The organism is Actinomadura sp. ATCC 39365 (assembly GCF_054392275.1).
This window is the reverse complement of the sequence record NZ_CP184335.1, coordinates 8874093-8929826: the sequence shown is the minus strand read 5'-3', so window position 1 is coordinate 8929826 and position 55734 is coordinate 8874093. Positions and strand designations below refer to the sequence as shown.

At 71.7% G+C, this 55734-nt stretch carries 55 protein-coding genes, 1 pseudogene and 1 riboswitch (1 of these 57 cut by a window edge); of the genes and pseudogenes, 33 read left to right on the top strand and 23 right to left on the bottom strand.

Annotated features, from left to right (window positions below; all coding sequences use genetic code 11):
* Positions 1–125, bottom strand: partial view of a quinolinate synthase NadA gene (gene nadA, locus ACNF49_RS43115; protein WP_357967676.1) — the 5' end (the start) only. Its footprint begins 1033 nt before the window's first position; 125 of the gene's 1158 nt are visible here — the first part of the coding sequence; it begins with the start codon at positions 123–125; the stop codon falls past the left edge of the window.
* Positions 126–283: 158 nt separating this feature from the next.
* Between nadA and erpA the strand changes: the two genes are divergently transcribed.
* Together erpA and ACNF49_RS43105 are read left to right on the top strand one after the other, a co-directional pair.
* Positions 284–637 (top strand): iron-sulfur cluster insertion protein ErpA, encoded by a 354-nt coding sequence (gene erpA / locus ACNF49_RS43110; protein ID WP_125630793.1) that lies wholly within the window; start codon positions 284–286, stop codon positions 635–637.
* Between the two features lie 108 nt (positions 638–745).
* Positions 746–1732, top strand: coding sequence for a carbohydrate kinase family protein (locus ACNF49_RS43105; RefSeq protein ID WP_357967678.1), 987 nt, complete (start codon positions 746–748; stop codon positions 1730–1732).
* A gap of 53 nt (positions 1733–1785) precedes the next feature.
* On the opposite strand, the gene ACNF49_RS43100 is transcribed toward ACNF49_RS43105, so the two are convergent.
* Genes ACNF49_RS43100 through ACNF49_RS43090 form a run of 3 tightly spaced genes read right to left on the bottom strand, consistent with a single transcriptional unit; the run spans position 1786 to position 3653 of the window.
* Positions 1786–2214 carry a CBS domain-containing protein gene (locus ACNF49_RS43100; RefSeq protein ID WP_357967681.1) on the bottom strand — a complete coding sequence of 143 codons (429 nt, stop codon included), beginning with the start codon at positions 2212–2214 and terminating at the stop codon, positions 1786–1788.
* A gap of 54 nt (positions 2215–2268) precedes the next feature.
* On the bottom strand, positions 2269–2514 hold the full coding sequence (locus ACNF49_RS43095) for a sulfurtransferase TusA family protein (protein WP_352353344.1): 246 nt from the start codon (positions 2512–2514) through the stop codon (positions 2269–2271).
* The gene (locus ACNF49_RS43090) at positions 2511–3653 is read right to left on the bottom strand and encodes a cysteine desulfurase family protein (protein WP_357993074.1); all 1143 of its coding nucleotides are present in this window, start codon (positions 3651–3653) and stop codon (positions 2511–2513) included. Before ACNF49_RS43090 ends, ACNF49_RS43095 begins: the two co-directional genes overlap by 4 nt.
* Positions 3654–3828: 175 nt before the next feature.
* Between ACNF49_RS43090 and ctaC the strand changes: the two genes are divergently transcribed.
* The 4 genes from ctaC to ACNF49_RS43070 all read left to right on the top strand — a co-directional run bounded on the left by ctaC (position 3829) and on the right by ACNF49_RS43070 (position 8041).
* Positions 3829–4629 (top strand): aa3-type cytochrome oxidase subunit II, encoded by an 801-nt coding sequence (ctaC, locus tag ACNF49_RS43085; RefSeq protein WP_482941333.1) that lies wholly within the window; start codon positions 3829–3831, stop codon positions 4627–4629.
* The gene (gene ctaD / locus ACNF49_RS43080) at positions 4626–6287 is read left to right on the top strand and encodes an aa3-type cytochrome oxidase subunit I (protein WP_357967688.1); all 1662 of its coding nucleotides are present in this window, start codon (positions 4626–4628) and stop codon (positions 6285–6287) included. The genes ctaC and ctaD overlap by 4 nt, the downstream gene beginning before the upstream one ends.
* Positions 6287–6700 carry a cytochrome c oxidase subunit 4 gene (locus tag ACNF49_RS43075; protein ID WP_357967690.1) on the top strand — a complete coding sequence of 138 codons (414 nt, stop codon included), beginning with the start codon at positions 6287–6289 and terminating at the stop codon, positions 6698–6700. Before ctaD ends, ACNF49_RS43075 begins: the two co-directional genes overlap by 1 nt.
* Positions 6701–6841: 141 nt before the next feature.
* A complete protein-coding gene (locus ACNF49_RS43070) occupies positions 6842–8041 on the top strand; it encodes a L,D-transpeptidase (RefSeq protein ID WP_357967693.1) in 1200 nt (399 codons plus the stop codon).
* A 107-nt stretch (positions 8042–8148) separates the two neighbouring features.
* On the opposite strand, the gene trpD is transcribed toward ACNF49_RS43070, so the two are convergent.
* Complete coding sequence (trpD, locus tag ACNF49_RS43065; protein WP_482941332.1) at positions 8149–9195, bottom strand: anthranilate phosphoribosyltransferase; 1047 nt, start codon at positions 9193–9195, stop codon at positions 8149–8151.
* Between the two features lie 6 nt (positions 9196–9201).
* Entirely contained in the window at positions 9202–9600 is a 399-nt protein-coding gene (locus ACNF49_RS43060) for a hypothetical protein (RefSeq protein ID WP_357967698.1), read from the bottom strand.
* Positions 9601–9807: 207 nt separating this feature from the next.
* Here ACNF49_RS43060 and ctaE point away from each other — a divergent pair, with 207 nt between their 5' ends.
* From ctaE to qcrB, 4 genes are read left to right on the top strand one after another with little or no spacing between them, the layout of a single operon-like run.
* Positions 9808–10458 (top strand): aa3-type cytochrome oxidase subunit III, encoded by a 651-nt coding sequence (gene ctaE, locus ACNF49_RS43055; protein ID WP_357967700.1) that lies wholly within the window; start codon positions 9808–9810, stop codon positions 10456–10458.
* Positions 10459–10472: 14 nt separating this feature from the next.
* Positions 10473–11282 (top strand): cytochrome bc1 complex diheme cytochrome c subunit, encoded by an 810-nt coding sequence (qcrC, locus tag ACNF49_RS43050; RefSeq protein WP_357967702.1) that lies wholly within the window; start codon positions 10473–10475, stop codon positions 11280–11282.
* Positions 11279–12394: a cytochrome bc1 complex Rieske iron-sulfur subunit gene (qcrA, locus tag ACNF49_RS43045; protein WP_357967705.1), complete on the top strand. Its 1116-nt coding sequence runs from the start codon at positions 11279–11281 to the stop codon at positions 12392–12394. Before qcrC ends, qcrA begins: the two co-directional genes overlap by 4 nt.
* Positions 12391–14049, top strand: a complete 1659-nt coding sequence (qcrB, locus tag ACNF49_RS43040; RefSeq protein WP_357967707.1) for a cytochrome bc1 complex cytochrome b subunit — start codon at positions 12391–12393, stop codon at positions 14047–14049. Before qcrA ends, qcrB begins: the two co-directional genes overlap by 4 nt.
* A 301-nt stretch (positions 14050–14350) precedes the next feature.
* On the opposite strand, the gene ACNF49_RS43035 is transcribed toward qcrB, so the two are convergent.
* Together ACNF49_RS43035 and ACNF49_RS43030 are read right to left on the bottom strand one after the other, a co-directional pair.
* Positions 14351–14638, bottom strand: a complete 288-nt coding sequence (locus tag ACNF49_RS43035) for an Lrp/AsnC family transcriptional regulator (RefSeq protein WP_125630767.1) — start codon at positions 14636–14638, stop codon at positions 14351–14353.
* A 17-nt stretch (positions 14639–14655) separates the two neighbouring features.
* Positions 14656–16379, bottom strand: a pseudogene (locus ACNF49_RS43030) (DEDD exonuclease domain-containing protein).
* A 146-nt stretch (positions 16380–16525) separates the two neighbouring features.
* On the opposite strand from ACNF49_RS43030, the gene ACNF49_RS43025 reads away from it, so the two are divergent.
* The 3 genes from ACNF49_RS43025 (at position 16526) to ACNF49_RS43015 (ending at position 21257) form a co-directional block, all read left to right on the top strand.
* Entirely contained in the window at positions 16526–18028 is a 1503-nt protein-coding gene (locus ACNF49_RS43025) for a serine/threonine-protein kinase (protein WP_482941330.1), read from the top strand.
* Positions 18018–19460: a serine/threonine-protein kinase gene (locus ACNF49_RS43020; RefSeq protein ID WP_482941329.1), complete on the top strand. Its 1443-nt coding sequence runs from the start codon at positions 18018–18020 to the stop codon at positions 19458–19460. Before ACNF49_RS43025 ends, ACNF49_RS43020 begins: the two co-directional genes overlap by 11 nt.
* Positions 19461–19742: 282 nt before the next feature.
* On the top strand, positions 19743–21257 hold the full coding sequence (locus ACNF49_RS43015; RefSeq protein WP_482941328.1) for a hypothetical protein: 1515 nt from the start codon (positions 19743–19745) through the stop codon (positions 21255–21257).
* Positions 21258–21323: 66 nt separating this feature from the next.
* On the opposite strand, the gene ACNF49_RS43010 is transcribed toward ACNF49_RS43015, so the two are convergent.
* The 6 genes from ACNF49_RS43010 to ACNF49_RS42985 all read right to left on the bottom strand — a co-directional run bounded on the left by ACNF49_RS43010 (position 21324) and on the right by ACNF49_RS42985 (position 28254).
* Positions 21324–24332, bottom strand: a complete 3009-nt coding sequence (locus ACNF49_RS43010; protein WP_482941327.1) for an FtsX-like permease family protein — start codon at positions 24330–24332, stop codon at positions 21324–21326.
* Entirely contained in the window at positions 24329–25141 is an 813-nt protein-coding gene (locus ACNF49_RS43005; protein ID WP_482941326.1) for an ABC transporter ATP-binding protein, read from the bottom strand. Before ACNF49_RS43005 ends, ACNF49_RS43010 begins: the two co-directional genes overlap by 4 nt.
* The gene (locus ACNF49_RS43000) at positions 25138–25800 is read right to left on the bottom strand and encodes an ATP-binding cassette domain-containing protein (protein ID WP_357967725.1); all 663 of its coding nucleotides are present in this window, start codon (positions 25798–25800) and stop codon (positions 25138–25140) included. The genes ACNF49_RS43005 and ACNF49_RS43000 overlap by 4 nt, the downstream gene beginning before the upstream one ends.
* Before the next feature lie 152 nt (positions 25801–25952).
* A complete protein-coding gene (locus tag ACNF49_RS42995) occupies positions 25953–27530 on the bottom strand; it encodes a PH domain-containing protein (RefSeq protein ID WP_482941325.1) in 1578 nt (525 codons plus the stop codon).
* Entirely contained in the window at positions 27527–28018 is a 492-nt protein-coding gene (locus ACNF49_RS42990; RefSeq protein WP_357967731.1) for a PH domain-containing protein, read from the bottom strand. The genes ACNF49_RS42995 and ACNF49_RS42990 overlap by 4 nt, the downstream gene beginning before the upstream one ends.
* Complete coding sequence (locus tag ACNF49_RS42985) at positions 28015–28254, bottom strand: hypothetical protein (protein WP_357967733.1); 240 nt, start codon at positions 28252–28254, stop codon at positions 28015–28017. Before ACNF49_RS42985 ends, ACNF49_RS42990 begins: the two co-directional genes overlap by 4 nt.
* A gap of 161 nt (positions 28255–28415) precedes the next feature.
* On the opposite strand from ACNF49_RS42985, the gene ACNF49_RS42980 reads away from it, so the two are divergent.
* Entirely contained in the window at positions 28416–29588 is a 1173-nt protein-coding gene (locus ACNF49_RS42980; RefSeq protein ID WP_482941324.1) for a sensor histidine kinase, read from the top strand.
* A gap of 14 nt (positions 29589–29602) precedes the next feature.
* Positions 29603–30259, top strand: coding sequence for a response regulator (locus tag ACNF49_RS42975; protein WP_357967738.1), 657 nt, complete (start codon positions 29603–29605; stop codon positions 30257–30259).
* On the opposite strand, the gene ACNF49_RS42970 is transcribed toward ACNF49_RS42975, so the two are convergent.
* On the bottom strand, positions 30249–31328 hold the full coding sequence (locus ACNF49_RS42970; RefSeq protein WP_482941323.1) for a phosphotransferase family protein: 1080 nt from the start codon (positions 31326–31328) through the stop codon (positions 30249–30251). The genes ACNF49_RS42975 and ACNF49_RS42970 overlap by 11 nt on opposite strands.
* 144 nt (positions 31329–31472) lie before the next feature.
* Here ACNF49_RS42970 and ACNF49_RS42965 point away from each other — a divergent pair, with 144 nt between their 5' ends.
* From ACNF49_RS42965 to ACNF49_RS42940, 6 genes are all read left to right on the top strand, one after another.
* Positions 31473–32795, top strand: coding sequence for an NYN domain-containing protein (locus tag ACNF49_RS42965; protein ID WP_482941322.1), 1323 nt, complete (start codon positions 31473–31475; stop codon positions 32793–32795).
* Between the two features lie 132 nt (positions 32796–32927).
* Positions 32928–33854, top strand: a complete 927-nt coding sequence (locus ACNF49_RS42960) for a C40 family peptidase (RefSeq protein WP_357967746.1) — start codon at positions 32928–32930, stop codon at positions 33852–33854.
* Between the two features lie 362 nt (positions 33855–34216).
* A riboswitch (cyclic di-AMP (ydaO/yuaA leader) is annotated at positions 34217–34380 on the top strand.
* Between the two features lie 130 nt (positions 34381–34510).
* The gene (locus tag ACNF49_RS42955) at positions 34511–34993 is read left to right on the top strand and encodes a C40 family peptidase (protein ID WP_482941321.1); all 483 of its coding nucleotides are present in this window, start codon (positions 34511–34513) and stop codon (positions 34991–34993) included.
* A gap of 204 nt (positions 34994–35197) precedes the next feature.
* Positions 35198–35980: a gluzincin family metallopeptidase gene (locus ACNF49_RS42950; RefSeq protein WP_482941320.1), complete on the top strand. Its 783-nt coding sequence runs from the start codon at positions 35198–35200 to the stop codon at positions 35978–35980.
* A gap of 11 nt (positions 35981–35991) precedes the next feature.
* Positions 35992–37875, top strand: a complete 1884-nt coding sequence (locus ACNF49_RS42945; RefSeq protein ID WP_482941319.1) for a M48 family metallopeptidase — start codon at positions 35992–35994, stop codon at positions 37873–37875.
* Positions 37872–38966: a glycosyltransferase family 4 protein gene (locus tag ACNF49_RS42940; protein ID WP_482941318.1), complete on the top strand. Its 1095-nt coding sequence runs from the start codon at positions 37872–37874 to the stop codon at positions 38964–38966. The genes ACNF49_RS42945 and ACNF49_RS42940 overlap by 4 nt, the downstream gene beginning before the upstream one ends.
* Here the strand turns inward: ACNF49_RS42940 and ACNF49_RS42935 are convergent.
* Genes ACNF49_RS42935 through ACNF49_RS42925 form a run of 3 tightly spaced genes read right to left on the bottom strand, consistent with a single transcriptional unit; the run spans position 38963 to position 42035 of the window.
* The gene (locus tag ACNF49_RS42935; protein WP_482941317.1) at positions 38963–39880 is read right to left on the bottom strand and encodes a carbohydrate ABC transporter permease; all 918 of its coding nucleotides are present in this window, start codon (positions 39878–39880) and stop codon (positions 38963–38965) included. The genes ACNF49_RS42940 and ACNF49_RS42935 overlap by 4 nt on opposite strands.
* Complete coding sequence (locus ACNF49_RS42930) at positions 39877–40749, bottom strand: carbohydrate ABC transporter permease (protein ID WP_352322927.1); 873 nt, start codon at positions 40747–40749, stop codon at positions 39877–39879. Before ACNF49_RS42930 ends, ACNF49_RS42935 begins: the two co-directional genes overlap by 4 nt.
* Positions 40749–42035 (bottom strand): ABC transporter substrate-binding protein, encoded by a 1287-nt coding sequence (locus tag ACNF49_RS42925; RefSeq protein WP_482941316.1) that lies wholly within the window; start codon positions 42033–42035, stop codon positions 40749–40751. Before ACNF49_RS42925 ends, ACNF49_RS42930 begins: the two co-directional genes overlap by 1 nt.
* A gap of 183 nt (positions 42036–42218) precedes the next feature.
* Between ACNF49_RS42925 and ACNF49_RS42920 the strand changes: the two genes are divergently transcribed.
* A complete protein-coding gene (locus tag ACNF49_RS42920) occupies positions 42219–43001 on the top strand; it encodes a DeoR/GlpR family DNA-binding transcription regulator (RefSeq protein WP_357967765.1) in 783 nt (260 codons plus the stop codon).
* A 104-nt stretch (positions 43002–43105) separates the two neighbouring features.
* Here ACNF49_RS42920 and ACNF49_RS42915 read toward each other — a convergent pair whose 3' ends face one another.
* Positions 43106–43999, bottom strand: a complete 894-nt coding sequence (locus ACNF49_RS42915) for an aldo/keto reductase (protein ID WP_482941315.1) — start codon at positions 43997–43999, stop codon at positions 43106–43108.
* 59 nt (positions 44000–44058) lie between these two features.
* Here ACNF49_RS42915 and ACNF49_RS42910 point away from each other — a divergent pair, with 59 nt between their 5' ends.
* Together ACNF49_RS42910 and ACNF49_RS42905 are read left to right on the top strand one after the other, a co-directional pair.
* A complete protein-coding gene (locus ACNF49_RS42910) occupies positions 44059–44439 on the top strand; it encodes a MerR family transcriptional regulator (RefSeq protein WP_357967770.1) in 381 nt (126 codons plus the stop codon).
* Between the two features lie 55 nt (positions 44440–44494).
* Entirely contained in the window at positions 44495–44905 is a 411-nt protein-coding gene (locus ACNF49_RS42905) for a VOC family protein (protein ID WP_482941314.1), read from the top strand.
* Here ACNF49_RS42905 and ACNF49_RS42900 read toward each other — a convergent pair whose 3' ends face one another.
* Positions 44906–46651 carry an AMP-dependent synthetase/ligase gene (locus ACNF49_RS42900; RefSeq protein WP_482941313.1) on the bottom strand — a complete coding sequence of 582 codons (1746 nt, stop codon included), beginning with the start codon at positions 46649–46651 and terminating at the stop codon, positions 44906–44908.
* A 128-nt stretch (positions 46652–46779) separates the two neighbouring features.
* Here ACNF49_RS42900 and ACNF49_RS42895 point away from each other — a divergent pair, with 128 nt between their 5' ends.
* The 7 genes from ACNF49_RS42895 to ACNF49_RS42865 all read left to right on the top strand — a co-directional run bounded on the left by ACNF49_RS42895 (position 46780) and on the right by ACNF49_RS42865 (position 52435).
* Complete coding sequence (locus ACNF49_RS42895; protein ID WP_357967778.1) at positions 46780–47547, top strand: metallophosphoesterase; 768 nt, start codon at positions 46780–46782, stop codon at positions 47545–47547.
* Between the two features lie 61 nt (positions 47548–47608).
* Positions 47609–48052 (top strand): SRPBCC family protein, encoded by a 444-nt coding sequence (locus ACNF49_RS42890; protein ID WP_357967781.1) that lies wholly within the window; start codon positions 47609–47611, stop codon positions 48050–48052.
* Positions 48049–49212 (top strand): ArsA family ATPase, encoded by a 1164-nt coding sequence (locus ACNF49_RS42885; RefSeq protein ID WP_357967783.1) that lies wholly within the window; start codon positions 48049–48051, stop codon positions 49210–49212. The genes ACNF49_RS42890 and ACNF49_RS42885 overlap by 4 nt, the downstream gene beginning before the upstream one ends.
* Before the next feature lie 39 nt (positions 49213–49251).
* Positions 49252–49635: a hypothetical protein gene (locus tag ACNF49_RS42880; protein ID WP_482941312.1), complete on the top strand. Its 384-nt coding sequence runs from the start codon at positions 49252–49254 to the stop codon at positions 49633–49635.
* 24 nt (positions 49636–49659) lie between these two features.
* Positions 49660–50592 (top strand): ROK family glucokinase, encoded by a 933-nt coding sequence (locus ACNF49_RS42875; RefSeq protein WP_357967789.1) that lies wholly within the window; start codon positions 49660–49662, stop codon positions 50590–50592.
* A 39-nt stretch (positions 50593–50631) separates the two neighbouring features.
* Positions 50632–51291 (top strand): endonuclease/exonuclease/phosphatase family protein, encoded by a 660-nt coding sequence (locus tag ACNF49_RS42870; RefSeq protein WP_357967791.1) that lies wholly within the window; start codon positions 50632–50634, stop codon positions 51289–51291.
* Between the two features lie 37 nt (positions 51292–51328).
* Positions 51329–52435, top strand: a complete 1107-nt coding sequence (locus ACNF49_RS42865; RefSeq protein ID WP_357967793.1) for a hypothetical protein — start codon at positions 51329–51331, stop codon at positions 52433–52435.
* A 9-nt stretch (positions 52436–52444) separates the two neighbouring features.
* Here the strand turns inward: ACNF49_RS42865 and ACNF49_RS42860 are convergent, their stop codons facing one another.
* Both ACNF49_RS42860 and ACNF49_RS42855 read right to left on the bottom strand, forming a co-directional pair.
* Positions 52445–52918, bottom strand: a complete 474-nt coding sequence (locus tag ACNF49_RS42860) for a hypothetical protein (RefSeq protein ID WP_482941311.1) — start codon at positions 52916–52918, stop codon at positions 52445–52447.
* Between the two features lie 46 nt (positions 52919–52964).
* Positions 52965–53723 carry an alpha/beta hydrolase gene (locus ACNF49_RS42855; RefSeq protein ID WP_357967798.1) on the bottom strand — a complete coding sequence of 253 codons (759 nt, stop codon included), beginning with the start codon at positions 53721–53723 and terminating at the stop codon, positions 52965–52967.
* Between the two features lie 147 nt (positions 53724–53870).
* Here ACNF49_RS42855 and ACNF49_RS42850 point away from each other — a divergent pair, with 147 nt between their 5' ends.
* Positions 53871–54578, top strand: coding sequence for a lysophospholipid acyltransferase family protein (locus ACNF49_RS42850; RefSeq protein WP_482945660.1), 708 nt, complete (start codon positions 53871–53873; stop codon positions 54576–54578).
* Between the two features lie 50 nt (positions 54579–54628).
* Here ACNF49_RS42850 and ACNF49_RS42845 read toward each other — a convergent pair whose 3' ends face one another.
* Complete coding sequence (locus ACNF49_RS42845) at positions 54629–55084, bottom strand: MarR family winged helix-turn-helix transcriptional regulator (RefSeq protein ID WP_482941310.1); 456 nt, start codon at positions 55082–55084, stop codon at positions 54629–54631.
* 80 nt (positions 55085–55164) lie between these two features.
* Here ACNF49_RS42845 and ACNF49_RS42840 point away from each other — a divergent pair, with 80 nt between their 5' ends.
* A complete protein-coding gene (locus ACNF49_RS42840; protein WP_482941309.1) occupies positions 55165–55599 on the top strand; it encodes a DoxX family protein in 435 nt (144 codons plus the stop codon).
* Positions 55600–55734 lie beyond the last annotated feature (135 nt).

The window sequence follows — 55734 nt, the reverse complement described above, 5'->3', positions numbered from 1 at the left end:
TCGACCAGGTCAGGGTCGGACGCGGGCGGCAGCTCGCCAGGGCAGTCGACGCCCTTCTCGCTGTGCGGATCGGCGCCCTGCCCGAGGACGAAGAGCGGCAGCCCAGTCTGGGTGGCCATCGCCATACCCCCTTATCGTCGTTTTGACGATACTCACTATGACACATGGACGAACATGGTTATTCCGGGGGTAGGGGGACCCGGGAATGTGTGGCATGGGCGAGGTGTTGGTAGCGTCATCAGTAGGACGTCGGAAACAGACAGCCGGGTTAGGGAGTCAGCAGATGACGGTTGAGAGCAGCGAGACCACGACGCAGGGCCTGATCCTGACTGACGCGGCCGCCGCGAAGGTCAAGAGCCTGCTGGAGCAGCAGGGTGAGGAAGGTCTGCAGCTGAGGGTCGCCGTGCAGCCGGGTGGTTGCTCCGGCCTGCGCTACCAGCTCTTCTTCGACGACCGTTCCATGGACGGTGACGTGGTGACGGACTTCGGCGGTGTCAGCGTGGTCACCGACCGCATGAGCGCCCCCTACCTGCTGGGCGCCAGCATCGACTTCGTCGACACGATCGAGAAGCAGGGCTTCACCATCGACAACCCCAACGCCACCGGCTCCTGCGCCTGTGGCGACTCGTTCAACTAAGGGGTCACGGCTTCGGCCTGTGGGGTCCCGCCCGCCTTTGTGCGAGCGGGACCTTCGCGTATTCTCGTGGGGCTTATTGGCCTGCTGACAACGAGGAAGAAGAATCCCGTGCGCATCGCCGTAACCGGCTCCATCGCGACAGACCACCTGATGACGTTCCCAGGAAGCTTCGGCGATCAGCTCATCGCCGAGCAGCTCGACCGGGTGTCGCTCTCGTTCCTGGTCGACGACCTTCAGATCCGTCGCGGCGGTTGCGCGGCCAACATCGCCTTCGGCATGGGCTGCCTCGGCCTCAAGCCGATCCTGGTGGGCGCCGTCGGCAACGACTTCGCCGACTACCGCTCCTGGCTGGAGCGCCACGGCGTCGACTGCGAGTCCGTGCACATCTCCGAGACGCAGCACACCGCGCGCTTCCTGTGCACCACCGACGAGCACCACAACCAGATCGCCTCCTTCTACACCGGGGCGATGGCCGAGGCGCGGCTGATCGAGCTGCAGCCGGTCTCCGCCCGGGTCGGCGGCCTCGACCTGGTGCTGATCAGCCCCAACGACCCCGACGCGATGCTGCGGCACACCGACGAGTGCCGCCAGCGCGGCATCCCCTTCGCCGCCGACATCTCCCAGCAGCTCGCCCGCATGGAGGACGAGCAGATCAGGCAGCTCGTCGACGGCGCCGCCTACCTGTTCTCCAACGACTACGAGAAGGGGCTCATCGAGCAGAAGACCGGCTGGTCCGACGAGGAGATCCTCGACCGGGTCGGCGTCCGCGTCACCACGCTCGGCCCCAAGGGCGCCGTCATCGACCGCAAGGGCGAGCCGTCCATCCAGGTCGCCCCGGCCCCCGAGCGCGGCAAGGCCGACCCCACGGGCGTCGGCGACGCCTTCCGCGCCGGCTTCCTGTCCGGCCTGGCCTGGGGTCTGCCGCTGGAGCGCTGCGGCCAGATCGGCAACCTCACGGCCACGCACGTGCTGGAGCGCGTCGGCGGCCAGGAGTACGAGCTGGGACAGAAGGTCTTCCTGGAGCGCTTCACGGCCGCCTACGGCGCCGAGGCCGCGGCCGACATCGCCGACCACGTGCGCTGCTACCACCCCTGACAGCCGTACGCCCCGCCCGCCGCAGGCGCTGGCGGGGCGATCCCCGTCGGGTGTCAGCGCTTGGCGTACACCCGGTGCACGAACTCGGCGAGCTGGTCGTCCGGCAGGCACCGGGCGAGGTCGGCCTCGCTGATCATGCCGACGATGCGCTCGTTCTCCAGCACCGGCAGCCGCTTGATCTGGTTCTGCTCCATGCGCGACAGCGCCTCCTGCACGGTGGCGTCCGCCGTCACCCAGACCAGGCCGGTCGCCAGCTCGCCCGCCGTCACCTGCGCGGGGTCGTGACCGGCCGCGATGCACTTGATCACGATGTCGCGGTCGGTGATGATGCCGGTCACCCGGTCGTCGGGCCCGCACACGGGCAGCGCGCCCACGTCGTTGTTGCGCATCATCTGAGCCGCCCGGTCGAGCGTCTCGTGCGTGGCGATGCACTCCGCGCCCGTGCTCATCACGTCACGGGCGGTCTCGTTCCCCTTGGCCATGGTCTCCCCCGAATGGTCGATGTGCCGTCAGGGGAGGGCCCTACCCACAAACCGTCAGTAGTTGCGCATCACGTGGATCGCCCAGCCGCCCTCGGGCAGCTCGTACGAGGCCACGTGGCGGTGGGACTTCAGCCGGCACCACGCCGGCACGTCGGTGTAGGCCGCCGGATCGTCGGCCAGCACCGCCACCACGGCGTTGAGCGGCACGTGGTTGATCTGCTCGGCGAGCATGATGATCGGGATCGGGCACTTCTTCCCGAGCGCGTCGATCGTCAATGACGGCTGAGTTACCTCGGTCATGCGACTCCTGCGTCGTGCCGGATGCGGCGCACCAGGTCGGGCAGCACGGCCAGGAACCGGTCGACCTCGGCCGCGGACGTGCCCCTGGGCAGCGACACCCGGACATTCCCGTGCGTCAGCACGCCCATCGCTTCGAGGACGTGCGATGGACGAAGCGTACTAGCGGTGCACGAGCTTCCGGACGATACGGCGAAACCGGCCTTGTCCAGCTCGGTGAGCAGCGCCTCGCCGTCGACGTAGAGACACGAGAAGGTCACGATGTGGGGCGCCCGGCCGACGGGGTCGCCGATGACCTCGACGTCCGGCACGACCTTCGGCACGGTCTCCCTGATCCTGGCGACGAGCGTGGACAGCCGGGCCTGCTCCTGCGCCGCCTCGGCGCTCATCGCGCGCAGTGCCGCCGCCGCGGCCACGATGCCCGGCACGTTCTCGAAGCCGGGGACGCGCCGCCGCTCGCGTTCGTCCTCGGGCAGGAACGAGCGGAACCGGGTGCCCTTGCGCACCGCCAGCACGCCCACCCCGGCCGGGCCGCCCCACTTGTGCGCGCTCGCGGTCAGCACCGACCAGCCGGGCGGGATCGGCATGCGGCCGGCCGTCTGGGCGGCGTCGACCAGCAGCGGCACCCCGTTGGCCCGGCACGCGGCGGCGGCCTCGGCGACCGGCTGCACCGTGCCCACCTCGTGGTTGGCCGTCTGCAGGCAGGCCAGCGCCGTGCCGGGAGCCGCGACAGCCCGCGCGAACGCGTCGAGGTCGACCCGGCCTTCGAGATTCACGCCCACCGTCTCGACCGTGCCGCCGTCGCGCTCGTGCACGCCGGCCGCGTGCAGCACGCTGGAGTGCTCGACCGCGCCGGTGACCAGATGACGCCCGACCCTGCGCCTGCCGTGTAGGGTGCCGAGCACGCCGAGATGCGCGGCCTGCGTGCCGGACGAGGTGAACGACACCTCGTCAGGGCGCGCGCCGAGCGCCTCGGCCACCTCCGTGCGGGCCTGCTCCAGCAGCAGGTGAGCGCGGCGGGCCTGGGTGTACAGTCTCGCGGGGTCGGCCCAGCCGACGTCGATCGCCGCCAGCAGCGCCTCGCGTGCCTGAGGGTGCAGCGGCTCGCTCGAGGCCGCGTCGAAATACGCCACGAGACCCATCGTCCCACTTGCGGCGCCATCGAGGGGTCGCGCGGTAGGGCGGGACACCTGCACGCTAATGTGTCTGCAATCAGCTGTGCATTTGGAAATACGAGCACCCAAGGGAAAGACTCTTGGGCTTCATCTGTGGGGTAGGCGATCCGTGAGTCCGACTCGCCGTACGACGCGGCGTTCGTTGGCCCGGCGCAGGGTGCCGCGCGCCGCCGCTTTGGCGTTGCTGCTGGCCACTGCTACGGCGTGTGCTAATGACGTTCCCAAGGTCGACTGGTCCACCGGCCTGCTGCCCGAGGGCGTGACCGAGCAGGCCAAGGTCGTTCAGTCTCTGTGGAACGGGGCCTGGATCGCCGCACTCGCCACGGGCGTCGTCGTCATCGTCCTGATCGTCTGGGCCGCGATCTTCCACCGCAAGCGCAAGGGGAAGGCCGAGCTGCCGCCCCAGGTGCGCTACAACCTGCCGATCGAGATCCTCTACACCGTGGTCCCGCTCGTCATGGTTTCGGTGTTCTTCTTCTTCACCGCCCGCGACAGCAAGGCCCTCACGGACGTCGCCGGCGACGCGCCCGTCAAGGTCAAGGTCGAGGCGTACCAGTGGAGCTGGCGCTTCACCACGACCTACAACGGCAAGACGACGAAGCCTGTGGCCGGCATGCCGGTGCACGACTACCAACAGGGCCCTCAGCTGGTCCTGCCGACGAACACCAAGGTCGAGTTCGACCTCTCGACCGACGACGTGATCCACTCGTTCTGGGTGCCCGAGTTCCTGTTCAAGCGGGACATCATCCCCGGCATCCCGGAGGGCAACCCGGGGCGCAAGTTCGAGATCAAGACGCTCGGCGACAACCGCGTGGGCGTCTACGCCGGCCGGTGCGCCGAGCTGTGCGGCGTCGACCACAGCCGGATGCTGTTCTCGGTGAAGCTCGTCAAGCAGGCTGAGTTCGACCAGTACATCGCGACCCAGGCTGGGAGTGCCCAGTGACCGCCATCCAAGAACCGCTTCGCGCACCGGTCCGGCCCGTCACCAAGGGCCAGATCATCGCCAAGTGGATGTCCTCGACTGATCACAAGATCATCGGGCACATGTATCTGATCACGTCGTTCGCCTTCTTCCTGATCGGCGGCGTCATGGCGCTGATCATGCGGGCCGAGCTGGCGCAGCCGGGGCTGCAGATCACCAGCAACGAGCAGTTCAACCAGCTGTTCACCATGCACGGCACGATCATGCTGCTGATGTTCGCGACGCCGCTGTTCGCCGGCTTCGCCAACGAGCTGATGCCGCTCCAGATCGGCGCCCCCGACGTGGCGTTCCCGCGCCTGAACATGGTCAGCTACTGGCTCTACCTGTTCGGCAGCGTCATCGCCGTGTCCGGCTTCCTCACGCCGGGCGGCGCGGCCTCCTTCGGCTGGTTCGCCTACACGCCGCTGTCGAACGCGATCCACTCGCCCGGCATCGGCGGCGACCTGTGGATCATGGGTCTGGCCCTGTCGGGCCTCGGCACGATCCTCGGCGCGGTGAACTTCATCACCACGATCATCTGCATGCGCGCCCCCGGCATGACCATGTTCCGCATGCCGATCTTCACCTGGAACGTCCTGCTGACCAGCATGCTCGTGCTGATGGCCTTCCCCGTGCTGGCCGCCGCGCTGCTGGCCCTGGAGGCCGACCGCAAGCTCGGCACCCACATCTTCGACCCGGCCAACGGCGGGCCGATCCTGTGGCAGCACCTGTTCTGGTTCTTCGGCCATCCCGAGGTGTACATCATCGCGTTGCCGTTCTTCGGCATCGTGACCGAGATCCTGCCGGTCTTCAGCCGTAAGCCGATCTTCGGCTACATCGGCCTGGTCGGCGCCACCATCGCGATCGCCGGTCTGTCCATCACGGTCTGGGCGCACCACATGTTCCCGACCGGGCAGGTCCTGCTGCCGTTCTTCTCGTTCATGACGTTCCTCATCGCGGTGCCGACGGGCGTGAAGTTCTTCAACTGGATCGGCACGATGTGGCGGGGTCACCTGTCGTTCGAGTCGCCGATGTTGTTCTCCGTCGGCTTCCTGATCACCTTCCTGCTCGGTGGCCTGACCGGCGTCATCCTGGCCTCGCCGCCGCTCGACTTCCAGATCAGCGACACCTACTTCGTCGTCGCCCACTTCCACTACGTGGTCTTCGGCACGGTCGTGTTCGCCATGTTCGCCGGCTTCTACTTCTGGTGGCCCAAGTTCACCGGCAAGATGCTCGACGACAAGCTGGGCAAGGTGCACTTCTGGCTGCTGTTCATCGGCTTCCACACCACCTTCCTCGTCCAGCACTGGCTGGGCATGGTCGGCTTCCCCCGCCGTTACGCCGACTACAGCGCGGCCGACGGCTTCACCGACCTGAACATGATCTCGTCGGTCGGCGCGTTCATCCTGGGCGCCTCGACGCTGCCGTTCTTCTACAACGTCTGGAAGACCTGGCGTTCGGGGACCAAGGTCACCGTCGACGACCCCTGGGGCTACGGCGGTTCGCTCGAATGGGCGACCTCCTGCCCGCCGCCGCGGCACAACTTCACCTCGCTGCCGCGCATCCGGTCCGAGCGCCCGGCGTTCGACCTGCACTACCCGCACATGTCCGCCAAGTCCGCCCAGGAGGTGGAGGCCTGATGAAGGTCCAGGGTTGGCTGTTCCTGCTGTGCGGCCTGTTCTTCGCCGGTGTCGACGTCGGCTACTGGTTCTGGACCAAGGCCGCGACCGGCCAGGGTGAGCCCGTGGGCACCACCGCCATGGCGATCTCGGTCGGGTTCGCGTTCATGGTGGGCTACTACCTGATGTTCACCGCGCGGCGCATCGGCGCCCAGCCGGAGGACGACAAGCAGGCCGACATCAGCGACGGCGCCGGCGAGATCGGCTTCTTCAGCCCGAGCAGCTGGTGGCCGCTGTTCCTGTGCCTGGCGGCGGCCTTCGCCTTCGCCGGGTTCGTGATCGGCTTCTGGATGTTCCTCATCGGCGTGTTCCTGATCATCATGGCCATGATCGGGTTCGTGTTCCAGTACTACCGGGGCAACTTCTCGCACTGACAAGCGGCTCGAAGCGGGCGTCCTTCCCATAGGGGAGGACGCCCGCTTTTTCGTGTTCTTTACCAGGTCACGGATGTCGTGAATAGATCACTCAGGGTAATAAGGGGGGAGAAGGTTGGATCTTGGGCGAGGGGGTCACTCGTGAGACGCGTGGCGAATGGATCGGCCGGCCTGCTGGCCCTGGCGCTGCTCACGGCGTGCTCGCTGAGCGGCGCGGCGAACGAGACGAAGGAGCTGACCGCGGTCGCGCGGCAGCCGGCGGTGGGGGTCACGCCGCAGGACAAGGCCGCGAACGTGGCCACCGACCAGCCCGTGGTGGTGTCCGCGCACGGCGGCACGATCAAGAGCGTCCGGGTGGACGGCGGCAAGGCGGGCCGGCTGAAGGGCGTACTGAGCGGTGACGGCACCCGCTGGCGCAGCACGACCACCGCCCGGCCGAGCGCCGGCTACACGGTCACCGTCGTCAGCGTGGACGCTGCGGGCAAGCAGAGCGAGACCTCCAGCACGTTCACCACGGTCAAGGGCGACAAGACGTTCGACATCCAGACGATCACTCCCAACCGGGACGACACCGGGCTGACGGTCGGCATCGGCATGCCCGTCATGATCGCCTTCGACAAGCCGGTGAGCGACCGGGTGGCCGTCGAGCGCAACCTCACCATCCGCAGCTCCAAGCCGGTGGACGGCGCCTGGCACTGGTTCGACGACAGCCATGTGGACTTCCGGCCGGAGGAGTACTGGCCGGCGTACACGAAGGTGCGGCTGGAGGCGAAGCTGGCCGGGGTGCGCGGCGGCCCCGGCCTGTACGGCAAGCGCGACGTCACCCTCGACTTCAAGATCGGCCGCTCGCAGATCACCAAGGGCACCACCGACGAGCACGTGCTGACGGTCCGCCGGGACGGCAAGCGCATCCGCACCATGCCGATGAGCGCCGGGCAGGGCGGCCAGTGGAAGTACTACACCACCTCGGGCGTGCACCTGGCGATGTCGCGCGAGCCGGTGACCGTCATGACCTCGCCCGGCATCGGCCCGGGACAGTCGGGCTACTACCAGCTCACCGTCTACAACACCGTGCGCATCTCCAACAGCGGCGAGTACGTGCACAGCGCGCCCTGGTCGGTGGGCTCCCAGGGCAACTCCAACGTCAGCCACGGCTGCGTGAACGTCAGCCCGGAGAACGCGGCCTGGTTCATCAAGAACACCCTGATCGGGGACCCGATCATCATCACGGGCTCGCCGCGGAAGCTGGAGCCCACCAACGGGTGGGGCCACTGGCAGGAGAACTGGAAGGAGTGGCTCAAGTGGAGCACGCTCAAGGACGGCCCCAGCATCACCTTCTGAGCGACTGACCGTCACCCGGCCCTGAGCAGGCCCTGGACGCACTGCCAGGGCCCTGGGGCATACGTACCACCGATGGACGTGAGCGCGCCTCAGGGGCGCGCTCACGGTCACGACGGGCGGTAGGAGCTGCTGACCTCGATCCAGCGGCGCAGCGTGTCGGCGGCCAGGCCGGAGTCGATCGCCTGCGTGGCGCGCTCGTAGCCCTTGATCATGGCTGTGTCGAGGTCGTCGCCGGCGCCGTCGTGGGCGACCAGCGCGGCCGCGGTGTTGAGCAGGACGGCGTCACGCACCGGCCCCTTCTTGCCGCCCACCACGTCGTGCACGGCCTGGGCGTTGAACTGCACGTCGCCACCGCGCAGCGCGTCCGCGTCGGCCCGGGGGATGCCCAGGACCGCGGGGTCGAACCTGGCCTCGGTGGCCGTGCCGTCGCGGACCACCCACACCGTGGAGGTGCCGGTGATGGTCAGCTCGTCGAGCCCGTCGTCGCCGCGGAAGACCAGGGCGGACACGCCGCGCTCGGCGAAGACGCCGGCGATGACCGGCAGCATGCGGGCGTCGTAGACGCCGATGGCCTGGGCGCTGGGCCGGGCCGGGTTGGTCAGCGGGCCCAGGAAGTTGAAGACCGTCGGGACGCCGATCTCCTTGCGCGCCGGGCCGGCGAAGCGCAGCGCCGGGTGGTAGACGGGCGCGAAGCAGAAGGCGATGCCCGCCTCGCGCGCCACTCGCGCGGTCTGCTCGGGCGTCAGGTCGAGCCTGATGCCCATGTGCTCCAGGACGTCGGCGGCCCCGCACAGCGAGGAGGCCGAGCGGTTGCCGTGCTTGACGACCCTGGCGCCCGCCGCGGCGGCCACGATGGCGGCCATGGTGGAGACGTTGACGGTGTGGGCGCGGTCGCCGCCCGTGCCGACGACGTCGAGGACGGGCCCCTCGACGGTGAGCGGCGTGGAGAACTCCAGCATCGTCCGGGCCAGGCCCACCACCTCGGCCACCGTCTCGCCCTTGGCGCGCAGGGCCAGCGCGAAGCCCGCGATCTGGGCGGAGGTGGCGTTGCCCGAGAAGATCTCCCGCATCGCCCAGGCCGTCTCGTCGGCCGACAGGTGCTCGCCGGAAAGGAGCGCGGAGAACAGGGCAGGCCAGGTCGTCCGGGAGTCCATGGGCACCTACTTCGCGTTGAGTCGGGTGGCGGATCGGCGGCGCATCAGGTCGGCGACGGTGTCGGCCAGGACCATGGGCTCGATGGGCTGCGGGACGACGGCGTCGGCCTTGGACCACTCGGCCAGCCAGCGGTCGTCGCGCCTGGCGATGATCAGGCAGACGGGCGGGCAGTCGTAGACCTCGTCCTTGGCCTGACGGGAGACGCCCATGCCGCCGGCGGGCTGGGTCTCGCCGTCGAGGACCGCCACGTCGATCTCGCCGGAGCCGAGCCACTGGTGGACCTTGGGCTCGGTGGCGCACTCGATGATCTCGACGAGGGGCACGTCGGCCGCCGGCCGCCGGCCGATCGCCTGGCGGACCTCGGCCCGGGTGGTGGCGTCGTCGCTGTAGACGAGGACCCTCATCGTGTCGTCGGTGCTCCCAGAGGACGTCACTGTCGCGCTCGCTATCGGTCGAAGCTGTATGGTCACCTGGATCGTACCGTTGTGCCGGGATGCAATCCCAGGCCACCGGGTCTGACAGGCGTTTTGTCCCAATTATCCCAGGTTGATGGCCGGTTTGTTCCTCCTAACGGGGGGTCGTTGGCCGGACCGAACACCGGAGCCGCAATAATGCTGCCCGTGGCGACAGCATCCGCAATAACTTCGACGACGACAGCACAGTCGTACCGGCGGCCGAACCTGGTCAGTGTCGGGACGATCGTCTGGCTGTCCTCTGAGCTCATGTTCTTCGCGGCGCTGTTCGCGATGTACTTCACCATCCGGTCGGTGAGCGAGGGGAAGGGCATCGAGTGGGGCCCTGCCTTCCTTCCTGCAGGCGTAGAGGCAGAAGGCGCTCACCTGAACATCCCGTTCGCGACGGTCAACACGATCATCCTGGTCCTGTCGAGTGTGACGTGCCAGCTGGGCGTGTGGGCCGCGGAGAAGGGGCAGGTCGGCAAGCTCCGCTTCTGGTACATCGTCAGCTTCCTGATGGGCGCGGTCTTCGTCGCCGGTCAGCTGTACGAGTACGGCGAGCTGGCGTCAGAGGGCGCGACCCTGTCCGCCAACGCTTACACCTCGGTGTTCTACCTGACGACGGGCTTCCACGGCCTGCACGTGACCGGTGGCCTGATCGCGTTCCTGTTCATGCTGGGACGCACGTACGCCGCGAAGCGCTTTACGCATGAGCAGGCCACCAGCGCGATCGTCGTGTCCTACTACTGGCACTTCGTAGACGTCGTCTGGATCGGTCTTTTCGCGACCATCTACATCATTCGTTAAGGAACGGGATCTCTGTGACTAGGATCACCGCTTGGCGGCGGCATCCCCTCGCGAGATACGCCGTCCTGATTTTGGCGTTGGCGCTGGTCGGGATGGTATACGCCGCCTTTGTCCAGGCGGGCAAGCCTGCCGACGCGGCGCTGGCGGCAGGCAAGGTCGACGACGTGGCCGAGGGCAAGAGCCTGTTCGTGGCCCACTGCTCGAGCTGCCACGGCATGAACGCGGAGGGCACCAACACCGCCCCCACGCTCGTCGGTGTCGGCGCCGCGGCGGTCGACTTCCAGATGAGCACCGGCCGCATGCCCGCCGGCAACCCCGGCCCGCAGGCGCCGCGCAAGCCCCTGGCCCACTGGGTCAACGAGGAGTCGACCCGTCAGGTCGCCGCCTACGTGCAGTCGCTCGGCGGCGGCCCGCAGGTCCCGGGCAAGGAGCAGGTCGACCCGAAGCTCGGCGACGCCGGCAAGGGCGGCGAGCTGTTCCGGGCCAACTGCATCCAGTGCCACAACTGGGCGGGCGCCGGCGGTGCCCTGACGCAGGGCAAGTACGCGCCCAACCTCAACGAGTCCTCACCGACGCAGATCTACGAGGCGATGGTCACCGGCCCGCAGGCGATGCCGGTCTTCAACGACTCGACGATCACGCCTGAGGAGAAGCGCAGCATGATCGCGTACATCACCCAGGTCCGTGAGCAGAAGGACCCCGGAGGGTTCGGCCTCGGGCGCATCGGCCCGGTCACCGAAGGTCTCGTAGCGTTCGTGGTAGGCATCGCCGCCCTAGCCCTCGCCGCCATCTGGATCACCGCGAAGAAGCGACAGAAGTCATGACAGACAACGAGCACGAGATCGAGCAGCCGGACGAACGCGTGCCCAAGCGCGTCATCGGCACTCCCGCGCCGGGCACGTCGATGCTGGGCGCCGCGGAGAAGGAAGACGTCGCCGACCGCGACGTCCCGGGCGTGACGCTGCAGGACGAGACGAAGGCCGGCAAGGCCGAGAAGATCGTGGCGCTCTGCTTCGCGATCACCTTCCTGGCCGGCATCGCCTTCCTCATCTCCTACGTGGTGTTCCAGGTCGGCAGCCCTGAGGCAACGGGGGTCTCCAACCTCGCCCTCGGCGGCACGCTGACCCTGGCCGTCCTCGGCCTCGCGGTCGGCATCGTGGTCTGGGTCCGCCAGATCATGCCGAAGTACGCGCTGGTCCAGGAGCGCCACACGATGGCCTCCGACGAGGACGACCGCGAGGTCGTCTCCGAGACGTTCCTGCAGGGCGCCAACGAGAGCGGCTTCGTCAAGCGCAAGCTGATGCGCCGCACGCTGCTGCTGGCCGCCGCGCCGCTCGGCCTGGTGCCGCTGGTGCTGCTGCGTGACCTCGACAACTCCAAGATGCCCGCCGCGAAGTTCAACAAGCTGCTGCGCCACACGGTCTGGGGTGAGAAGACCAAGGAGGGCAAGCCGCTGCGCCTGGTCGTCGAGGGCACCGGCCAGCCGATCCGCGCGGCCGACTTCAACTCGCCCGGCGGCATCCTGTCGGTGGTGCCCGAGGGGTACGAGCACGACCTCAACGCGCTCGCCAAGGCCACGCTGATCCTGATCAAGTTCCGTCCGGAGGAGCTCAAGAGCGGCGTCAAGCAGAACTGGACGCACGACGGCATCGTCGCCTACTCCAAGATCTGCACGCACGTCGGCTGCCCGGCGGCGCTCTACGAGCAGACCACCCACCACATCCTGTGCCCGTGCCACCAGTCGACCTTCGACGCGGCCGACGGTGCGAAGGTCATCTTCGGCCCGGCCGCCCGGCCGCTGCCGCAGCTGCCCATCACCGTCGACGGCGAGGGCTATCTGATCGCCCAGGGTGACTTCAACGTGCCCGTCGGTCCCAGCTACTGGGAGCGCGGCGACGCCGAGGCCGAGGCCCGTGAGAAGGGAGGCCAGGCATGAGCGACCTGAACGCCGTACCGAAGGCCATCGCCGGGCCGTCGACCTTCCTCGACGACCGTCTGGGCGGGGCGAACTTCCTCAAGCGCAACCTGCGCAAGATCTTCCCTGACCACTGGTCGTTCCTGCTGGGTGAGATCGCGCTCTACTCGTTCATCATCCTGCTGCTCACGGGTACGTTCCTGACGCTGTGGTTCAAGCCGAGCATGGGCGAGATCGCCTACGACGGCTCGTACGCGCCGCTCAAGGGCGTCATGATGTCGGAGGCCTACGCGTCGTCGCTGGAGATCAGCTTCGACGTCCGGGGTGGTCTGCTGATGAGGCAGATGCACCACTGGGCGGCCCTGCTCTTCGTGGCCGGCATGACGGTGCACATGCTGCGGGTGTTCTTCACCGGCGCCTACCGCAAGCCGCGCGAGCTCAACTGGATCATCGGCGTGCTGCTGCTGACCCTGGCGCTCGCCGAGGGCCTGACCGGCTACTCCCTCCCCGACGACCTGCTCTCCGGCGCCGGTCTGCGGATCACCGAGGGTGTGGCGATCTCGCTGCCGCTGGTGGGCACGTACATCACGTTCTTCCTGTTCGGCGGGGAGTATCCGGGCGAGGACGTCATCTCCCGGTTCTACTCGCTGCACATCCTGCTCATCCCGGGCATCCTGCTGGCGCTGGTCTCGGCTCACATGGTGCTCATGTGGGTGCAGAAGCACACGCAGATGCCGGGCAAGGGGCGCAACAACAAGAACGTGGTGGGCGCGCCGTTCTACCCGGCCTTCATGGCCAAGGCGGGTGCGTATTTCCTGTTCACGCTCGCCGTGGTGTCGGGGCTGGCGACGTTCGCCCAGATCAACCCGATCTGGCTGTTCGGGCCGTACACGCCGGCGGACATCTCCGCCGGTTCGCAGCCCGACTGGTACATGGGCTTCCTCGAAGGCTCGCTGCGGCTCATGCCGCCGTGGGAGTGGAACCTGTTCGGCACGGCCCACGCGGGCACGTTGCCGATGAGCGTGATCATCCCGGCGCTGGTGCCGATGGGCATCATCATGACCGGTCTCGCGCTCTACCCGTTCATCGAACGGTGGGTCACCGGGGACAACCGCGAGCACCACGTCGCCGACCGTCCGCGCAACAACCCCCACCGCACCGCGATCGGCATCTCGGCGATGACGTTCTACGGTGTGCTGTGGCTGCTCGGCGCCAACGACGAGATCTCGGCCAACTTCCACGTCAGCCTCAACTGGACGACGTACATCGGCCGGGTGCTGGTCTTCGTCGGGCCGGCGCTGGCCTACCTGATCACCTACCGCATGTGCCTCGGCCTGCAGCGCAGCGACGCCGCGGTCATCGGGCACGGTGTGGAGTCGGGTGTCATCAAGCGGCTGCCGCACGGTGAGTTCATCGAGGTGCACACGCCGGCGTCCGACGACCTCGAGGCCCACATGCGGGGCAAGGAGGCGGTGCCGGCCCTGCCCGTGGACGAGGACGCCTCCGGCATCCCGCCCAAGGGCATGCGCGGCCCGCTCGGCAAGCTCCGCGGCCGGATGTCCAAGGCGTACGGCGGGGAGAAGATCCCGCTCGACGACGGGCACCACGGCGAGCACGGGGAGCACGGCGAGCACGCCGCGATCGGTTCCGGCGACGACCGGAGCCTCACCCACTAGGGTTTCGTCTATCGAGATCGGCCCGGACGGGGTTTCCCCGTCCGGGCCGTTCCGCGTTCCGGGCCGCCTGCCGAGGACGGCTCGGCCCCGGGAACGCGTCGGGCCCGGCCGTGGGACGGCTCGGCCCCGGGAACGCGTCGGGCCCGGCCGTGGGACGGCTCGGGCCCAGAAGACGGACACACAAAAACGGACGCCGGAAGACGGACGCGGAAGACGGACGCAGGCGCAGAAGCGGATGCGGGGACTTACGGGGAAATCTACGCGGGGACCGCGGGGATCTCGGGGATCGCCGGGGAGCGGGTCAGTCGGACTCGGGGAAGCCGATCGAGAAGGCGGCGTCGAGGTCGTGCCTGGAGTAGGTGCGGAAGGCGATGTGGGTCTCGGTGTGCTCGACGCCGTCGACCTTGTTGACCCGCCCGGGGATGACCTCGGCCACCTCCTCGTAGCGGGCGACCCTGACCATCGCGAGCAGATCCCATTCGCCGGTGATGGAGTAGACCTCGCTGACCCCGTCGATCTCGGCGATCGTCTGGGCGACCTCCGGGATCCGGTCTACCTCGGCCTTGATGTGGACGATTGCCGTGACCATGCATTAACTGTATCCGGTCATCGCAAAGGCCGTCCCTCTCGGTCGCGCCGCTGATCAAGCCCGCGGTAGGCCAGGTCGATGCGGGCCTTGTGGCGGGCGGCGCCCCGGGCGGGCATCGACCACACGCCGTCGACCTCGACCAGCCGCACGCCCGGCGACTCCAGCCAGCGCAGGATGCACTCGGTCTCCTCGGCGCTGGCCGCGTGCACCGGGCCGGGGCCCGGGATGACGGCCTCCGCCATCGCCTTGAGCGAGGCGACGAACGGCGTGGGATGGGCGCCCTTCGGCATCACGCCCGCCGCGGCCAGCCGGCCGTAGCGGACGACGTGGATGTCCCAGCCGCCGTCGAAGGCCGGGCTGGCGGCCACGAGCTCGGGGATGCGGGTGATGGCGCTCAGGCGCTGCATGCGGGCCGCCGCCCGGACGAACGCGGCCAGCCGGTCACGGTCGACGGACGCCTCCTCGTAGCGCTGCTCGACCGACAGGCGCTCCATGCGGGCCGACACGGCGGTGTAGACGAGCGAGGCGTCGGAGGTCATGGCCCGGCGGGCGCTCTCGACGTGCGCCGCGTACTCCTCCGGGCTCTCCTTGCCCGCGCAGGGCGCGCCGCAGCGGCCCATCTCGTGCAGGACGCAGGCGGCCCGGCGGGTGCGCAGGCTGATCGGCTGGGTGCACTGGCGCAGCGGCACGGCCTCGTGCAGGGCGATGCGGGCCTCGTCGGCCAGGCGGGAGCTGCTGAACGGGCCGAGGTAGGTGGCGTCGTCGTCCTTCAGCTCGCGCACGATCGACAGGCGGGGGAAGGGGCCGGCGGTGAGCTTGAGCCAGACCATCTTCTCCGGGAAGCGCGAGCGGCGGTTGTAGCGCGGCTTGGCGCCGCCGATCAGCCGCAGCTCCCTGACCTCGGCCTCCAGCCCGGTGGCGCAGACGACGTGGCGCACGCGCTCGGCGATGCCGATCATCTCGCGGATGCGCGGCCGGGTCTCGCCGGCCGTGAAGTAGGAGCGCACGCGGTTGCGCAGGTTGGTGCTCTTGCCGATGTAGAGCACCTCGCCGCGGTCGTCCTCGAAGAAGTAGACGCCGGGGGCGTGCGGGACGGACTCGGCCAGGTGGCGCTTGCGCTGCTGCTCCGGCGTGGGGGCGCGGACGAACGACTTCAGCTCTTCCAGCGTGTGGACCTGGAAGGAGCCGGCCCGCTCGATCAGCCCGTGGAGCACGTCGACGGTGGCCCTGGCGTCCTGCAGGGCGCGGTGGCACGGCTCGGTGGGGCTGCGGAAGAACCGGGCCAGGGTGGACAGCTTGGCGTTGGGCGTCTCGTCGCGGGTCAGCACCCGCCGGGCCAGGTCGACGGTGTCGACGACCGGATTGGCGGGCGGGGGGTAGCCGTGCGCGGCGCAGGCGGCCTTGACGAAGCGGGTGTCGAAGCCCGCGTTGTGGGCCACCAGCGTGGAGCCCTTGATGAACTCGAGGAAGCTCGGCAGCACCGCCTCGATGCGCGGGGCGGCCACCACCATGGCGTCGGTGATGCCGGTCAGCACCGAGATGAACGGCGGGATCGGCCCCCGGGGTCGACCAGCGTGGAGAACTCGCCCAGCACCTCACCCGCCCGCACCTTGACCGCGCCGATCTCGGTGATCGAGTCTTCGGCCGGCGAGCCGCCGGTGGTCTCGAGGTCGAACACGACGAACGTGACGTCGCTCAGCGGGGTGCCGAGCTCGTCGAGGGTGCCTTGTACCGCGTCCACGTTCCAAGACCATAGAGAGGGGGACCGACAGTTACTCCGGCGGACCACGCCGAAGCGCGGGGAAAGAGGCCGGGAGGACAAAGGAGGGTGAACGGGAAACGTGCTCGAATAACCATCCTTCTTGATCCTTAGTTACCCTTCCCTTTATGTCCGCGGGAAGACTTGCCGGCCGCTACGCCCTGCTGCGCCCACTCGGCGCAGGCGGCATGGGGAAGGTGTGGCTGGCCAAGGACGAGATGCTCGACCGCGAGGTCGCGGTCAAGGAGCTCACCCTGCCCGAGGGCATGCCGCCCAAGGACCGCGCCGACGCGGTCACCAGGGCCGTGCGCGAGGCGCAGGCCACCGCCCGGCTGCGCCATCCCGGCATCGTGGCGCTGCACGACGTCATCGTCGAGCACGAGCGGCCGTGGCTGGTCATGGAGCTGCTGCGGGGCCGTACGCTGGCCGACACCGTGCGCGAGTTCGGCCCCATGCCCCCCGAGTACGCCGCCCGCGTCGGCGCCGACGTGCTGGAGGCGTTGCAGGCCGCCCACACGCAGGGGCTGCAGCACCGCGACGTGAAGCCGGGCAACGTGTTCATCACCGACAGCGGCAGGGTGGTGCTGACCGACTTCGGCATCGCCCGGCAGGAGGGCCAGTCCACGCTCACCGAGCAGGGGCGCATGATCGGCTCGCCCGGGTTCATCGCGCCCGAGCGGCTGGAGGGCGAGCCCGGCGGCCCGTCCAGCGACCTGTGGTCGCTCGGCGCGACCCTGTTCGTCGCCGTGACCGGCGGGAACGCCTACCCGGGCTCGGTCGCCGAGCGGGTAAGGGCGACCGTGACGCAGCCGGTGCCGCTCGCGCCTGGGCCGCTCGGGCCGCTGCTGGCGGCCATGATGGCACGCGATCCGGGCACCCGTCCCGATCCGCGCAACGTCGTGCACGCGCTCAGGCAGGTGGCCGCGGGCGGCCGGCCGCCGGTCCTGGGGGCCGGCGAGCAGGCGACCGCGCCCCGCCGGGTGGGGCGGCGCGGGCGGCCGCTGCTGCTATGGGGCGCGGTCGCGGCCGTGCTCGTGGTCGCCGCCGGGGCCACCGGCTTCGTCGTGCTGCGCGACGACGACGGGCCGCCGGCCGCGTTCACCGTGCCGATGGACGTGTGCACCCTGCTCACCCCGCAGGACGTCGGCGGCCTGCTGCGCACCCAGAGCCCGCCCAAGGCCCAGCCGGACAGCAACGAGGTGGGCCCGGAGTGCGGCTGGCCGGCCGCCGGCACCGGCGTCGGGCTGCAGGTGCAGAAGGACTCCGACACCGTCGATCCCTGGTCGATGACCGCCGCCACCGCCCGCACCCTGTTCCAGAACCAGAAGCGCTACTGGGCCAAGTACGACCAGATCGACTGGACCTGGCCCGAGATCGGCGTCAAGACCAACATGCGCTCCACGCGCACCACCGTCCACGACCTGGCGGGTCTGGGCGAGGAGGCGTTCGCGTTCGAGCTGAAGGGCAGGACCGGCCGCGTCCACTCGGCTCACGTCTACTACCGGATCGCCAACCTGGTGGTGGCCGTCCAGTACGCCACCCTGGCCGACAAGCCGACCGACGAGGACGTCCGGCAGGCGGCGATCAAGGCGGCACGGGCGAGCGAGCAGGCGTTGCGCCGTGCGAAGTGACCACTACCTGCTGGCCGGCCGTTACCGGCTGGTCGAGCAGCTCGGGCAGGGCGGCGCGGGCACCGTGTGGCGGGCGCTGGACGAGACGCTCGACCGCGAGGTCGCCGTCAAGCAGGTGCGGGTGCCGCCGGGGCTGAGCCCCCACCAGCGGGCCGAGTTCGCCGGCCGCGCCATCCACGAGGCCAGGTCGGCCGGACGCCTGCGCGACCCGGCCATCGTGCTCGTGCACGACGTGGTGCTCGACGGCGACCAGCCGTGGATCATCATGGACCTGGTCACCGGCCGGTCCCTGGACAAGGTGATCAGTGAGAACGGCCCGCTGCCGCCCCCGTACGCGGCCCGCATCGGGCTGCAGGTGCTGTCGGCGCTTGAGGTCGCGCACTCCCACGGCATCCTCCACCACGACGTCAAGCCGGCCAACATCCTGCTCGACGCCGACGGCTCGGCGATGCTGACCGACTTCGGCATCGCCGTCCCCCTGGGCGGTCAGGGCGAGGGCGCCGGCAGCGGCGGCTCGCCCGGCTACATGGCGCCCGAGCGGCTCAACGAGCAGGCGCCGGGCCCGGAGTCCGACCTGTGGTCGCTGGGCGCGAGCCTGTACACCGCCGTGGAGGGGCGGGCGCCGTTCGAGCGGCAGCTTCCCGCGGCGGTCGCGGCGGCGGTGCTGCTGCACGACCCGCCCTTCCCCGCGCGGGCGGGCCGCGAGTTCGGCGGGCTGCTCATGGCGATGCTGGCCAAGGAGCCCGCCGCCCGTCCCACGGCGGCCCAGGTCCGGCAGGTGCTCAGCGGCGCGCCGGTGCGCTCTGGCCCGATCCCCGGGCGTCGCAGGCGGTGGTTGCTGCCGGTGGCCGTCGCGTCCGGCGTCGCGGTGCTCGGCGCCGGCTGGTACGCCGTGGACGCCCTGGCCGGTCAGCCGGAGACCGGCCGGTACGCCGCCGCCCCCGACCCCTGCCGCCTGCTGACCGACGCCCAGGCCGCCGAGCTGGCGCAGGGCGTCGTCCGGCGCAGCGCCACGCGGGACGGCGAGTGCCAGTGGGTCGCGGGGCTGGAGGAGCGGCGGGGCCGGCGGATCACCGTACGCACCTGGATCGAGAAGCCCGACGGCGACCTCGGCGGGCCGCAGGTGGCCGCGCGCCGGTTCACCAGCGAGAAGGGCACCAGGAACGCGGCGCAGGGCACCCGGGCGCGGGCGGCCGCCGGCGAGGTCGTCGACGTCGCGGGGGTGGGGGAGGCGGCGTTCGTGCAGAACCGGTTCCAGCTGTTGATGTCCTCCAGCACGGTCGGCCGGTCCGACAGCACCGTGCTCTTCCGTTCCAGCAACCTGCTCGGCGAGGTGGTCTGGCACCGTGACGAGGTGTCGGTGAAGACGCCGGTCGACAAGGAGACGGCCCTGCGGATCGCCCGGCTGGTCTCCGGGGCGCTGCCGGGATGACCGTCAGGCGTGCCGCAAGGGGCGTTTCGCCATGTCTCACCGCAAGTCAGGGCAACCTCAGGAGTCGCAGTGAATCCCGGTAGCGAGTACGAGCCGCCGACCACCCCTCATCCGGTGCCGGGCCGGCGGTTCGAGCCGCAGGGAAGGCCGCCGACGCCGCCGCCCGGTTCGCCCCCCGCGCCACAACCGGGCCCGCCGCCTCGCCCGCAGTCGGGTCCCCAGTCCGGTCCCCAGTCCGGTTCGCAGCCCGGTCCGCAGCCCGGTCAGCAGTGGGGGCCGCCGGTGGAGCCGCGGTGGGCGCCGCCGGGGTCGCCGCCCACCGGGCCGACCGGGCCGACCGGGCCGATGGGCGGGCCGCCGGGGCCGCCCGCCGGCCGGCCAGGACGCCGCCCGGCGTGGTTGCCGCCCACCCTCGCCGCGGCGCTCGTGGTGGTCGTGGCCGGCGGCGGCGTGGGGGCCTACCTGCTGCTGTCCGGCAAGGGCGGCGCCGGGACGGCCGCCGGGCCGTCGTCGTCGGCGGCGCGGTCCGTGGTGCCGGTCGCCGCCGCGCCCGGCCCGGACGCCTGCTCGATGCTGCCCGTGGACGAGGCCGAACGGCTGGCGCCCGGCGCGACGGTGACCAAGTCCTCCAGGGACTCCGACTACACGGTCGCTTTCACCTGCAACTGGCAGAACCAGCGCATCTCGTTCGGCGAGTTCTGGCGCAGCAGGGAGATCGACGTCAGGATCGAGCAGCACAAGGGTGAGGGCGCCAAGACCGGCCGCTCGATGGCCCAGAACTCCTACGAGACGGACTACCGCGGCGCCAAGTACGGCGCCACCGCCAAGCCCTCGCTAGACCCCGACGAGAAGGAGTACGTCTCCCCGGTCAAGGACGTCCCCGGCGTCGGTGAGGGCGCGTTCGCCCAGTACACCTGGCGGCGCGACGGCAAGCTGCTGTGGTACTCCTTCGGCCAGGCCCACGCCCAGGTCGGGGACATGACGATCCGGGTCAAGTTCCAGGCCGGGCAGCAGCGCAAGGACGCGCGGATCCTGTCCAACGAGAGCACCAGGTCCATCACCGAGGAGAACGCGATCCGCGAGGTCGGCGGCCTGATCGCGTACTTCGCCAAGGGCGTGGCCGCCTGGCAGGCGCAACATCCCGGCGTGCCGGCCAAGCCCGACCAGGCCGCGGCCACCCAGAGCCCGACCGCCCGCCCGACGCCCTCGCCGACGGAGCTGGCCGCCTTCCCGCCCGCCTGCCAGGCCGTCACGGAGGCCGTCACCCGCCTGGTGCCGAAGCCGGCCACGAGGGCGCGCGCCACCGAGTCGGGCAACGACGACGAGACCGAGTGCCGCTGGCTCAACCTCGACCTGCCGGGCACCGCCGGGAAGGTCAGGATCCGCAGCATGCTGATCACCACCCACCGCTTCACCAATCGGGCGGGCGCGATCGACCCGGGTGCGGCCAAGGCGTACTACGCCGGTGAGTACGGCGGCGACAAGAACACCGCCGGATCGTCCATCGGCGGCATCACCTGGGGCGACCTGAGTGACATCAAGGGGCTCGGCGACCAGGCCTACGGCCAGTTCGTGCAGACCAGGCAGGGCGAGGTGTCGGCCTCCAGCGGCACGGTGATCGCGCGTACCGGCGCGCTGGTGGTCAGGGTCGACTACTCCGGCGCCGAGCGGCCGAAGAGCGAGCCGGCGAACTCGCCCAAGGTCCGGCTCATGCCGCGGAAGGAGGCGCAGGACGGCGCGCTCGCCCTGGCACGGGCGTACCTGGCCGAGCTGGCCAAGCAGCCCGCCGGCAGCTGAGCCCGCGCGGCGGAGGTCAGGGCGCGGGCGTCAGGCGGGGGGCGTCAGGCGGTCCTCACCCGCACGTCACGCGGGGGCCTCGCGTAGCCGTTCGACGCGGATGCCGCGCAGGAGCAGCTCCGACACCACGCCCGCGACCAGCAGGCTGACCAGCAGGGCCGCGCCGACGACAAGGGCGACGGGCACCGCACCGACCTCGTGCGGCAGCGGCGGCGTGCCCGGCGGCACGGTGAACTGCGGGATGCGGCCCAGCGCCACCTTGGCCGCCGTCAGCCCGGCGGCGAGCCCGGCCAGCGTGCCGGCGGCCACCGTGATCACCTGCTCCAGCAGCAGCGCGACCCGCAGCGCCGCCACCCGCGCGCCCGAAGCCTCCAGCGCGGCCAGCTCGTACCCGCGCCGCTTGGCGGCCGTGTGCAGGGCCAGCACGGTCCTGCCGAGCGCCAGCACCGCCGCCGACAGGGCGGCCACCAGCAGCAACAGCAGGGCCAGGCCCGGCCCCTGACCGGCGAACGAGGTGGCCAGCTCCGCGGCGCTGCGGCGGGAGATCACGCTCAGCCCCTGCGCGCGCAGGGCCGCCTCCAGCGAAGCGGTGTCGGACTCGCGGGTCCAGATCTGGTACTCGGCCTTGGCGTGCACGCCGTAGGACATCCTGTCGGCCTGTTCGAGGTCGACGAGCACGCCGGTGTCGGTCAGGCCGGGCGCGGCGGCCGCGGCGACGGCGGTGCGCACGCCCGAGGCGAACGCGCCGTCCAGGCCGGGCACGACCCGGCGGCCGACGTCGCCGACGGAGATCGCCGGCAGCACGGGCGCGTACGTGGCCGGGCGCAGCGTCTGGTTGCCCGTCATCGTGATCGCGAAGACGCCGTCCTGCTTGTCGGGGGCCTCGTCCACGCGCCAGGGCGGCTGCTTCAGGGTCCGCCAGCGGCCGCCCTCGCGCACGGAGACCTCGGTGACCGAGGTGCGCACGTAGGCGGCCTCGACGTACTGCTCGGGCGGGACCGCCTCGCCGCGGAAGGCGCGCAGCTCGCAGCCGCCGTCCCGGCAGGCGGGCGGCAGGTTCCACTCGTGGGCGCCGCCGCGCCCGGCGAGCGTCCCGAGCGGCAGCGAGGAGGGCCGCAGCTCGTCGCGCACACGCAGGGTGGCGAACAGGCGCACGTCCCAGCCCTTGGGCGGCCGGTCGTGCCGGACGGTCACCCGCAGCCGCTCGCCCTTCAGCCACATGCGCGCGGTGTCCGGGCCCGCCAGCGCGGCGGCGGCCCGGGCCAGCGAGGTGCCGCCCGCCAGGCCGGGCTGCCAGTTGGCGACCGCGGCCAGCCGCGCCGCGTCGGCGGCCACGAGCTGCGGGGTGCCCGGCACCCTGATCACCGGGACGGCCCGCCGGCCGCCGGGATCGGCCGCCTCGACCGCCGCCCGCAGCCTGGTGGGCTCGACGGGCCTGATGGTCAGGGCGGTGGGCGCGCCGTTGTGGAACGTCGCCGTCTGCCGGTAGTCGCCCTGCGTCGCGCTCCAGGCCGACACCGCGAACGTGGCCAGCCCGAACGCCGCCCCCAGCACGATCACGCTGCCCGCGGCCACCGGCCCCCTGGCCACCTGGCGCAGCGCGAGGAACGGCCCGAGCCCGCCGTGCCGCCTGGTCAGCCCGAACAGCCGCCTGGCCAGCACCGGCAGCGCCCGGCTGGCCAGCAGCGCCACGCCGAGCGCGATCAGCCCGGGGACGGCCATCGCGGCCGAGCTCTGCTGCGAGGCGTCGGTGATCACGTTCGTGGCCAGCAGCTCGACCAGGCCGATCGCGGTGATCGCCAGCACCACGGAGTCCAGCAGCCAGCCACGCGCCGATCTGCGCGGGGTGCGCCGCCACTCCTCGGTGACCGGCCGTGTCGCGGTGCGCCAGGCCGCCGACGCCGCGGCCAGCACGCCGCCCAGCATGGCCGCCACGCCCGCCAGCACGGCCTCCGGGGGGAACTCGACGGGCACGCCCTTCGACAGCAGCGCGGCGATCACCGCGCCCGCCGCGGCCCGTCCGAGCAGCAGCCCGAGCGGGACGGCCAGGGCCAGCAGCAGCAGCGGCTCGGTCAGCGCGAAGCGCCACACCCGGGCCCGGCCGTGACCGCGCAGCCGGGCCAGCGCGATCTCCGGGCCGCGCGCCCTGACCAGGTCGCCCACGGTCTGGAACAACAACATCCAGCCGAGCCCGACGAGCTGGGCGATGACCAGCAGCGTCGGCACCCCGAGCGAGCCGGTGTTGGCGGTCATGCCCTTGAGCGTGTCGCCGACGCGGGAGAAGACGATGTCCTTGGAGCCCCGGCCGTCGGCCTCGGCGGCGGCCTGCACGGCGGCCAGCGTGCCGAGGTCGGCGCCGGTCAGCCGGTCGACGTCGAGGTAGACGATGCCGTAGTCGGTCCAGCCGCCCGCGCCGTCGGCGGGGTTGACGTAGTCGCCCGAGCCGGCGACCGCGTAGCTGTCCTGCCTGGTCTGCGGGACGGTGAACAGCGGGTCCACCCGGTCCTCGGCGGCGGCCGGCCCGGGCGCGGAGAACAGCGGCCGGCCGAACCAGTAGGGGTCGTCGGGCGAGCCGGGACGGTAGACGCCGACCACGGTCAGCGGCATCGGCGTACGCCTGGCCTCGCCGAAGCCGCCGCGGACCAGCGAGGCCAGCCGCACCTGGCGGCCGATCCGGAAACCGGACACCTCGCTGGCCATCACCTCGCCGGAGGCGGCCGGGCAGCGGCCCTTGACCACCTTCAGGTGGGCGCACTGGCCGTCCTGCCACATCAGCGAGTACGAGCGGCGGTCGTTCAGCCCGCCGCTGGTGGTCTCCATGCCGTAGATCGGCGCGCCGGTGAGGCCGGCGTTCCCCATCATGCCGGTGAGCCTGGCCTCGATGACGCCGTCGTGGGTGGTGTAGCGCCAGCCGCGGCCCTCGACCGGCGCGGCGCGCAGGGCGTCGCGGACGATGGTGGTGCGGGCGGCGGCCGAGTAGATCGGCCCGACGGCCGCCGAGGCGATCGGCACGACCGCGATGAGCAGCACGATCAGCGACAACGCACGGCGTGCCCACAGGCCGCGCAGGATCACGACTCGGCCCTCCTGAGCGCGAGGCCGTCCTCCAGGGGCTCGATCCTGGCCATCGAGCCCGGCGGCAGCAGGTGGTGGTACTCGGGCGGCACCTGCACCGCGCCCTCCCTGCCGACGACCACGAAGTCCTCCCCGCGCCTGCCCTCCGCGCCGACCCGGCCGTCCCTGATCGTCACCGTGCGGCTCAGCGCCTCGCTCACCGTGGTGTCGTGCGTGACCACGACGGCCGTGGTGCCGTCGAGGGCGGCGGCCCGCTTGATCAGCTCGACCACGGCCCGGCCCGTCCCGTCGTCGAGCTGGCTGGTGGGCTCGTCGGCGAGCAGCAGCCGGGGCTTGTTGGCCAGCGCCACGGCCAGGGCCAGCCGCTGCTGCTCGCCGCCCGACATGCGCCCGGCGGGCCGGTCGCCGGCCTCGCCCAGGCCGACGCGGGCCAGCAGGTCCCTGGCCCGGCGGCGGTCGCGGCGGACCGCCCGCTGGGCGAAGGCGACGTTCTGGGCGGCGCTGAGGTAGCCGATGAGGTTGCGCGCGGGGTTCTGCAGCATGACGCCGATGCGGGCGGCGCGTAATCGGTCGAGGCGGCGCTGGCCGAGCCGGCCCAGGTCGGTGCCGTCCAGCCAGAGGCGGCCGGCGCTCGGGCGCAGCAGGCCGGCCAGCAGCCAGAGCAGGGTCGACTTGCCCGCGCCGCTGGGGCCGAGCAGGGCCACGGTCTCGCCCTCGTCGATCACCAGGTCCACGTCGCGCAGGGCGACGACCTCGACGTCCTGGGCCTTGTAGATCTGCACGATCCCGTCGCACCGGACCACGCTCATGGACGGCTCCCGGAGTGGTGGCGCACGGCCGAGCGCAGCCGGATCACGCGGTCGCAGCGCTCGGCCACCTCGGGGTCGTGCGTGGCCAGGACGAGGGTGGTGCCGTCGCCGGTCACCGCGAGCAGCTCGTCCAGGACGAGCGCGCGATGCGTGGCGTCCTGCTCGGCCGTCGGCTCGTCGGCCAGCAGCACCCGCGGCCGCAGCGCCAGCGCCCTGGCCACCGCCACCCGCTGCTGCTGGCCGCCGGACAGCTCCTCGACCAGATGGTCGGCGAACTTGGCCACGCCCACCCGCGCCAGCGCCGCCGCGGCCAGGCCGACGGCCTCCTTCGGCGCGCGGCCCGCGGCCCGCAGGGCGACCTCGACGTTCTCGGCGGCCGTCAGCAGGCTGAGCAGGCCGTAGGACTGGAAGACCAGCGCCAGCTCGGCGCGCAGGGCGGGCTGCTCGTCGAGGGGCACGCCCCTGACCATCACCCGGCCCCCGGCCGGGGGCAGCAGCCCGGCCAGCGTGGTGAGCAGGGTGGTCTTGCCCGAGCCCGACGGGCCCATCAGCGCCACCCGCTCACCCGGAGCCAGCTCGAGGGTGAGGTCTTCGATGATCGTACGTCCGCCGGCGCGGCAACTCAGCGCGCGGCACGACAACGCCGGTCCTGGCACCACGCGGGGATCATCCTCCCGGCAGGCGATCTACGTCAACGGTCAACAGGGCTGCAACTCGGTTGCAAGCGCGACAAATAGCGTTATTGACAAGCAAGCCGCCGGGCCGCGCGATCACGCTTGTCCGCTACAGGGGCATGGGCAGCCGTGGTGGATCACGCGGCCTGCCGCCCGCCGTGCGGGCCGCCGGTCAGGAACGGCTCCAGCAGCCCCGGCACCGCCCGCGCCGCCAGGTCGAGCCCGTCGCCGCGGCCCACGTCCAGCACCTCGTAGTGGCCGCCGCCCGCGGCCGTGCAGGCCGAGACGGTCAGCAGGCCCGAGCGCCGCTGGAAGAACGACTGCCGGAACGTCCAGCCGGTGATGCCGGCCCGGTCCAGCGCCACCGTACGGCGGACCAGCGCGCCGCGCCGCATGACCAGGTGCCGCGGGCCCAGCGCGTGACCGAGACCGCGCCGGCTCTCGGCGGCCAGCCACAACCCCGCCGGGAGCGCCAGGACGGGCGCCGCCCACACCCACGCGCGCGGCCACGACGCGGGCAGCAGCCACCAGGCGAGCCCCGCGCCCGCCGCCAGCACGAGCGTGGCCGCCAGCGCCCGCACGACCCGCCGCCGCCCGGCCGCCGCCGGATGCGCGGTCAACGACGTGCCCGCCGCGCCGATCCCCACGCCGATCCCCACGCCGATCCCCACGCCGCCCCTCGCGCCGGCGCCCGCCCCGGCTCCGGCGTCGGCCGTCGTGTTCGCGATCGCGGCGGCGACGCGGGCGGCCTCGGCGCGGGGGAGCGGCGGGGTGAGGGCGGCCACGTCCTCGGTCTCGTCCTCCGTCCTGGCCAGGCCGGTCGCGACGGCCTTGACCCGGGCGCCGCCGCCCAGCCGCAGCAGCAGCGGTTCGCTGATCTCGACGCCGCGCAGCCGCCGTTCCTCCAGGGTCAGCGAACGCGTGGTCAGCAGCCCGCGGCGCAGCCGGAGCCGGCCGGGTTCGCGTTCCAGGCGGTAGCGGCCCCAGGACTCGGCGTACAGCAGGAACGCGCCGAGCGCGCCGACGGCCGCGTTGAGCGCCAGGACCAGCGGGACCGCGAGCCACGGCTGCGCGCTCACCCAGCCCCACAGGCCGATCGCAGTCCGGTCGGTGAAGTCCTTGAGCCCGACGGCGCCGAGCCCCTTGTAGGCCGCGCCCAGGACCACCGCCGCCCCGGTGAACGTCCAGATCGACAGGGGCGCGTACCGGATCCACGACCAGCGCAGCTCGGCGAGGGGGCCGTCCTCGGGCGCGGGCGCGTCCTGGCGCAGCAGCGTGCGGCGCAGCATCTCGGCCGAGTGCCGGTCGAGGGCGTCCAGCACCAGCTCCGAGCCCTCGGCCGCGCGTTCGCCCGTGCCGACCTTGACCACGGTCAGGCCGAACGCCCGGCGCACCGGATCGGCGCGCAGGTCCACGCTGCGCACCCGGTCCAGCGGGACCGAGCGGTGCTGCCGGACGGTCACGCCCGAGCGCAGTTCGAGCCGGTCGGAGGTGAGCCGCCAGGCGGTCGTCCGCAGCCGGGCCGCCTCGTAGGCCACCGCCCCCGCCACGATCAGCACGGCGGCCCCCGCGCACGCCGCGACGACGCCGCCCGGTTCCCAGTCCTGGCCCACCAGGAACCGCGCCAGCGCGGCCACGGCGCCGGCCACGAACGCCAGCGACCTGGCGGCCGCGTTCCACAGGCCCCGGCCCGACAGCGGCTGCCAGCCGGTCACGTCGCGTCCCCGGGCGTCGCCTGGGTGCGCGCGGTGAGCCGTTCGGCCAGGTCGGCGGCGAGCCGGTGGTCCAGCGCCGTGATCCTGACGGCTCCGGCGGAGGAGGCGGTGGTCACCGTGACGTCGGCCAGCCCGAACAGCCGCTGCACCGGCCCCCGCTCGGTGTCGACCCGCTGGATCCGCGACATCGGCGCCACCTTCCACGTGTGCGTCAGCCACCCCTGGCGCACGTAGACCGCCTCCTCGGTGACCTCCCACCGCTGCACCCGGTAGGCCGCCCGCGGCTCGGCCAGCGCCACCAGCAGGCACGCCGCCGCGAACGCCCCCGCCGCCACCCCAAGCCCCGGCGTACGCGGCGTGAACACCAGGTACGCGCCCACGGCCGCCGCCGCCACGGGGACCGTGAGGACGAGCCACTGCACCGTCCACCACGCCACCGCCCGGCGGTCGGGACGGTGCCGCGGCGGTCGCAGCGCGGTCCCGCTCATCGCCCCTCCTCCGCCCGGCCGGCCGTCCTGCCGACCGCGCCGGCCACCGCGAGCAGCGCGAACCCGAGCACCCCGATCACGACGGCCGCGAAGACCTCGTAACCGTCGAGGAAGGGCAGCACGTTGACCACGAGCAGGCCGTGCGCCCACCGCCACCAGCCGAACAGGGTGTTGATCAGGCCGCCGATCCCCTGCAGGACCAGCAGCCAGCCGAACGCCTCCAGCACCGCTTTCATGCCCTCCACACTCGCCGCCGCGGCGGCCCGCCCGCCTCGGCCATCGGTCTGCGGCGACATCGACTTTGGTCGCTGTCGCCGGCTCCCGCGCAGGGCATAACCTCGACGAATGTGAGGGAACTGCGGGGGAGGGCGATCCGGCCCTGGAATACCGGTGGGCGTTGCCGTCCACGCTGCTCGGCGACGGGCGCGGGGGCCGGATGCGGCGCTCGACCCTCGACTGGGTCTCCGACATCGCGCTGTTCCTGCTGGCCTGCGGCGTGACGTTCGTCAGCCTGGAGGAGATCCGGAACGAGCCAGAGCCGCTGCTGGCCGTCGAGCAGATCGTCGGGGCGCTGGCGTGCGCGGGGGTGTGGCTGCGGCGGCGCTGGCCGGTGGGGTTCGCGCTGGTGACGATCCTGCTGTCGTCCTATCTGGAGCTGGTCGGCGGGGCCTCGCTGGTGGCGCTGTTCACCGTGGCGGTGCACCGGCCGTTCAAGGTGTCGGGGCCGGTCACGCTGCTGGCGCTGGTCACCCTGGCCCCGTACGTGCTGCTGCGGCCCCAGGAGGACCTGACGCCGCTGTGGGGGGCGGCGTTCGGGGTCACGATCGTGCTGACCATCTACGCCTGGGGCATCGTCATCCGTGCCAGGCGGCAGCTCGTCTGGTCGCTCAGGCAGCGGGCCGAGACCGCCGCCGAGGACGCCAAGCGGCTCGAACGCGAGCGCATCGCCCGCGAGATGCACGACGTGCTGGCCCACCGCATCTCGATGCTCAGCCTGCACGCCGGGGCGCTGGAGTTCCGTCCCGACGCGCCCGCCGAGGACGTCGCCAGGGCCGCCGGGGCGATCAGGAGCAACGCCCACCTGGCGCTCCAGGACCTGCGCGAGGTGATCGGCGTGCTCCGCCACACCCCGCCGGGGGCCGCCGACCCGGTGCCCGACCGGCCGCAGCCGACGCTCGCCGACCTGCCCGCGCTGGTCGAGGAGTGCCGCCAGGCCGGCATGGACGTGCGCCTCGACCTGGGCGCCGCCGACGGCGTCCCGGCCGGGGTGGGCCGCAACGTCTACCGCATCGTGCAGGAGGCCCTCACCAACGCGCGCAAGCACGCGGGCGGCGCGCCGGTGGCCGTGGCGGTGGCGGGGGAGCCGGCCGAGGGGGTCTCGGCCGAGGTGCGCAACCCGGTGTGGTCGCGGCACGGGCCGCGCATGCCGGGGGCGGGCGCCGGGCTCATCGGGCTGACCGAACGGGCCGAGCTGGCCGGCGGCCGGCTGGAGCACGGCGTGACCGACGGCGAGTTCCGGGTGCGCGCCTGGCTGCCGTGGCCGGGGAACAAGGACGGGGACGGACGTTGAACGACGGAGGGCCGATGGACGCGCCGATCAAGGTGCTGATCGTGGATGACGACGCGATGGTGCGGGCCGGGCTGTCGATGATCCTGGGCGGGGCCGCGGACATCGAGATCGTGGGCGAGGCGGCCGACGGGGCCGAGGTGCCGTCGCGGGTGGCCGAGCACCGGCCGCACATCGTCCTGATGGACATCCGCATGCCGGGCGTCGACGGGCTCACCGCGACCGAGGCGCTGCGCCGCACCGCTTCGCCGCCCGAGGTCGTGGTGCTGACCACGTTCCACGCCGACGCCCAGGTCGTGCGGGCGCTGCGCGCGGGGGCGGCCGGGTTCCTGCTGAAGGACATCCCGCCCGGCGACCTGGTCGGCGCCCTCAGGCGGGTGGCCGCGGGGGAGCCGATCCTGTCGCCGGCGGTGACCCGGCAGCTCATCTCGCACGTGTCCGACGGGGGCGGGCGCGACCGCACCGAGCGGGCGCGCGGGCTGCTCGGACGGCTGAGCGAGCGGGAGCGCGAGGTCGCGCTGGCCGTGGGGCAGGGCAGGTCGAACGCCGAGATCGGGCGGGAGCTGTTCATGAGCGTGCCCACGGTCAAGGCGCACGTCTCGCGCATCCTGACCAAGCTCGACCTGAACAACCGGGTGCAGATCGCGCTGCTGGTCTACGACGCTAGCGGGTGAGCAGCTCCTCGATGGCGGCCCGGTGGAGCACCAGGTCGTCGGGGTCGTCCGGCATGGGCTGCTCGCCGAAGTGGATCCTGCGCTGCCACACCCGGGCCATGATGATGCCGTGGCGGAGGGCGGCGTACATCTCGTAGAAGTCGAGGTCGCGGGGCTCGTAGCCAGTTATTTCACGATATTTCTGGCATACGTCGTCGCGGCGCATGAAGTCCGGCATGCCGGGCAGGCCCATCGTCACCGCGAGGTCCTGGAAGAAGCGGTGCAGGAAGATCATCCAGGAGACGTCCAGCTCGCGCGGGCCCACGGCGGCCATCTCCCAGTCGAGCACCGCCACCGGCGTGAAATCGCGGTACATCACGTTGCCGATCCTGGCGTCGCCCCAGGTCAGGACGTCGGGGCCGGGGTCGTCCGGCCAGTGTGAGCCGAGCCAGTCGAAGGCCCGCTCCAGCACGGGGATGGGCCGCGCGCCGTGCGCCCACCGGTAGTAGGCGCGCTGGGCCTCGACGTGCGCGCGCAGGCCGTCCGTGCCGCCCGGGGCGAGCGGGCCGAGCACCTCGACGTCCCGTCCGGTGTACGGCGTCTCGTGTAGCGCCGCCATGAGCCCGACGCTCGCGTCCTGCAGCCGCCGCCGGTCGCCGGGGGCGGCGTCGTGCAGCCAGCCTTCGAACGTGTACGGCATGACGTCCGGCGGCACGTCGCCCTCGGCCCGCTCCATGACGAAGAACGGCGTCCCGAGCGGCGCGGGGTCGGGCTCGAACCAGAGCGGCCTGGGCGCTGGGATCCCAGCTTTCTCCCTGGCCAGCCGCATGACCTCGAACTGGGCCCGCAGATCGTAGGCGGGGAACACCGGGACGGCTTCCTCCGCAGGTGCGAGCCTGGCCACGCACCGCCGCGTCCCGGCGGCCCAGGTGGCGGTGAAGAACAGGGTCTCGCTCGACATGCCGTTGCCGGAGGGCCGCGACAGCTCCGACACCGTGGCGTCCCCGCCGACCCGGCCGCGCAGCCAGCGGGACGCCCGCTCGCGCAGTTCCTCCAGGTCACGCGTGGACGTGCGCATCTGTTCCGTCACCGCTCACCTCCACGCCGAACCGCTGCCCCGGCTCAGTCGTATACCCCCTACCAAGCGCTTGTCTAGGTTCAAGGGACCGTTACGGTCAGGTACGCAAGAGCCGTACCCTTGTCTGAAAGGGCATGTCACGAAGGGACAAGTGGGATGAGTTCAGCGGGTGAAGGCCTGTCTCGCCCGCTTCCCGAGCAGGTGCGCCTCAATGTCGTCGACCTGGCCGCGCAGGTTCTCGGCACGATGCCCGCCGTCTCCGTGCCGCCGCCGCTGCGCGGCATCGCCAAGTTCGACCCGCGCAAGCGCGCCAAGCTGGGCAGCGCGCCGATCGCCGCGCAACTGGAGAACGACAAGAAGTTCCGCGAGCTGGTCGCAGAATCAGTCGCCGCCGGATGGCCCGAGCTGGTCGCCGCGCTGGCCGAGGGCAGTGTGCCGCCCGCCGCCGACCCCGTGCTGGTGGCTGCCGCAGCCTATCTCACCAGGCCGCCCGGCTGGGCGGAGATGATCGAAACCGCCCGCGCCGACCTTGAGCAGTCCGCCGTGGCGGCCGAGGGGTCCGAGCGCGAGGAGGCGGTGACGCGGCTGCGCGAGCAGCTCGCCGCCCAGAAGACCGCCGCCAAGGAGGAGGCCGACCGGCTGCGCGAGCAGATCAAGGCGGCCCGCGCCGAGAACTCCGACCTGCGGCGCAAGCTCCACGACGCCCGCGAGCGGGCCAAGGCCGCCACCCGCAGGGCCGAGGAGATGGAGCAGGCCGCCGACGACGCCCGGCACGCCGCCTCCACCGCCGGCAACGCGGGCGAGGCCGAGCTGCGCCGTCTGCGCGAGCGCCCGGCCGACGTGGAGAAGCAGCTCGAAGCCTCCCGCCGGGCCGCCCGCGAGGGCCGCAGCATCGAGGACGCCCGCGTCAGGGTGCTGCTCGACGCCCTCCAGGACGCCTCGGCCGGGCTGCGCAGGGAGCTGGCGCTGCCCACCACGATCAGCAGGCCCGCCGACTCTGTCGCGGCCAGCACCGGCGAGCGTCCGGGGGTGCGCGGCGTGCCCGCGCGGGCCCTGGCCGACGACGACCCGCAGCTGCTCGACCAGCTCCTGGCGCTGCCGCAGGTCCATCTGATCATCGACGGCTACAACGTCACGAAGACCGGCTACGGCACGCTCACCCTCGCCGACCAGCGCAACCGGCTGATGACCGGCCTCGGCGGGCTGGTCGCCCAGACCCGGGTCGAGGTGACGGTGGTCTTCGACGGCGCCGAGCTCAACGCGCCGGTGCAGGTGGTGGCGCCGCGCGGGGTGCGGGTGCTGTTCAGCGCGCCGGGGGAGATCGCCGACGACCTCATCCGCCAGCTCGTCCGGGCCGAGCCGCCCGGCCGGGCCATCGCCGTCGTCTCCTCCGACCGCGAGGTGGCCGAGTCCGTCCGCCGCATGGGCGCCAGACCGGTTCCGTCCGGTCTGCTGCTGCGCCGGCTGGGCCGCGCATAAGTTACGAATTAGCACTATTGGCGAGACCCCACCCGCCACTTCTGTACTATTTCGCCCCAGGTGTAATCCCTGGGAGGCGACGCTGTGAGGTTTGGCCGGGTGACGGTGGCCGCGGGTCTCGCGATCGGACTGATGACGGTCCCGATGGGTGCGGCGCTCGCTGATCCCAAGCCCACTCTCAAACAGGCCAAGGCCAAGCTCGAGAAGCTCAACGACAAGGCCGACAAGGTCGTCGACCGGTACAACACGGCGACCGAGAACTACAAGAAGGCCAAGGACGCCTACACCACGCTGAACGACCGCTACAAGCGCAAGCTGCAGACGGTCGCCGACCTGCGGGCCGAGATCATCAGGGCGGCGGTGGACTCGTACAAGATGGGCGGGGACGTCACCTCCCTGCCCGGCATGGTCGGGGTCGACAACCCCGAGAACCTGCTGGCCGGGCTGGCCATGGCCGGGCAGCTCTCGCGCGAGCGGCTGGAGAAGCTGGCCGCCTTCGACCGCGAGAACAAGGGCCTCAAGGCCGAGCGCGACAACGCCGAGACCGCGCTGGCCGACGCCGACAAGGAGCGGGACGCCGTCCAGCGGGAGCGGGCCGAGGTGCTGAAGCTGGTCGGCCAGCAGAAGAAGCTCCTGGACAAGCTGGGGGCCTACAACCCGGGCAACCCCAACAGCACCGGCATCAAGTACACCGGCCCCGCCTCGGGCAGCGCGGCCGCCGTCCTGCAGTTCGCCTTCGCCCAGGTCGGCAAGCCGTACATCTACGGGGGCACGGGCCCGCGCGGCTACGACTGCTCAGGGCTGACCCAGGCCGCCTGGCGCGCGGCCGGTGTCACGCTGCCGCGTACGACGTGGCAGCAGTGGGCCTGGGGCGCCGGCCGGAAGGTGGACATCAAGGACCTCCAGCCGGGGGACCTCATCTTCAGCGAGGGGCTCGGGCACGTCAGCATCTACGCGGGCGGAGGCAAGATCGTCCACGCGCCGCAGACGGGCGACGTCGTGAAGGTCGTCCGCCTCGCCGACTACCGCCGCCCCCTGGTCGGAGCCATCCGCCCCTGACCCGCCCCCTGACCGCCCGGCGACCGGAATCGCGGGCGGCTTCGGGCTGTCCGCGGCCCCTGGGGTGAAAGGGACAAACGGGGCGAAAGAGTCCTGACAATCGGGTGTGCCGCGAAGTGTGAGAAGGGTCACAAAGTGGTAACGGAACCCGCTGCTCCAGCAGGGATTTCCCCCTTTACTCCCACCTTTATCTGATCTTTACAGCCGGTGTCTCCCTTTGCCAAATCTTGACCCCTCCGCGTAGTTTCTGGCGTCGCGGTCAGCAAGCCATGCGCACCGCGGATCGACATCGGAACCCCCGATGCGGACCAGATGAAAATCCATCGGTCGCCGCCGATATCCCTATGCAGAGACAACCATCGGGCGGCGACCTGCCGAGTCCGTGCAGCCAGGAGGCACGGAGCCGGGGACCCAAAGATCCCGTAATCCCCCGGGATCAGGGGTGAATCGGCGCGTCATCGCGCCGTAGGGCGACTTCCAGGCCCGAATCCGTCAGCTAACCCGGTAGGCGTTCGTGGAAGACACAAGGAGAAATCCTGTCTACCTCCCTGCATAACCCCCGTCTGTCCCGTCTTGCCCTGAGGGGCGTCGCACTCACGATGACCGTGACGGCCGGAGGTGCGGCTCTCCATGCCGTGCCGGCCGAGGCGCAGACGGTGAGCGAATCGGCCGCCAGGCTCACCGCGGTGTCCAGCACCGCCAAGGCGGCCACTGCGAAGTCGGCCAAGTCGGCGAAGACCGCCAGGTCCGCCAAGTCGGCGAAGGCCGCGCGGCAGGCGTCGAAGGCCCGCAGGGCCGTCGCCGTCGCCAAGCATCAGGTCGGCGACCCGTACCGGTACGGGGCCACGGGCCCTGGTGCGTTCGACTGCTCCGGACTCGTCCAGTACGCCTGGAAGAAGGCCGGAGTGCGACTCCCGCGCGTGACGAACAGCCAGTTCGCCCGCATCGAGCGCAAGGTCTCCTGGCGCAATCTCAAGCCGGGCGACCTGATGTTCTTCAACGGGCTGGGCCACGTCGGCATGTATGTCGGCCACGGCAAGATGGTCCATTCGCCGCGGACCGGCGAACGGGTGCGCATCGACAAACTGGGCGGATGGCGGAAGTCGTCGTTCGTCGGCGCGGTGCGTCCCGGCGCGTGACAACGGGCCCCGCCCGGACCATCCCCGGTCCGGGCCGGGGCCTGTCGCATGCCCGGCCTCGTGAAGGGACCGGCCTCCTGAAGGGACCGGTCTGGCGAAGGGGCCGGCCTCGTGAAAGGGCCGGGAGCGTCCTGGGCCGACTAGCATCGGGCCGTGTCCTCGCAGGTGCGTCCGTCCCTCCGTGGTCCGCGTCTGCTCCTTTCGGTGCTGCTGCTGTCGACGGCGGTTCTCGTGGTCGCCGACGCGCCGCCCGCCGCCGTCCTGCCCGCCGGGGCGCGCGGGTTGTGGGGCGACGGCGGTCAGGTGGCCCGCGGCGCGCGGTCCGTGGTCGTGGGGCACCGCGCCGACCCCGGCGTGCTCGCCGACCTCGCCCGCCGGGCGGACCTCGCCGGACGGCGGGTGTCCGCGGTGCTCGGCCGGCCGGTACGCGCGCTGGTCGTCGTGCCGGACTCCGACGCCGAGGCGGCCGGGCTGGCGGGCACGGGCCCGCTGGACGGGTTGGCCGCGGTGGCCGACGGCGCCAGGGTGATCATCGTGCCGGGCTCCTTCGCGCGGCTCACCCCCACGGGACGCGACGTCGTCCTCACCCATGAGCTCACCCACGTCGCCGCGGGCACCGACCGGCTGCCCGTCTGGCTCTACGAGGGGTTCGCCGACTACGTGGCCTACCGCGACGCCGGGCTCCCCGTCGGGACGGCCGCCGCCGAACTCGCCGCCGACGTACGGGCCGGCCGGCTGCCGAGCGAGTTGCCCGGACCTGCGGCTTTCGCCCCCACGGCCGCCGATCCAGGACGGCTCGCGCGGGCGTACCAGGAGGCCTGGATGGCGTGTCGCTTCCTCGCAGACCGGTTCGGTGACGGGACCCTGGTACGGCTCTACCGTGATGCCCGCGTGGCCGGCGTCGATCAGGCGCTCGCCTCCGTGGGGCTCACCGCCGAGACGCTGGCGGCACGGTGGCGCGAGTACGTACGAGAGCAGCTCGCGTGAAGGGGAGGCAGATGAGCGAGCGGAACGACCCGCCCCGGGAAGGGGACGAGCCCGCCGGAGCGGTCGCCGGAGGGGCCGACGAGCCCGGCACGGCGGTCGCGGCGGCGCACGGCGGCGGTGTGGCCGTCAGGGACGACGGCGGTGACCGGCCCGGCGACGGTGGACCGCCGGAGCCGTCCGGCACGAACGAGCCCCCGGAATCCCCGGGACACCCCGACGACCCGGACGACCCGGACGACCCGGACGCCCGCCCCGACGCGGACGCCGACCCCGACACCGAGGACCCCCGTCACCCCCAGCCCCCCACCCCCGACGACCGCCCCCACGCGACCCGCGCCGGCGCCCCCGCCGCCGAGGGCTCGGACGGCTCCGGGAAGGGCCCCGAGAACCCCGACGAGCACACGGACGACCCGGGCAAGGGCGGCAAAGGCCGCGGCAAGGGCAAGGGCGGCAAAGGCGGAGGCAAGGGCGGAGGCAAGGGCAAGGGCCGCGGCAAGCGCAACGGCGACCCCGCCACCCCCCTCGCCGAGGACACCGAGGACGCCCCCGCCGCCGAGAACGCCGACGACGCCGAGCCCCGTCCCCGGCCCGGCAAGCTGACGGGAACGGCGGAGCACCTGATCGCCCGGGAACGGCAACGCGCGGAGTCCCGCTCCAGGCGCGCGGCCGGCGCCGCCCTCGCCCTGGTCGGCGGCGTGATCCTGGCCGTGGCCGCGTTCACCACCCCCTGGCGGGTCCTGGCGGCGGGCGCGCCCGCCGTCGCCCCCGACCCCGCCCGCGACTTCAGCGCCGCCCAGATCGCCAGGGCGCAGGCGTTCGACGCGGCCACCACCCTGCCCGGCTACATCTCGCTCGGTCTCACGGTCCTGTTCGCCGGGCTGCTGGTCCTGACGCCGTTCGCGGCCAAGGTGCTGGGCGTGCTCAGGGGCCCGTGGTGGGTGCGGGTGGTCCTCGGCGTGGTGGTGCTCACCGCGATCACCGAGGTGCTGAGGTGGCCGCTCGGCATGTGGTTCGAGACGATCCTGCGCGACTACGGCCTGTCCACCCAGGACTGGGCGGGCTGGACCGCCGACCGGCTCAAGAACACCGGCGTCAGCGTGCTGCTGACGGCCGTCATGCTGCTCGCCCTCGTGGCGCTGGCGCGCAAGGTGCGCCGCTGGTGGATCCCGGCCGCCGTGGGCGCGTTCGCGCTCACCCTGGGGGTGTCGTACGTCTACCCGGTGGTGTTCGAGCCGCTGTTCAACGACTTCACCTCCATGCCGCAGGGCTCGCTGCGGTCGGAGCTGCTGGCCATGGCCGAGCGGGACGGCGTCCCGGTCGAGGACGTGCTGGTCGCCGATGCCTCGCGGCGTACCACGGCGCTCAACGCGTACGTGTCGGGCTTCGGGGCCACGCGCCGGATCGTCGTCTACGACACGTTGCTCAAGGCGCCGGAGTCGGAGGTCGAGCTGGTGGTCGCGCACGAGCTGGGCCACGCCAAGCACGCCGACGTGCTCGACGGCACGCTGCTCGGCGGCCTGCTGGCCGCCTTCGGCACGATCGGCCTGTTCCTGCTGGTGGGCCCGCTGCGGCGGCGTACGGGGATCGCCTCGGTGGCCGACCCGCGCGCGATCGGCGTGCTCATGGGGCTGATGACGCTGGCCTCGCTGGTCTCCGACCCGGCCCAGAACCTGATCACGCGGCACGTGGAGGCGCGGGCCGACGTGCACGCCCTCGACCTCACCAGGGATCCGGCCACGTTCGTCGCGATGCAGAAACGCCTCGCCATAACCAACATTTCCGACTTGTCGCCGGATGCGGTGGAATATGTGCTCTATGCCTCCCATCCCTCCAGCCCCGAGCGCATCGCCCTGGCCCGCTCGTGGGCGAGACTGAACGGCGTCCCAGAACCGTGACCGACGTGGTCTTCGTGACGAACGACTTCCCGCCCAGGCCGGGCGGCATCCAGTCGTTCGTGCACGGACTCGCGCTCCGCACGCCGGGGGTGACCGTCTACGCCCCCGCCTGGCCGGGATGCGAGGAGTTCGACCGGCGTCAGCCGTACCGGGTCGTGCGGCACCCGACGCGGCTGATGCTGCCCACTCCGGCCGTCGCGCGCAGGGCGGCCGGGCTGGTGGCCGAGCACCGCGCCGAGACCGTGGTCTTCGGCGCGGCCGCGCCGCTCGGCCTGCTCGCGCCCCGCCTGCGCGCGGCGGGCGCGCGGCGGGTGGTGATGCTCACCCACGGCCACGAGGCGTCGTGGGCGGGCGCGCCGGGCTTCCGCTCGGTGCTGCGCAGGATCGGCGCGCACGCCGACGTGGTGACCTACCTGGGCGACTACACGCGCGAGCGGCTGGCCGCGGCGATCCCCGCGCACAAGCTCGTACGCCTGGCGCCCGGCGTCGACGTCGACCAGTTCCACCCCCGGGCCGCCAAGGCGGCGCTGGGCCTCGACGGCCGGCCGGTGGTGGCCTGCGTGTCCCGGCTGGTCCCGCGCAAGGGCCAGGACCAGCTCATCCGGGCCTGGCCCCGGGTGCTGCGCGCGGTGCCGGACGCGGTGCTGCTGCTCGTGGGCGGCGGCCCGTACCGGTCGCGGCTGGAGCGCCTGGCGGGCGGGCACGAGTCGATCAGGTTCACCGGCACGGTCCCCGCCGCGAGCCTGCCCGGCTACTACGCGGCGGCCGACGTCTTCGCGATGCCCTGCCGCACCCGCTGGAACGGCGTGGACGTCGAGGGTCTCGGGATCGTCTTCCTGGAGGCGTCGGCGACCGGCCTGCCGGTGGTCGCGGGCAACTCCGGCGGCGCGCCGGACGCCGTACGGCCCGGGGAGACCGGCCTCGTCGTGGACGGCGCGGACGTCGCGGACGTCGCCCAGGCCCTCGTCGACCTGCTCTCCGACCCCGCGCGGGCGCGCAAGATGGGCGCCGGCGGCCGCGACTGGATCACCCGCGAGTGGACGTGGGAGCAGGTGGCCACCCGCTTCCACGCCCTGCTCCGGCCCGCCTAGCCCTTGGTCGAGCCCAGCGTGAGCCCGGCGACGAACTGCTTGTGCAGGAGCTGGAAGACGATCAGCGTGGGCAGCGCCACCAGCAGGGACCCGGCCGCCAGCAGGTTGTAGTCGGTGAAGAACTGGCCGCGCAGGTTGTTCAGCGCCGAGGTCACCGGCAGCTTGTCGCCCGAGGACATCAGCACCAGCGCCCACAGGAAGTCGTTGTACATCCAGGTGAACTCCAGGGTGGCCAGCGCCGCCAGCACCGGCCTGCACAGCGGCAGCGTGAGCCGCCAGTAGCGCTTCCACACGCTCGCGCCGTCCACGAGCGCCGCCTCGGTGATCTCCTCCGGGATCGTCCGCATGAAGTTCGCGATGACGAAGACGCAGAAGCCGAACTGGAACGCCATGTGGATGAGGATCAGCCCGAGGTAGGAGTCGTAGAGCGACTGAGAGTCCGACAGCCAGGCGGGCAGCGGCACCAGCGTGTAGAGGGTGTACAGCGGGGTGATGAGCACCTGCGGCGGCATCAGGTTCCCGGCGGTGAACACGATCAGCAGCGCCTTGCGCCCGGGGACGCGCACCCGCGCGACGGCGAACGCCGTGAACGAGGCCAGCGCCAGCGTGACCAGCACCCCGGGGACGACGATGATCAGTGTGTTCAGGTAGTAGCGGGGCAGCTCGGCCTGGCTCCACGCCTCGGCGTAGTAGCCGAGCGTGAGGTGCTCGGGCACCGACAGGTAGCCCAGCCGGGCCGTCTCCTCGTACGGCCGCAGCGAGGCGTAGACCGACAGGGCCAGCGGCAGGATCCAGCCCAGCGCGACCAGCGCGAGGAAGGCGTGCAGCAGGATCCGCAGCGGCCGCACGGGCCGGCGCGCGGGCGCCCGCCGGTCCTGGGCCGGGGGAGCGTCGGCGGGCGCGGTGAGCGTCATCGCTCCTCCTTGAACAGCTGCGACAGGTACGTGACGATGAACCCCAGCGAGATCACCAGCAGGATCACGGCGATGGCCGAGCCGAAGCCGATGCGGCCGGCCTCGCCCACGATGTTCTCGGTGACCAGCACCGACAGCAGCTCCAGGCCGTTCCTGCCCTTGTTGACGGCGTAGACGACGTCGAACGCGCGCAGCGCCTCGATCACGGTGATGACCAGCACGATCACGTTGACCGGCCGCAGCGTCGGGAACACCACGCGGAAGAAGGCCTGCGCCTCGGTGGCCCCGTCGATGGCGGCGGCCTCCTTCAGCGCCGGGTCCACCGCCTTGAGCCCGGCCAGATAGATGATCATGACGTAGCCGACGTGCCGCCAGCCGGCCGCGACCATCACGACCCAGATGTTGATCGAACGGTCGCCCAGCCAGTCCACGGTCAGGCCGGTGACCGCGTTCAGCACGCCGTAGTCGGAGGAGTAGACGAGCTGCGCGATGAAGCCCACCACGGCCAGCGACAACACGACCGGCAGGTAGAGCGCGCTCTGGTAGACCCGCGACCACCGCAGCCGCCGGTCCAGCAGCACCGCGCAGAACAGCCCGAACGGCGTCGCGACCAGCCCCAGGAAGCCCAGCCACAACACGTTGTTGCGCACCGCCGACCAGAACGGCGGGTACGCGGTGGCCAGGTCGTGGTAGTTGCGCCCGCCCACCCACTCGATCGGCCCGATGCCGTTCCAGTCGGTGCCGGACAGCGCGACGGAGGCCAGCGCGGGCCCCCAGATGAGGCCCACGTTGACGATGACGGCCATCCCCAGCCCGATGACCAGCACGGTCACGTCCCGGGCGGAGTAGCGACGGGTTTTGACGGTCATCAGCGGAAGATGTTGGCCTTCTGCTTCTCGATGCTCGCCAGCAGGGAGTCGATCTCGTCCGGCGCGCCGACGAACGCCTGCAGGGACGGGATCATCACGGTGGAGGCGAAGTCCGGCCGGGTGTCGCGGTCGAGGAACTGCGCCAGGTGGGTGGCCTGGGAGACCAGTTCGGCGCCGCGCTTCTGCAGGGCGCTGTAGCCGCTGGTGTCGGCCTTGGAGCTGGACGCCAGCGTGCCCGGGTCCAGCTTGGTCGCCTCGTTCTGGGACGAGCCCTTGGCCAGGTGCTTGAGCAGGGCCTTGGCGCCGTCCACGTTCCTGGCCTTGGCCGAGATCATGTAGCCGTCGATGGGGGCGTCGATCGAGTCGGTGCCGTGGGCGGGGTCGATCTCGGGGAAGGTGAAGAAGTCGATGTCGTCGCGGTCGGCCTCGGGGAACTGCTGGGCGACGAACATGCCGAGCAACATCATGCCGGTCTTCTTCTGCGCGAGCGACTGCCCGGCCTCCTGCCAGGTACGCCCGAGCGCGGCCGGCTGGTGGTACTCCATCAGCCCCCGCCAGGTGTCGAAGACCCGCCTGACCCGGGGGTCGGTCCAGGACTCCTTGCCGGCCATGAGCGAGATGTGGAAGTCGTAGCCGTTCGTGCGCATGTTCAGGATGTCGAACGTGCCCATCGCCGGCCAGCCGTCCTTGTCGGCGAACGCGATCGGGACCAGCCCGTCGGCCTTCATCCTCCTGGCCAGGGCGGTGAACTCGTCCAGGGTCCGCGGGGGCTCGTACCCCTTGGCCCGCCACAGGCTCCTGCGGTAGAAGACGGCCCACGGGTAGTAGGTGAACGGCACGAAGTACTGCTTGCCGTCGGTGCCGGTGGACTGGTCCTTGAACGCCTGCGTGTAGTCGCCGCCGATCTCCCGCCACACGTCCGAGATGTCGGTCGCCAGGCCCTGCTCGGCGAAGAAGCGCATCCGGTAACCGGCGAACCAGGTGAACACGTCGTCGGGCGTGCCCTTGAGATAGCGGTTGATGTTCTCCTGGAACGTGTTGTGGTCGACCGTGTTGACCTTCGGGACGCCCTGGGTGAAGCCCTTCAGCACGGTCTCCAGGGCCTTCTTGGGCACCTCGTCGGAGGCGTTCGAGCCGATCGTGACCGTGCCCGTCCCGCCGCCGGACGACCTGCCCGGCCCGGTGGAGGGGCTGCCGGACCCGCACCCGACGAGCACGGCGGGCACGCCGAACGCGGCGGTTCCGAGGAGTAGACGGCGACGGGAGATCGGCATGTGTCGGTCCATGGTGGTTCCTCCTTGCCGGACCCTTCAGATTCCCCCGAGTTCGCTCACACCCATTCATCGAAAGACGAAGCCCGACCGCTGTCAACGCACTGTTTCATGGCGTTTTCGACGCATTCACCAGGTCGGTGTCATGTCATGATGCGAAAGGGATTGTGTCGGAACCTGTTGGGATCTGGTGATGCGATGCTCGCCCCGCAGCGTCAGCAGGCGATCCTGGACCTCGTCCGGCAGAACGGCGGCGTCAGGGTCGTGGACCTGGTGCGCGCGTTCGGCGTCTCCGACATCACGATCCGGCGTGACCTGGAGCTGCTGGCCGAGCGCGGCCTGCTGGCCAAGGTGCACGGCGGCGCGACCACCATCGGCGCCACGAACGAGCCCGGCTTCGCCGCCAAGTCCGTGCAGCAGGAGGAGGAGAAGCGGGCCATCGCCGGGCACGCCGCCGCGCTCGTACGCCCCGGCACGGCCGTGGCCCTGTCGGCCGGCACCACGACCTGGACGCTCGCCCACCACCTGGGCCAGGTCCCCGGCCTGACCGTCGTGACGAACTCCGTCCGCGTCGCCGACGTCTTCCAGCACGCCGGCCGCCCCGACCAGACGGTCGTGCTCACCGGCGGCGTACGCACCCCTTCCGACGCCCTCGTGGGCCCGGTCGCGGTCGCCGCGATCCGCCGGCTCAACGTGGACCTGCTCTTCCTGGGCGTGCACGGCATGACCGCGAGGACGGGCTTCACCACGCCGAACATGATGGAGGCCGAGACGGACCGCGCGCTGGTCGAGGCGGCCTCCAGGCTGGTGGTGCTGGCCGACCACACCAAGTGGGGGACCGTCGGCATCAGCACGATCGCCCAGCTCGACGAGGCCGACGTGGTCGTCTCCGACACCGGCCTGCCGCAGGCGGCCAGGCAGGCTCTGTCGGAACGGGCGGGCCGGCTCGTCCTGGCGGAGGCGCGGCCCGTCACGGGATGAGGCCCGTCACGAGATGAGGCCGTCACGAAGATGAGGCCGTCACGAAGATGAGGCCCGTCACGGGGTGAGGGGCCGCGTCACGCCCCCGCTTCCGGACGGCGGCCTCAAGCGACCGCCGCCGACAGCCGGTCGTACTGCTCGTCGGAGAGCTCGACCGACAGCGACGCCACATTCTCCTCCAGGTGGCCGATCGAGGAGGTGCCCGGGATCGGGATCACCGTGGGGGAGCGGCGCAGCAGCCAGGCCAGCGACGCCTGGGCCGGGGTGACGCCGATCTCGGCCGCCACCGCCGCCAGCGGCGTGCCGGGCCCGGCGTGGGAGCCCGCCGCGATCGGGAAGAAGGGCAGGAACGCGATGCCGTGCGCGGTGGCGTGGTCCACGACGTCCTCGTGCTGCCGGGTGGCCAGGTTGTACATGTTCTGCACGGCCGCGATCGGCGTGATCTCCGCCGCCTGGCGCAGCTCCTCGGTGCTCACCTCCGACAGGCCGATGTGCCGGACCTTGCCCTCGTCCCTGAGCTGCTTGAGCGCGCCGATCTGGTCGGCGAGCGGGTAGGCCGGGTCCAGGCGGTGCAGCTGGAGCAGGTCGATGCGCTCCACCCGCAGCCGGCGCAGGCTCAGCTCGGCCTGCTGGCGCAGATAGGCCGGATGGCCGAGCGGCACCCATTCGGCGGGCGAGGGCCGCAGCACACCGATCTTGGTGGCCACCGCCACGCCGTCCCCGTACGGGTGCAGCGCCTCGGCGATCAGCTCCTCGTTGGCGCCGAGCGCGTAGGAGTCGGCGGTGTCGAAGAGGTTCACGCCCAGCTCGGCCGCCCGGCGCAACACGGCCACGGCGCCCGCCCGGTCCACCGGCGCCTCCCAGATGGGCGCCTCCAGCGCCGAGCGCGCGGGGTCGGGGGCGTCGGCCAGCCGCATCGACCCGTAGCCGATCCGGCGCACCTCCAGGTCTCCGCCAATGGTGAACGTCTGTACAGTTTCGCGAGGAATTTCTCTCATGGACGTCACGCTAGAAGCTCACATCGATGTGAGATGCAAGCGGGTGTGAGGAGCATCACATGAAGATCGGCGCGCTCTCCGCGGAGACCGGGGTCAGCCCCCGGCTGCTGCGCTACTACGAGGAGCAGGGGCTGCTGACCTCGTACCGGGCCGACGGCGGTCACCGGCGCTACGGAACGGACGCACCCGTCGTGGTCCGGCGCATCCGCACGCTGCTCGCCGCGGGCCTGCCGACCAAAGTGATCAAGGACGTGCTCCCGTGCGCCTCCGGCTCCGGCGAGGTGCTGGACGCGTGCACCCTGGGCCGGCTCCGCGGCCGGCTCACCGACCTGGACGAGCAGATGGCCGAGCTCCAGGCCACCCGCCAGGCCCTGGCCGCGATCCTGACCGCGACCGAGCGGGCCGGTGACCTGGCCGGTGACCTGGCCGGAGCCGCCTGACGGCCTGGGCCTGTCCCGAAGTCCGGCTCATGCGACCTTGTGACAGGATCGCGGGATGCTGCGATTCACCGACTTCATCATCGACTGCCCGGATGCGATGAAACTGGCGGCCTTCTACGCCGAGGTGACGGGCCGCCCGATCAAGGACGGCAGCCACGCGAACTGGGCCGGCATCCAGTTCGGCGAGATCGAGCTGGCCTTCAACCCGGTGGCGGACTACCGCGCCCCGCAGTGGCCCGACAGCGAGCACCCCAAGCAGTTCCACCTCGACTTCGAGGTCGACGACATCGAGGCCGAACAGATCCGCGTCCTGGCCCTCGGCGCGTCGCTGCGGCAGGATTCCGTCGGCCCCGACGGCTACGGCTGGCGCGTCTACACCGACCCCGTCGGCCACCCCTTCTGCCTCTGCCGCAACAAGGGCGTCATCTGGACCGATCAGGGCCTCGTCTGGCCCGAGCGCGCCTAGCTAGTGGCCGTAGAGCTCGTCGATCTCCTTGGCGTAGTCGCGCATCACCAGGTTGCGCTTGACCTTCAGCGTCGGCGTCAGGTGGCCGCTCTCCTCGGTGAGGTCGGTTTCGAGGATCGTGAACTTCTTGATCTGCTCGGCCTTCGACACCATGCCGTTGGCCCGGTCGACGGCCTCCTGGACCTGCGCCAGGATCGCCGGGTCGGCGCGCAGCTCGGCCGCGCTGCGGCCGGCGGGCGTCGCCTCGGGGTCGAGCGTGACCAGCGCGGCGACGAAGGGACGGCCCTCGCCGACGATCATGGCCTGGGACACCAGCGGGTGAGCGCGTAGGGCGTCCTCCAGCGGGCCGGGGGCGACGTTCTTGCCCGCGGCCGTCACCAGGATCTCCTTCTTGCGGCCGGTGATGCGCAGGTAGCCGTCGGCGTCGAGCTCGCCGACGTCGCCCGTGCGGTACCAGCCGTCGGCGTCGACCGCCTCGGCGGTGGCGGCGTCGTTCCTCCAGTAGCCGTCGAAGACGTTGCGGCCCTTGGCCAGGATCTCGCCGTCGTCGCCGATGCGGACCGAGACGCCGGGCAGCGGCTTGCCGACCGTGCCGATCTTGTTGGCGCCCGGCATGTTGACCGAGATGGGGGCGGAGGTCTCGGTCAGGCCGTAGCCCTCGAAGACCTCGATGCCGACGCCCCGGAAGAAGTGGCCGAGCCGGTCGCCGAGCGCCGAGCCGCCGGAGACCGCGGCCGACAGCCGGCCGCCGGTGGCCGCCCGCAGCTTGGCGTAGACCAGCCGGTCGAACAGCATGTGACGCAGCCGCAGGCCGAGCGGCGCGCCGCCGGACGCCTCGGCCTTGCTCCAGGCCACCGCCACGTCGACGGCGCGGGCGAAGATCTTGCCCTTGCCGCCCGCGGCGGCCTTCTGCTCGGCGCCGTTGTAGACCTTCTCGAACACGCGCGGCACGCCCAGCAGGAACGTCGGCTTGAAGTCCTGGAGGTCGGGGGCGACGTTCTTCATGTTCGGGGTGTGCGCCATGATCGCACCGGCCTCGACCAGCACCACCTGGATCATCCGCGCGAAGATGTGCGCGAGCGGCAGGAACAGCAGCGCCGCCGGATCCTTCGAGCTGAACAGCCGGTCGAGCGGCCCGCGCAGCACGTTGAGAGCGGTGAACAGCAGGTTGTCGTGGGTGATCCGGCAGCCCTTGGGACGGCCGGTGGTGCCCGAGGTGTAGACGATCGTGGCCAGGTCGGAGGCGACGACCTTCTTCCTGCGCTCGTCCACGGCCGAGCCGGGCACGCCCTCCACGTCGAGCCGCCCCTCGACCCGCCAGACGGCCTTCAGCTCGGGCGCGGCCTCGCGGACGGTCTCCTCGTGCGTGTCGAGCTCGACGAAGGCCGCCTTGGCCTCGCTGTCGGCCAGGATCCACCGGACCTGCTCCACCGACGACGTCTCGTAGATCGGGACGGTGACCGCGCCGACGGACCAGAGGGCGTAGTCGATCAGCGTCCACTCGTAACGCGTGCGCGACATCAGCGCGACCCGGTCGCCGTGCTCGATCCCGGCCGCGATGAGCCCCCTGGCCACCTCGACCACCTGGTCGCGGAACTCGCCCGCGGTCACGACGGGCCAGCCGTCGTCGGTCTTGCGGCGCATGATCACGGTGCCGGGCTCCCGCTCGGCCCGGTCGAAGACCGTGTCGGGCAGGCTTGCTGAGGCAGGCACATCGACCAGGACGGGGACGCTGTACTCGCGCACGAACTTTCAACTCCTCTACGGGGACCGCCTGGACGTTACCGCCTTAAGTTACGCGCCGGTAGCATCGTCATGGGAGCGTTATGAAGGGCGTTCATCACGCTAGCAGCCGTCCCACCTAGGATTTCCCCATGAGGGTCCACGTGGTGAGTGACGTGCACGGCAGGGCCGACGCGCTGGCCCGGGCGGGCGAGGGCGCCGACGCGCTGGTGTGCCTGGGCGACCTGATCCTCTTCATCGACTACGACGACCACGCCAACGGCATCTTCGCCGACCTGTTCGGCGCGGAGCGGGCCGCCGAGTTCATCGCCCTGCGCACGGCCAAGCGCTTCGACGAGGCCAGGGCCATGTCGGCGCGCCTGTGGGCCACCCTCGACGGCGACCCGCGCGAGCACATCGAGCGCAACGTGCGCGCCCAGTACGCCACCCTCTTCGCCGCCATGCCCACCCCCGCCTACCTCACCTACGGCAACGTGGACATTCCCCGCCTGTGGCCCGACTACCTCAAACCGGGCCATCAGGTGCTCGACGGCCAGGTGGTGGAGATCGGCGGCCTGCGCTTCGGCTTCGTCGGCGGCGGGCTCAAGACCCCCTACCGCACCCCGTACGAGATCGGCGACGAGGAGTACGCCGCCAAGGTCGAGGCGATCGGCGAGGTCGACGTGCTGTGCTGCCACATCCCGCCCGCCCTGCCCGAGCTGCTCTACGACGTCGTGGCCAGGCGCTTCGAGCGCGGCAGCGAGGCCACGCTGGCGGCCATCCGGCGCACCCAGCCGCGTTACGCCCTGTTCGGCCACGTGCACCAGCCGCTCCACCGTCGCGCCCGCATCGGCCGCACCGAGTGCGTGAACGTCGGCCACTTCCGCGGAAGAGGTGAGCCGTTCGTCCTGGAATGGTGAGCCGGGCGGCCCGTGACCGGCGCTCCGCCGCAACGGGCGGATTCTGCATTACGGTGGTCGCATGGCTGATCGCACCACTTCGAGCACCACCATCGGCGCCGGCCGCGCAGAGGTCATGGCGGTCATCGCCGACTTCCCCGCCTATCCCGAATGGGCCGGATCGATCAAGCGCGCCGAGGTCGTCAGTACGGGCGCCGACGGGCGGCCCGAGCAGGTGCGGTTCGTCCTCGACGCGGGCGTGATCAACGACACCTACACCCTGGCCTACACCTGGGACGGCGACGAGGGCGTGCGCTGGCAGGTGGTCGAGCCGGGCAAGATGGTCGGCGACCTGCGCGGAAGTTACCAGCTCGCCGAGACGGGCAGTGGCACCGACGTGACGTACGAGCTCACCGTCGACCTCACGGTGCCCATGATCGGGATGATCAAGCGCAAGGCCGAGAAGGTGATCGTGGACACCGCGCTCAAGGGGCTGAAGAAGCGCGTCGAGGGCCGTCCCCGGTGAACCCCAGGGTCCTGCTCTTCACCGGCAAGGGCGGCGTGGGCAAGACCACCGCCGCCGCCGCGACCGCCACGCTGGCCGCCGAGCGCGGGCTCAAGACGCTGATCGTCTCCACCGACACCGCCCACTCGCTGGCCGACGCGCTCGCCGTCGAGCCCGGCGAGATCGCGCCGGGCCTCCACCTGCACCAGGTCGACACGCAGAAGACGCTGGAGCGCCACTGGGGGGAGCTGCAGCACTACGCCAGGGGCGTGCTCACCGAGCTGGGCCTCGACGAGATCACCTCCGAGGAGATCACCGTGCTGCCCGGCGCCGAGGAGGTCATCGCCCTGCTCGAACTGCGCGAGCACGCCCGCCAGGGCGCCTGGGACGTCATCGTGATCGACTGCGCCCCCACCGCCGAGACGCTGCGGCTGCTGGCCCTGCCCGAGGCGCTCGACTGGCACGTCACCAGGCTCATGCCGGTCGGCCGCAAGCTCGTCAAGGTCGTCTCGCCGTTCATGCGCAGCGTGGCCCGGGTCAGCGCGCCGGGCGACGACGTCATGAACGCCGCCGAGCGTTTCCACCGCGGGCTGATGGAGGTGCGCGAGCTGCTCACCGGCGACAGCGCGTCCGTGCGGCTCGTGCTCACCCCCGAGGCCGTGGTGCTCGCCGAGGCCAGGCGCACCCTCACCTCGCTCAACCTGTACGGCTACCGCGTCGACGCCGTCATCGCCAACCGCGTCTTCCCGGCCGGCGGCGCCGACGAGTGGCGGGCCAACTGGGTGACGGCCCAGGCCAAGCTGCTGGCCGAGGCCGAGGAGTCGTTCGCGCCGCTGCCCGTCCACACCGTCCCGTACCTGCCCGCCGAGCCGGTCGGCCGGCGCGCGCTGGCCGAGGTGGGCGCCTCCGTCTACGGGGAGACCGACCCGTTCGCGGCGCCCGCCGTCGAGCCGCCGCTGCGGTTGAGCGCCGACGAGCTGACGCTCGCCCTGCCCGGCGCCGACCGCGACGACGTCGACCTGGCCCGCAAGGGCGACGAGCTCATCATCACCGCCGGCCCGTACCGCAGGATCCTGGCGCTGCCCGCGGCGCTGGCCCGCAGGAAGATCGGCTCCGCCGTGCTCCGCGACGGCGCGCTGAGAATACGGTTCAGTGTGGGGAGCGAATCCGGCTCCGAATGAGTTGAGCAGGATGAGCGAACCATACGCAGGGAGGGCCAGATGACCGAGAACAACGACAGAGACCCCATCGGCACCGTGGCCGACGAGGCGCGCAAGCTGTTCGAGACGATCCAGGGGCGCGCCACGCGCCAGGTCGGCAAGACCGTCTACAACTCCTTCACGGGCGGCGGCGCCCGCAAGGAGCGGGACGTGTGGAGCGAGGCGGTGTCCGAGCCCCACGACGAGTACATCTGCCGCGCCTGCCCGGTGTGCCGGGCGATCGCGGCGCAGCGGGAGTCGGGCTCCGACGTGACCGGCCACCTGGTGGCCGCGGGCGGCGAGCTGTTCGCCGCGGTGCGCGGGGCCTTCGACGCGCTGAGCAGGCCCGCCCCCGCGGGCCGCGCGACACCCGTGACCGCGACCGCGGCGACGTGGAACACATAGATCTGGGATAGGGAGACACGCGGCATGCTCACGATCGGTGTCGACATCGGCGGTACCAAGGTCGCCGCGGGCGTGGTCGACGACAACGGCGAGATCGTCGAACACACGCTCAGGCCGACCGCGGCCGACCGGCCCGACGTGGTCGCCGACACGGTCGCGGACGTCGTCCGCGAGCTGTCGGAGGGAAGGGACGTCGAGGCGGTCGGCGTCGGCGCGGCCGGGTTCGTCGACGAGACCCGCTCGATCGTGCGTTTCGCCCCCAACCTCGCCTGGCGCGAGGAGCCGCTGCAGAAGAAGATCGGCGACCTGGTCGGCCTGCCCGTCGTGATCGAGAACGACGCCAACGCCATGGCCTGGGGCGAGACCAGGTTCGGCGCCGGGCGCGGCCAGTCCCACGTGGTCTGCCTGACGCTCGGCACCGGCATCGGCGGCGGCATCGTCATCGACGGCGCCCTCTACCGCGGCCGCTGGGGCATGGGCGCCGAGCTCGGCCACATGCAGGTCGTGCCCGACGGACGGGTGTGCGGCTGCGGCAACATCGGCTGCTGGGAGCAGTACGCCAGCGGCCAGGCCCTGGTCAAGGAGGCCAGGGAGATCGCCGCCCGGCAGCCCGACCGCGCCGAGATCCTGCTCGGCCTGGCCGGCGGCCGGATCGAGGGCGAAGAGGTGACCGAGGCCGCCCGGCTGGGCGACAAGGCCTCGCTGGCCGCCTTCCGCAGCCTGGCCGACTGGCTCGGGCAGGGCATGGCCGACCTGGCCGCCGTGCTCGACCCCGGCTGCTTCATCGTCGGCGGCGGCGTCTCCCGGGCCGCCGACCTGTTCCTCGACGAGGCCCGCGAGGTGTTCGCCAGGCAGCTCACCGGCCACGGCCACCGGCCGCTCGCCGAGATCCGGCTGGCCGAGCTGGGCGCGTCCGCGGGCGTGGTCGGGGCCGCCGACCTGGCCAGGCGGCGCTAGCGCGTGCTGGTCAGGGTCGCCTCGTACAACGTGCGGAGCATGCGCGACGACGTGCCCGCGCTGCGCCGGGTGCTCGCCGCCATGCGGGCCGACCTGGTGTGCGTCCAGGAGGCGCCGAGGTTCGCCCGATGGCGGGCCAGGCGCCGGGCACTGGCCGAGGCCGGCGGGCTGCGGGTGGCCACGCCGGGACGCGCCGGCGGCGTGTGCGTGCTGGCCGGGCCGCGGGCCCGGGTGCTGGAGTCGCGGCTGCACCGGCTCAAGGCGTTCCCCGGCCTGGAACGGCGGGTGCTGGCCGTCGCCGTCGTCGAGATCGGCGGCGCGCGGCTGGCCGTCGGCTCGCTCCACCTCGACCTCCACCTCGCCGCCCGGCTGCGGCACGCGGGCGAGGCCGTGTCCCTCATGGAACGGGCGGCCGCCGCGCACGACGCCGCGATCGTGGTCGGCGCCGACGTCAACGAGCGGGGGCACCAGCCGGCCTGGCGTTTCCTGGCCGCCCGGCTGTCCGACTGCCACGCCGTCGCGCCCGCCGGCGACGGGCTGACCTTCCCCGCCGCGCGGCCCGCCGAGCGCATCGACGCGGTGTTCGCCGCGCGCGAGGCACGCGTCCTGTCCTGCGGGGGAGTGGCGGCCGGCAACGCCGATCTGGCCGGGGCCAGCGACCATCTGCCGGTGCTCGCCGAGTTGCAGGTTGGACTCTGACGGGCGAGCCGCCCGGGGCAGCCCGTAGCATTTGTTCATGACCCGTCGCTCTCAGCGGCGTGCGCTCTCCGTCCTTCTGGCGACGTCCGTGGCCTTGCCGCAGGTCACGCCCGCCGCGCATGCCGAGCCCCGTCCCGCCGCCGAGGCGTGGCAGAAGTCGACGAGCGCGCGTCTCGACGCGGACGGCTCGCTCTCCGACGTGCTCGCCGTCTCGCCGGGCGACGTATGGGCGGTCGGCCAGCAGGAAATCTGGGACGTCTGGAAGAACCGCGGCACGATCCGCCACTGGAACGGCACGTCCTGGAACGAGGTGGCCGTGCGCGACGCCACCGCCGCGGGCAACCTGCGCGGCCTGGCCGCCGCCGGGGCCTCCGACGTGTGGGCCGTCGGCGACGGCCACGACGGCCTGCCCTACCTGGCCCACGGCGACGTCACGGGCTTCGACCGGGTCCGGCCGCAGGGGCTGCACGCCGGCGACTGGCTGGGCGGCATCGACGCCAAGCCGGGCCGGGTGGTCGCGGTCGGCAGCCGGGAGAAGTCCGGGCTCATCCTCACCGGCCAGGGCAACACCTGGACCGTCCAGGAGACCAAGGAGAAGGGCGCGCTCTACGCGGTCGCCTCGGGCTTCGCCGTCGGCGACACCGGCGGCGCGCCGCTGATCATGCACTACACGTCGGGGGCCTGGAAGTCGATGTCCGTGCCCGCCGTCCCCGGCGGCTACCTGCGCGACATCCAGGTCGACAGCTCCAAGCGGGCGGTGGCCGTCGGCGGGGTCTACCACGGCCCCGGCGAGATCTCGCCGCTCGTGCTCACCTGGAACGGCAAACGCTGGCAGCGCCTGGCGATCCCGGCCACCGGCGCCCGCCTCTACGGCGTCACCGGCGACGGCAAGGGCCGCTACTGGATGACCGGCTACGACCCGGAGCAGGCGGCCCAGCCGTTCGTGATGCGCTGCGAGAAGGACGCCTGCCAGATCATCCGCGGCGCCGCGGAGAAGGGCCGCAGCAGCGTACGCCTCCAGGCGGTGGCCTACCTGGCCGGCAAGGGGGCGCTGTGGGCGGTCGGCCACGCCGTCGACACGGCCGACCGCTACACCGACGTCGTGGAGTCCTTCGCCCCCCGCACCACCACGGCCAAGTCGTAGCGGGCCGGCCTACAGCACGGCGCCGTCGTCCCAGCCCGAGTCGTTGGGCGGGCCGTCGCCCATGCGCACGACCAGCGCCACGAACCCGCCGATGAACGCCGCCACCGCGGTGAACAGCGCCCACCCCTCCATCTGCCAGCTCGCCATCGCCGCCACCAGCAGGTAGGCGGGCCCGCCGAACAGGGCCACCCACGCGAGCTTGGTGGGCAGGTCGAGCTTGGGCAGCGGCGGCGGGGGAGGCGGCTGGAAGTGCCCCTCGTCCTCGTCGTCGTCGCGGTCATGGTCATGGTCGCGGTCGTCGCGGTCGGGCTCGTCCTGGTCGAGTTCGAGCTCCTCGGACGGTTTGACCACCCTGCGGGTGGGCTCGGCGGGCACGTTCTCGCTGTCCGGCCATGGCTGGTCGGCCGAGTCGCGCTCGGCTGTGTCGTTGAAGGACGCGACGATCTGCCGCCAGACCTCGTCCTCGTCACTCTGGGGCGTCACCTAGATGGGCCTCTCCGCAGCGATCGCGACTTCCCCCTGGGTGCGATCAGTCCCTCTGCAAGGGTACCGAGGCATGTGTCCGGATGAAGTCGAGGCTACCGGCAAAGATCCTGTCGGCATCGTTGTCAAGCGTCGCAACATGGTAGCTGTCCGTGAGCTCCTCGATCGTGGCCTGCGGGACCTTCTGGCGAATGATCGCCACACTCGTCGGTTTCACCACATGGTCGTCGCGGCTGTGGAAGACCAGCAGCGGCTGGGTGACCTTCGCCAGGTCGGCCTGCACCAGCGACCACAGCCCCGGCAGCGACGCGGCCGCCTTGACGGGCGTACGGGCGTAGGCCAGCTCGGTCACGCCGGGCTTCTTGACGTCGTTGGCGACGCCGGGCACCGACGGCAGGAACCACTTCAGCAGCGGCGCCAGCCTCAGCAGCGGCACGTCGCTGGCGATGGACGGGTTGACCACCACCACGCCCCTGACCGCGTCACCGTGCACCTCGGCCAGCCGCAGCGCCAGGCAGCCGCCCAGTGACAGGCCCGCCACGAACAGCTCCGAGCAGCGCCCCTGGAGATCGGCGAACGCCTTCTCCACCTCGGCGTACCAGTCTTCCCAGCGGGTGCGGTTCATCTCCTGCCACGTGGTGCCGTGCCCGGGCTGGCGGGGCAGCGAGACGCTGACCCCATGGCCCGCCAGGTACTCGGCCCAGGGCCGCAGCGACTGCGGCGTGCCGGTGAACCCATGGCACAGCAGCACACCGACCTGACCCGCTCGGTGGTGGTAGGGCTCCGCGCCTGGCATGAGCGGCATAACAGCTCCTTGACGCAATTTCATCCCGGAACTGCCCGATCGTCGCACGTTCGGGGGTGATTGTGCGAGAGCTGGTGTAGTTGCATCTCGCCAAGGATGGGAAGATGACTCTGCTCAATCACGATGTCCTGGGGAAGAGGTGACCGGGTGTTCTACTGGGTGGTCAAGGCCATCTTGAAGCCGATCCTCATGCTCTTCCGTCCGTGGACGGAGGGTGGGGACAACGTACCCAGGCAGGGGCCCGCGATCCTGGCCGGAAACCACCTCTCCTTCGCCGACCACTTCTTCGGCCCGCTGCAGATCCGCCGCAAGGTGATCTCGCTCGGCAAGGCCGACTACTTCACCGGCACCGGCATCAAGGGCTTCTTCACCCGGCTGTTCTTCAGCGGCGTCGGCACCGTGCCGATCGACCGCTCCGGCGGCAAGGCCAGCGAGGCCGCGCTCCGCACCGGCCTGCGCATCCTGCGCGAGGGCAACGTCCTCGGCATCTACCCCGAGGGCACCCGCTCGCCCGACGGCCGCCTCTACAAGGGCAAGACCGGCGTGGCCCGGCTCGCGCTGGAGTCGCGCGTGCCGGTCATCCCGTGGGCGATGGTCAACACGTACGAGATGATGCCGCCCGGGCGGCTGTTCCCCAAGCTCGGCATCCGGCCGGGCGTCCGGTTCGGCAAGCCGCTCGACTTCTCCCGCTACTACGGCATGGAGGACGACCGGCTGGTCCTGCGCGCGGTCACCGACGAGATCATGTACGCGCTGATGGAGCTGTCCGGCCAGGAATACGTCGACAAGTACGCCGCCAGCGCCCGGGTCGAGATGGAACGCGCCCGCCGCGCCGCCGCCAAGGCCGGCTCCTGAGGGCGCTTGTTCGCTTCTTGGATCAGACCTGGGCCCGCTCGCCTTCGCGGTCAGCTCCTGAGGGCCTGTTCGCTTTTCGTCATCGCGCTGGTCAGTGAGGTCAGCTCCGCGCGGCTGAGCCGGTCGATCAGGTAGTCCCGCACGACCTCCACGTGCCCGGGGGCGACGCGTTGCAGGCAGCGCTCGCCCGCGTCCGTGAGCACCGCCAGCACCCCGCGGTCGTCGGACGGGCACGTGGCGCGCTCCACCAGCCCCGCCTTCTCCAGCTGCGTGATCTGGTACGTCAGCGCGCTCTTGGACACCACCACGCCCCGGGCCAGCTCGGTCATGCGCATCCGGCGCTCGGGGGCGGCCGACAACCGCACCAGGATCTCGTACTGCGGGTGCGTCAGCCCGGCCGCGGCCTTGAGCTGCTCCTCGATACGCCGTTCGAGCAGGTGGGAGGCCGACAGGAAGGCGCGCCAGGCGGCCATCTCCGTCTCGTCGAGCCAGCGGGTGTCCGTCACGTCCCAAGTGTACTTGTTGTTCAGATTTGAACTACCGGTAGAGTGGTTGTTCAAATCTGAACGACTCCCTTGGAGGAGCCATGATCGACCAGGCGCGTCCCATCGCCCTGCTGCTGGCCAGGATCGCCATCGGGGTGATCTTCCTGGTGCACGGCTACCAGAAGTTCGCCGACATGGGCATCGCGGGCACCACGAAGTTCTTCGAGTCCGCGGGCATCCCCCTGGCCGGAGTGGCCGCGCCGGCCGTGGCTGTGCTGGAGGTGGTCGGCGGCATCGCGCTGATCCTCGGCGCCGCCCTGCCGATCGCGGGCACGCTGCTGGCCCTCGACATGATCGGGGCGATCGTGTTCGTCCACGGCTCCAGCGGCTTCGGGGCCGGTGAGGGAGGCTACGAGTTCGTCCTCGCGCTGGCGGCGGCGAGCCTGGCGGTGGGATTCACCGGCGGCGGCGCCCCGGCGCTCGACGCCCTCCTCGGCCGTCGCCGCACCACGGCTCCGGCGACCGCCCAGCTGTAGCGGCCCGCCCGTTCCGGCCGCTCGCGACCCTCGCGCGCCCACGCCTCCGGCGCGGCGTGCGCGGGGGTCCCGCGGCCCGGCATGGCGTGCCTGCGGGCTCTCCCCTTTCGGACGCCGTTCGTAGGGGGCCGGGGC

What these genes read in the sequence shown, in the direction of transcription:
- erpA (WP_125630793.1), top strand. Translation starts at nt 284, where the DNA reads ATGACGGTTGAGAGCAGCGAGACCACGACGCAGGGCCTGATCCTGACT.
- ACNF49_RS43100 (WP_357967681.1), bottom strand. Translation starts at nt 2,214, where the DNA reads ATGGCCAAGGGGAACGAGACCGCCCGTGACGTGATGAGCACGGGCGCG.
- ACNF49_RS43095 (WP_352353344.1), bottom strand. Translation starts at nt 2,514, where the DNA reads ATGACCGAGGTAACTCAGCCGTCATTGACGATCGACGCGCTCGGGAAG.
- ACNF49_RS43090 (WP_357993074.1), bottom strand. Translation starts at nt 3,653, where the DNA reads ATGGGTCTCGTGGCGTATTTCGACGCGGCCTCGAGCGAGCCGCTGCAC.
- ACNF49_RS43075 (WP_357967690.1), top strand. Translation starts at nt 6,287, where the DNA reads ATGAAGGTCCAGGGTTGGCTGTTCCTGCTGTGCGGCCTGTTCTTCGCC.
- trpD (WP_482941332.1), bottom strand. Translation starts at nt 9,195, where the DNA reads ATGGACTCCCGGACGACCTGGCCTGCCCTGTTCTCCGCGCTCCTTTCC.
- ACNF49_RS43060 (WP_357967698.1), bottom strand. Translation starts at nt 9,600, where the DNA reads ATGAGGGTCCTCGTCTACAGCGACGACGCCACCACCCGGGCCGAGGTC.
- ctaE (WP_357967700.1), top strand. Translation starts at nt 9,808, where the DNA reads ATGCTGCCCGTGGCGACAGCATCCGCAATAACTTCGACGACGACAGCA.
- qcrA (WP_357967705.1), top strand. Translation starts at nt 11,279, where the DNA reads ATGACAGACAACGAGCACGAGATCGAGCAGCCGGACGAACGCGTGCCC.
- qcrB (WP_357967707.1), top strand. Translation starts at nt 12,391, where the DNA reads ATGAGCGACCTGAACGCCGTACCGAAGGCCATCGCCGGGCCGTCGACC.
- ACNF49_RS43035 (WP_125630767.1), bottom strand. Translation starts at nt 14,638, where the DNA reads ATGGTCACGGCAATCGTCCACATCAAGGCCGAGGTAGACCGGATCCCG.
- ACNF49_RS43025 (WP_482941330.1), top strand. Translation starts at nt 16,526, where the DNA reads ATGTCCGCGGGAAGACTTGCCGGCCGCTACGCCCTGCTGCGCCCACTC.
- ACNF49_RS43005 (WP_482941326.1), bottom strand. Translation starts at nt 25,141, where the DNA reads ATGAGCGTGGTCCGGTGCGACGGGATCGTGCAGATCTACAAGGCCCAG.
- ACNF49_RS42990 (WP_357967731.1), bottom strand. Translation starts at nt 28,018, where the DNA reads ATGAGCGGGACCGCGCTGCGACCGCCGCGGCACCGTCCCGACCGCCGG.
- ACNF49_RS42985 (WP_357967733.1), bottom strand. Translation starts at nt 28,254, where the DNA reads ATGAAAGCGGTGCTGGAGGCGTTCGGCTGGCTGCTGGTCCTGCAGGGG.
- ACNF49_RS42975 (WP_357967738.1), top strand. Translation starts at nt 29,603, where the DNA reads ATGGACGCGCCGATCAAGGTGCTGATCGTGGATGACGACGCGATGGTG.
- ACNF49_RS42965 (WP_482941322.1), top strand. Translation starts at nt 31,473, where the DNA reads ATGAGTTCAGCGGGTGAAGGCCTGTCTCGCCCGCTTCCCGAGCAGGTG.
- ACNF49_RS42960 (WP_357967746.1), top strand. Translation starts at nt 32,928, where the DNA reads ATGACGGTCCCGATGGGTGCGGCGCTCGCTGATCCCAAGCCCACTCTC.
- ACNF49_RS42945 (WP_482941319.1), top strand. Translation starts at nt 35,992, where the DNA reads ATGAGCGAGCGGAACGACCCGCCCCGGGAAGGGGACGAGCCCGCCGGA.
- ACNF49_RS42935 (WP_482941317.1), bottom strand. Translation starts at nt 39,880, where the DNA reads ATGACGCTCACCGCGCCCGCCGACGCTCCCCCGGCCCAGGACCGGCGG.
- ACNF49_RS42930 (WP_352322927.1), bottom strand. Translation starts at nt 40,749, where the DNA reads ATGACCGTCAAAACCCGTCGCTACTCCGCCCGGGACGTGACCGTGCTG.
- ACNF49_RS42925 (WP_482941316.1), bottom strand. Translation starts at nt 42,035, where the DNA reads ATGGACCGACACATGCCGATCTCCCGTCGCCGTCTACTCCTCGGAACC.
- ACNF49_RS42920 (WP_357967765.1), top strand. Translation starts at nt 42,219, where the DNA reads ATGCTCGCCCCGCAGCGTCAGCAGGCGATCCTGGACCTCGTCCGGCAG.
- ACNF49_RS42915 (WP_482941315.1), bottom strand. Translation starts at nt 43,999, where the DNA reads ATGAGAGAAATTCCTCGCGAAACTGTACAGACGTTCACCATTGGCGGA.
- ACNF49_RS42910 (WP_357967770.1), top strand. Translation starts at nt 44,059, where the DNA reads ATGAAGATCGGCGCGCTCTCCGCGGAGACCGGGGTCAGCCCCCGGCTG.
- ACNF49_RS42905 (WP_482941314.1), top strand. Translation starts at nt 44,495, where the DNA reads ATGCTGCGATTCACCGACTTCATCATCGACTGCCCGGATGCGATGAAA.
- ACNF49_RS42895 (WP_357967778.1), top strand. Translation starts at nt 46,780, where the DNA reads ATGAGGGTCCACGTGGTGAGTGACGTGCACGGCAGGGCCGACGCGCTG.
- ACNF49_RS42890 (WP_357967781.1), top strand. Translation starts at nt 47,609, where the DNA reads ATGGCTGATCGCACCACTTCGAGCACCACCATCGGCGCCGGCCGCGCA.
- ACNF49_RS42880 (WP_482941312.1), top strand. Translation starts at nt 49,252, where the DNA reads ATGACCGAGAACAACGACAGAGACCCCATCGGCACCGTGGCCGACGAG.
- ACNF49_RS42875 (WP_357967789.1), top strand. Translation starts at nt 49,660, where the DNA reads ATGCTCACGATCGGTGTCGACATCGGCGGTACCAAGGTCGCCGCGGGC.
- ACNF49_RS42870 (WP_357967791.1), top strand. Translation starts at nt 50,632, where the DNA reads ATGCGCGACGACGTGCCCGCGCTGCGCCGGGTGCTCGCCGCCATGCGG.
- ACNF49_RS42865 (WP_357967793.1), top strand. Translation starts at nt 51,329, where the DNA reads ATGACCCGTCGCTCTCAGCGGCGTGCGCTCTCCGTCCTTCTGGCGACG.
- ACNF49_RS42855 (WP_357967798.1), bottom strand. Translation starts at nt 53,723, where the DNA reads ATGCCGCTCATGCCAGGCGCGGAGCCCTACCACCACCGAGCGGGTCAG.
- ACNF49_RS42840 (WP_482941309.1), top strand. Translation starts at nt 55,165, where the DNA reads ATGATCGACCAGGCGCGTCCCATCGCCCTGCTGCTGGCCAGGATCGCC.